This is a genomic window from Rhizobium sp. P38BS-XIX (assembly GCF_012641435.1).
In the GTDB taxonomy this organism is placed as follows: Bacteria; Pseudomonadota; Alphaproteobacteria; order Rhizobiales; family Rhizobiaceae; genus Rhizobium.
In genome coordinates, this window is record NZ_JABAIJ010000008.1 from 286,305 (window position 1) to 343,361 (window position 57,057).

General features: G+C 58.8%; 52 protein-coding genes and 1 pseudogene (2 of these 53 running past the window's edge). 26 read left to right on the forward strand and 27 right to left on the reverse strand.

All coding sequences use genetic code 11. From position 1 onward, the window contains the following. From HGP17_RS24855 to HGP17_RS24890, 8 genes and pseudogenes are all read left to right on the forward strand, one after another. A protein-coding gene (locus HGP17_RS24855) for a M20/M25/M40 family metallo-hydrolase (protein WP_168813114.1) crosses the window boundary here: on the forward strand, positions 1-131 show its 3' portion. It extends 1,540 nt beyond the left edge of the window; only the last 131 of its 1,671 coding nucleotides appear in the window; its start codon lies off the left edge, out of view; it ends in the stop codon at positions 129-131. 69 nt (positions 132-200) lie between these two features. Further along, positions 201-1,260, forward strand: a pseudogene (locus HGP17_RS24860) (ornithine cyclodeaminase). A 191-nt stretch (positions 1,261-1,451) separates the two neighbouring features. Then, a complete protein-coding gene (locus HGP17_RS24865; protein WP_168813115.1) occupies positions 1,452-1,907 on the forward strand; it encodes a hypothetical protein in 456 nt (151 codons plus the stop codon). A 670-nt stretch (positions 1,908-2,577) separates the two neighbouring features. Then, positions 2,578-2,814 (forward strand): hypothetical protein, encoded by a 237-nt coding sequence (locus HGP17_RS24870; protein WP_168813116.1) that lies wholly within the window; start codon positions 2,578-2,580, stop codon positions 2,812-2,814. Positions 2,815-2,824: 10 nt separating this feature from the next. Continuing rightward, positions 2,825-3,853 (forward strand): DUF2169 domain-containing protein, encoded by a 1,029-nt coding sequence (locus HGP17_RS24875; protein ID WP_168813117.1) that lies wholly within the window; start codon positions 2,825-2,827, stop codon positions 3,851-3,853. Further along, positions 3,850-4,959, forward strand: a complete 1,110-nt coding sequence (locus HGP17_RS24880; RefSeq protein ID WP_168813118.1) for a hypothetical protein — start codon at positions 3,850-3,852, stop codon at positions 4,957-4,959. The genes HGP17_RS24875 and HGP17_RS24880 overlap by 4 nt, the downstream gene beginning before the upstream one ends. Positions 4,960-4,969: 10 nt before the next feature. Continuing rightward, positions 4,970-6,040, forward strand: coding sequence for a DUF4150 domain-containing protein (locus HGP17_RS24885; RefSeq protein WP_168813119.1), 1,071 nt, complete (start codon positions 4,970-4,972; stop codon positions 6,038-6,040). Between the two features lie 33 nt (positions 6,041-6,073). Next, positions 6,074-7,090, forward strand: a complete 1,017-nt coding sequence (locus HGP17_RS24890) for a type VI immunity family protein (protein ID WP_168813120.1) — start codon at positions 6,074-6,076, stop codon at positions 7,088-7,090. Positions 7,091-7,267: 177 nt separating this feature from the next. Here the strand turns inward: HGP17_RS24890 and HGP17_RS24895 are convergent, their stop codons facing one another. From HGP17_RS24895 to HGP17_RS24910, 4 genes are all read right to left on the reverse strand, one after another. After that, entirely contained in the window at positions 7,268-9,256 is a 1,989-nt protein-coding gene (locus HGP17_RS24895) for a DUF4139 domain-containing protein (RefSeq protein ID WP_168813121.1), read from the reverse strand. A gap of 176 nt (positions 9,257-9,432) precedes the next feature. Beyond that, the gene (locus HGP17_RS24900; RefSeq protein WP_168813122.1) at positions 9,433-10,200 is read right to left on the reverse strand and encodes an autoinducer binding domain-containing protein; all 768 of its coding nucleotides are present in this window, start codon (positions 10,198-10,200) and stop codon (positions 9,433-9,435) included. Positions 10,201-10,415: 215 nt separating this feature from the next. Continuing rightward, positions 10,416-11,015 carry an acyl-homoserine-lactone synthase gene (locus HGP17_RS24905; RefSeq protein ID WP_168813211.1) on the reverse strand — a complete coding sequence of 200 codons (600 nt, stop codon included), beginning with the start codon at positions 11,013-11,015 and terminating at the stop codon, positions 10,416-10,418. Positions 11,016-11,086: 71 nt separating this feature from the next. Further along, on the reverse strand, positions 11,087-11,851 hold the full coding sequence (locus HGP17_RS24910) for an autoinducer binding domain-containing protein (protein WP_168813123.1): 765 nt from the start codon (positions 11,849-11,851) through the stop codon (positions 11,087-11,089). A 324-nt stretch (positions 11,852-12,175) separates the two neighbouring features. On the opposite strand from HGP17_RS24910, the gene HGP17_RS24915 reads away from it, so the two are divergent. Further along, positions 12,176-12,544, forward strand: a complete 369-nt coding sequence (locus tag HGP17_RS24915; RefSeq protein ID WP_168813124.1) for a DUF4440 domain-containing protein — start codon at positions 12,176-12,178, stop codon at positions 12,542-12,544. Between the two features lie 111 nt (positions 12,545-12,655). On the opposite strand, the gene HGP17_RS24920 is transcribed toward HGP17_RS24915, so the two are convergent. After that, on the reverse strand, positions 12,656-13,228 hold the full coding sequence (locus HGP17_RS24920; protein ID WP_168813125.1) for a YceI family protein: 573 nt from the start codon (positions 13,226-13,228) through the stop codon (positions 12,656-12,658). 25 nt (positions 13,229-13,253) lie between these two features. After that, entirely contained in the window at positions 13,254-14,132 is an 879-nt protein-coding gene (locus tag HGP17_RS24925) for a hypothetical protein (protein ID WP_168813126.1), read from the reverse strand. 162 nt (positions 14,133-14,294) lie between these two features. Here HGP17_RS24925 and HGP17_RS24930 point away from each other — a divergent pair, with 162 nt between their 5' ends. Next, positions 14,295-15,236 carry a LysR family transcriptional regulator gene (locus HGP17_RS24930; protein WP_168813127.1) on the forward strand — a complete coding sequence of 314 codons (942 nt, stop codon included), beginning with the start codon at positions 14,295-14,297 and terminating at the stop codon, positions 15,234-15,236. A 315-nt stretch (positions 15,237-15,551) separates the two neighbouring features. Further along, a complete protein-coding gene (locus tag HGP17_RS24935) occupies positions 15,552-16,775 on the forward strand; it encodes an ROK family protein (RefSeq protein WP_168813128.1) in 1,224 nt (407 codons plus the stop codon). Between the two features lie 35 nt (positions 16,776-16,810). Here HGP17_RS24935 and HGP17_RS24940 read toward each other — a convergent pair whose 3' ends face one another. The 4 genes from HGP17_RS24940 to HGP17_RS24955 are packed head-to-tail and all read right to left on the reverse strand — an operon-like array spanning position 16,811 to position 22,006. Beyond that, on the reverse strand, positions 16,811-17,749 hold the full coding sequence (locus HGP17_RS24940; RefSeq protein ID WP_246704209.1) for an ABC transporter substrate-binding protein: 939 nt from the start codon (positions 17,747-17,749) through the stop codon (positions 16,811-16,813). A gap of 58 nt (positions 17,750-17,807) precedes the next feature. After that, on the reverse strand, positions 17,808-18,803 hold the full coding sequence (locus HGP17_RS24945; RefSeq protein WP_168813130.1) for a ribose ABC transporter permease: 996 nt from the start codon (positions 18,801-18,803) through the stop codon (positions 17,808-17,810). Between the two features lie 24 nt (positions 18,804-18,827). Then, positions 18,828-20,375 (reverse strand): sugar ABC transporter ATP-binding protein, encoded by a 1,548-nt coding sequence (locus HGP17_RS24950; protein WP_168813131.1) that lies wholly within the window; start codon positions 20,373-20,375, stop codon positions 18,828-18,830. A gap of 35 nt (positions 20,376-20,410) precedes the next feature. Continuing rightward, positions 20,411-22,006: a ribulokinase gene (locus HGP17_RS24955; protein WP_168813132.1), complete on the reverse strand. Its 1,596-nt coding sequence runs from the start codon at positions 22,004-22,006 to the stop codon at positions 20,411-20,413. A 459-nt stretch (positions 22,007-22,465) separates the two neighbouring features. Here HGP17_RS24955 and HGP17_RS24960 point away from each other — a divergent pair, with 459 nt between their 5' ends. Continuing rightward, positions 22,466-22,882 carry a hypothetical protein gene (locus HGP17_RS24960; protein ID WP_168813133.1) on the forward strand — a complete coding sequence of 139 codons (417 nt, stop codon included), beginning with the start codon at positions 22,466-22,468 and terminating at the stop codon, positions 22,880-22,882. 104 nt (positions 22,883-22,986) lie between these two features. Here the strand turns inward: HGP17_RS24960 and HGP17_RS24965 are convergent, their stop codons facing one another. From HGP17_RS24965 to HGP17_RS24990, 6 genes are all read right to left on the reverse strand, one after another. Beyond that, positions 22,987-23,844, reverse strand: coding sequence for a DUF1444 family protein (locus HGP17_RS24965; protein ID WP_168813134.1), 858 nt, complete (start codon positions 23,842-23,844; stop codon positions 22,987-22,989). A 127-nt stretch (positions 23,845-23,971) separates the two neighbouring features. Then, positions 23,972-24,757, reverse strand: a complete 786-nt coding sequence (kduD, locus tag HGP17_RS24970; RefSeq protein ID WP_168813135.1) for a 2-dehydro-3-deoxy-D-gluconate 5-dehydrogenase KduD — start codon at positions 24,755-24,757, stop codon at positions 23,972-23,974. Beyond that, entirely contained in the window at positions 24,757-25,593 is an 837-nt protein-coding gene (gene kduI, locus HGP17_RS24975; RefSeq protein WP_168813136.1) for a 5-dehydro-4-deoxy-D-glucuronate isomerase, read from the reverse strand. Before kduI ends, kduD begins: the two co-directional genes overlap by 1 nt. A gap of 92 nt (positions 25,594-25,685) precedes the next feature. Continuing rightward, entirely contained in the window at positions 25,686-27,572 is a 1,887-nt protein-coding gene (locus tag HGP17_RS24980; protein ID WP_246704198.1) for a TRAP transporter large permease subunit, read from the reverse strand. Further along, positions 27,569-28,582, reverse strand: a complete 1,014-nt coding sequence (locus HGP17_RS24985) for a TRAP transporter substrate-binding protein (RefSeq protein ID WP_168813137.1) — start codon at positions 28,580-28,582, stop codon at positions 27,569-27,571. The genes HGP17_RS24980 and HGP17_RS24985 overlap by 4 nt, the downstream gene beginning before the upstream one ends. Positions 28,583-28,648: 66 nt before the next feature. Beyond that, positions 28,649-29,449 carry a 2-keto-4-pentenoate hydratase gene (locus tag HGP17_RS24990; protein ID WP_168813138.1) on the reverse strand — a complete coding sequence of 267 codons (801 nt, stop codon included), beginning with the start codon at positions 29,447-29,449 and terminating at the stop codon, positions 28,649-28,651. An 82-nt stretch (positions 29,450-29,531) separates the two neighbouring features. Between HGP17_RS24990 and HGP17_RS34070 the strand changes: the two genes are divergently transcribed. Beyond that, a complete protein-coding gene (locus HGP17_RS34070; RefSeq protein ID WP_168813139.1) occupies positions 29,532-30,206 on the forward strand; it encodes a GntR family transcriptional regulator in 675 nt (224 codons plus the stop codon). Positions 30,207-30,281: 75 nt separating this feature from the next. On the opposite strand, the gene HGP17_RS25000 is transcribed toward HGP17_RS34070, so the two are convergent. The 3 genes from HGP17_RS25000 to HGP17_RS25010 form a co-directional block, all read right to left on the reverse strand. Then, on the reverse strand, positions 30,282-30,719 hold the full coding sequence (locus tag HGP17_RS25000; protein WP_168813140.1) for an NUDIX domain-containing protein: 438 nt from the start codon (positions 30,717-30,719) through the stop codon (positions 30,282-30,284). A gap of 104 nt (positions 30,720-30,823) precedes the next feature. Continuing rightward, positions 30,824-31,585, reverse strand: a complete 762-nt coding sequence (locus tag HGP17_RS25005; RefSeq protein ID WP_168813141.1) for a sugar phosphate isomerase/epimerase — start codon at positions 31,583-31,585, stop codon at positions 30,824-30,826. 13 nt (positions 31,586-31,598) lie between these two features. Beyond that, positions 31,599-32,768, reverse strand: coding sequence for a Gfo/Idh/MocA family oxidoreductase (locus HGP17_RS25010; protein WP_168813142.1), 1,170 nt, complete (start codon positions 32,766-32,768; stop codon positions 31,599-31,601). 377 nt (positions 32,769-33,145) lie between these two features. On the opposite strand from HGP17_RS25010, the gene HGP17_RS25015 reads away from it, so the two are divergent. From HGP17_RS25015 to HGP17_RS25040, 6 genes are all read left to right on the forward strand, one after another. Continuing rightward, the gene (locus HGP17_RS25015; RefSeq protein ID WP_168813143.1) at positions 33,146-34,468 is read left to right on the forward strand and encodes an extracellular solute-binding protein; all 1,323 of its coding nucleotides are present in this window, start codon (positions 33,146-33,148) and stop codon (positions 34,466-34,468) included. 72 nt (positions 34,469-34,540) lie between these two features. After that, on the forward strand, positions 34,541-35,449 hold the full coding sequence (locus HGP17_RS25020; protein ID WP_168813144.1) for a sugar ABC transporter permease: 909 nt from the start codon (positions 34,541-34,543) through the stop codon (positions 35,447-35,449). After that, complete coding sequence (locus tag HGP17_RS33810) at positions 35,446-36,327, forward strand: carbohydrate ABC transporter permease (protein WP_205926116.1); 882 nt, start codon at positions 35,446-35,448, stop codon at positions 36,325-36,327. Before HGP17_RS25020 ends, HGP17_RS33810 begins: the two co-directional genes overlap by 4 nt. Positions 36,328-36,345: 18 nt before the next feature. Continuing rightward, positions 36,346-37,371 (forward strand): ABC transporter ATP-binding protein, encoded by a 1,026-nt coding sequence (locus HGP17_RS25030; RefSeq protein WP_168813145.1) that lies wholly within the window; start codon positions 36,346-36,348, stop codon positions 37,369-37,371. Between the two features lie 108 nt (positions 37,372-37,479). Further along, a complete protein-coding gene (locus tag HGP17_RS25035; RefSeq protein ID WP_168813146.1) occupies positions 37,480-38,862 on the forward strand; it encodes a substrate-binding domain-containing protein in 1,383 nt (460 codons plus the stop codon). Next, a complete protein-coding gene (locus tag HGP17_RS25040; RefSeq protein ID WP_168813147.1) occupies positions 38,859-39,389 on the forward strand; it encodes a hypothetical protein in 531 nt (176 codons plus the stop codon). The genes HGP17_RS25035 and HGP17_RS25040 overlap by 4 nt, the downstream gene beginning before the upstream one ends. Before the next feature lie 76 nt (positions 39,390-39,465). Here the strand turns inward: HGP17_RS25040 and HGP17_RS25045 are convergent, their stop codons facing one another. Further along, positions 39,466-40,737: an amidohydrolase family protein gene (locus HGP17_RS25045; RefSeq protein ID WP_168813148.1), complete on the reverse strand. Its 1,272-nt coding sequence runs from the start codon at positions 40,735-40,737 to the stop codon at positions 39,466-39,468. 154 nt (positions 40,738-40,891) lie between these two features. Here HGP17_RS25045 and HGP17_RS25050 point away from each other — a divergent pair, with 154 nt between their 5' ends. Both HGP17_RS25050 and HGP17_RS25055 read left to right on the forward strand, forming a co-directional pair. After that, entirely contained in the window at positions 40,892-41,770 is an 879-nt protein-coding gene (locus tag HGP17_RS25050; protein WP_168813149.1) for an alpha/beta hydrolase, read from the forward strand. Positions 41,771-42,144: 374 nt separating this feature from the next. Next, on the forward strand, positions 42,145-44,193 hold the full coding sequence (locus tag HGP17_RS25055; RefSeq protein ID WP_168813150.1) for a flotillin family protein: 2,049 nt from the start codon (positions 42,145-42,147) through the stop codon (positions 44,191-44,193). A gap of 70 nt (positions 44,194-44,263) precedes the next feature. Here the strand turns inward: HGP17_RS25055 and HGP17_RS25060 are convergent, their stop codons facing one another. Continuing rightward, entirely contained in the window at positions 44,264-45,169 is a 906-nt protein-coding gene (locus HGP17_RS25060; protein WP_168813151.1) for a LysR substrate-binding domain-containing protein, read from the reverse strand. 354 nt (positions 45,170-45,523) lie between these two features. Between HGP17_RS25060 and HGP17_RS25070 the strand changes: the two genes are divergently transcribed. Then, the gene (locus HGP17_RS25070; protein ID WP_168813214.1) at positions 45,524-46,177 is read left to right on the forward strand and encodes a DapH/DapD/GlmU-related protein; all 654 of its coding nucleotides are present in this window, start codon (positions 45,524-45,526) and stop codon (positions 46,175-46,177) included. Between the two features lie 105 nt (positions 46,178-46,282). On the opposite strand, the gene HGP17_RS25075 is transcribed toward HGP17_RS25070, so the two are convergent. Further along, complete coding sequence (locus HGP17_RS25075; RefSeq protein WP_205926117.1) at positions 46,283-46,957, reverse strand: hypothetical protein; 675 nt, start codon at positions 46,955-46,957, stop codon at positions 46,283-46,285. A gap of 168 nt (positions 46,958-47,125) precedes the next feature. Beyond that, positions 47,126-47,668 (reverse strand): nuclear transport factor 2 family protein, encoded by a 543-nt coding sequence (locus HGP17_RS25080; RefSeq protein WP_168813153.1) that lies wholly within the window; start codon positions 47,666-47,668, stop codon positions 47,126-47,128. Between the two features lie 177 nt (positions 47,669-47,845). Here HGP17_RS25080 and HGP17_RS25085 point away from each other — a divergent pair, with 177 nt between their 5' ends. Next, positions 47,846-48,757 carry a LysR family transcriptional regulator gene (locus HGP17_RS25085; RefSeq protein WP_168813154.1) on the forward strand — a complete coding sequence of 304 codons (912 nt, stop codon included), beginning with the start codon at positions 47,846-47,848 and terminating at the stop codon, positions 48,755-48,757. A gap of 177 nt (positions 48,758-48,934) precedes the next feature. Then, positions 48,935-49,765 (forward strand): oxidoreductase, encoded by an 831-nt coding sequence (locus HGP17_RS25090; protein ID WP_168813155.1) that lies wholly within the window; start codon positions 48,935-48,937, stop codon positions 49,763-49,765. 86 nt (positions 49,766-49,851) lie between these two features. On the opposite strand, the gene HGP17_RS25095 is transcribed toward HGP17_RS25090, so the two are convergent. After that, positions 49,852-50,889 (reverse strand): LacI family DNA-binding transcriptional regulator, encoded by a 1,038-nt coding sequence (locus tag HGP17_RS25095; RefSeq protein ID WP_168813156.1) that lies wholly within the window; start codon positions 50,887-50,889, stop codon positions 49,852-49,854. A gap of 256 nt (positions 50,890-51,145) precedes the next feature. Here HGP17_RS25095 and HGP17_RS25100 point away from each other — a divergent pair, with 256 nt between their 5' ends. Both HGP17_RS25100 and HGP17_RS25105 read left to right on the forward strand, forming a co-directional pair. Beyond that, positions 51,146-52,453, forward strand: a complete 1,308-nt coding sequence (locus HGP17_RS25100; RefSeq protein WP_168813157.1) for an MFS transporter — start codon at positions 51,146-51,148, stop codon at positions 52,451-52,453. Next, a complete protein-coding gene (locus tag HGP17_RS25105) occupies positions 52,453-53,643 on the forward strand; it encodes an enolase C-terminal domain-like protein (protein WP_168813158.1) in 1,191 nt (396 codons plus the stop codon). Before HGP17_RS25100 ends, HGP17_RS25105 begins: the two co-directional genes overlap by 1 nt. Before the next feature lie 155 nt (positions 53,644-53,798). Here HGP17_RS25105 and HGP17_RS25110 read toward each other — a convergent pair whose 3' ends face one another. The 3 genes in view from HGP17_RS25110 to HGP17_RS25120 are tightly spaced (at most 15 nt apart) and all read right to left on the reverse strand, a layout consistent with a single transcriptional unit that may run on beyond the window. Next, positions 53,799-55,127 carry an LLM class flavin-dependent oxidoreductase gene (locus HGP17_RS25110; RefSeq protein WP_168813159.1) on the reverse strand — a complete coding sequence of 443 codons (1,329 nt, stop codon included), beginning with the start codon at positions 55,125-55,127 and terminating at the stop codon, positions 53,799-53,801. Next, positions 55,117-56,199: an LLM class flavin-dependent oxidoreductase gene (locus HGP17_RS25115; protein ID WP_168813160.1), complete on the reverse strand. Its 1,083-nt coding sequence runs from the start codon at positions 56,197-56,199 to the stop codon at positions 55,117-55,119. Before HGP17_RS25115 ends, HGP17_RS25110 begins: the two co-directional genes overlap by 11 nt. A 15-nt stretch (positions 56,200-56,214) precedes the next feature. Next, positions 56,215-57,057: the 3' portion of an ABC transporter ATP-binding protein gene (locus HGP17_RS25120; protein WP_168813161.1), read on the reverse strand. The gene runs 90 nt beyond the window's last position; only the last 843 of its 933 coding nucleotides appear in the window; its start codon lies beyond the right edge, outside the window — the gene reads right to left on this strand; its stop codon occupies positions 56,215-56,217.

Sequence of the window (57,057 nt, forward strand, 5' to 3'; positions counted from 1 at the left end):
TCAATCTCGGCCCCTGGGGCAGAGAGTTTCACCAGAAATTCGAGCGCGTCCACGAGCCGTATGCCTTTTCCGTACTGCCGGACCTGGTGTTCGACATCGCCACAACCCTCCTCACTCGCGCCCACGACTAGGTAGCCATAGCACCTGCCGGTTACGCTCTCCCTCGTGCGCCTCAGCACGCATTTCAAAGGACCGATGGAATGTCCAGCAATCCAAATCTGAATATCGTCCCTTTCGTCAGCGTCGACCATATGATGCGTCTCGTGCTGGAGATCGGGGTCGAGACATTTCTCACCGAACTCGCTGCGGCCATTGAGGAAGACTTTGTGCGCTGGGAGCAGTTCGACAAGACACCTCGCGTCGCATCGCACTCGAACGAAGGCGTCATCGAGCTTATGCCGACCAGCGACGGCACGCTTTATGGATTCAAATATGTCAATGGCCACCCGAAGAACACCAGAGAAGGTCGTCAGACGGTGACCGCGTTCGGCGTCTTGTCGGACGTCGGAAATGGCTACCCGATGCTGCTCTCGGAGATGACGATCCTCACGGCCTTGCGCACAGCCGCAATGTCTGCCGTTGCTGCAAAGCATCTGGCCCGGCAAGGTTCAAAGACGATGGCGATGATCGGCAACGGCGCGCAAAGCGAATTTCAGGCGCTGGCGTTCAAGGCGATCCTGGGCGTTACCGATCTCAGGCTAGTACGACATTGATCCATCGGCCTCAAAGCGCTGCGCGGCAAATCTGGCCGGCGCTGGCTTCAGCATCACGATTTGCGGGTCTTCCGAAGGCGCCGTGGAAGGTGCCGATATCATCACGACGGTGACCGCGGACAAGCAATGTGCAACCATACTCTCCGACAACATGGTCGGCCCCGGAGTTCACATCAACGCGGTCGGCGGCGATTGCCCAGGAAAAACGGAACTTCACAAAGATATTCTTCTGCGCTCCGATATATTCGTCGAATATCCACCACAGACCCGGATCGAAGGCGAGATACAGCAGCTGGATGCCGATTATCCCGTCAACGAGCTATGGGAAGTGATCGCGGGACATCGCAGCGGGCGCACATCAGAACGCGCAATCACGCTGTTCGACAGCGTCGGCTTTGCCATCGAGGATTTCTCGGCGCTGAGATATGTCCGCAGCAAACTCAAGGAAACGGGCCTATACGCCGAATTGGATCTTCTGGCCGACCCGGATGAGCCGCGCGATCTCTACGGGATGCTTTTGCGCTGCCAGGCGAGGCTTGCCGCCTAGCCTAATCCGCAATCTTTATGGGGAACGGCAAGCACGACCCATTACATTTACAGGTTGAAAACGACGGAAAGGTATCGTTAGATTTGCAGTCGACGGTCGCCGCTGACGAGCCGGGTGTCACCCCAACCGGGTGAGATGGTTATTTTTGCGGCCTCCGACGAGCCTGAAGACAATAAAGAGGTCGACTGCTCATGGGACTATTTGATTTTTTGAAACGCAGGAAGATGCCTGCGACGATCGAAGACGCGATGGCCTCTCAGTCCGCGGACTTTGCCAGCGCGTTCAATAGTCCCAACGCCCCTATCGATGCATCGAAACTCGATTATTCCGAAGAATCGCTCCTGCTCGTCGATCGGGTGCTGAACGATTTCTTCGAAAGACAGGCGCCGCTGCCCGACGACCTGCATTTTCTCGCCTCAGCCTATGTCTTTGAAACCGCGCGCAGCCAATTTGGCGGGCGCTATCTTCGCGGCGATGAGGAAAATCCCTTCGTACTGCTGATCGGGGAGCCTGAATTTCGGCTTGGCGTCATGGTGATGGGGAAAATCAGGGGGCGAGCAGTCAATGGACCCGAAGACAGCATCCCGTTCTTCTATGCCGGAATCGCGCCCCTGATTGAACAAAAAGCGAGCGCGACGCTTATTTAGAAGCAGTTGGATAATGTCTCAGGCGCTGATCTTGCAGCAGACTAGCGAAGCAATTTTGCAATCTGCGGCGTCGGCGTGGTGACGCTTTCATGACGCGCAGACAAGGTCCCCGTGATGACGGCAACAATAGCCACCACAATGTAAATGAGGGTGCCTTTGGGCTTCCGGTCCGATATGCAATGCCTTGTCGACTCTAGCGAGCGCGGATGGTCAGACATTTTTGTCCTTTGACGTTGAAGGCCGACTGTTTAATGGATCCGTGACCGTTAAGGAATAGGCAGATTCGCGAGACACCGTTGCATAAATCGAATAGCAGCGGATCCGCGGGCATGAAAAATCGGGGAAAATTCACAAGAAACTGGCGGAATCTATCGATCTGATTGCTGTTTCGCCGAAATAGCTTTCATCTCGCGCCGCTACGGGTGACACGCCTTTAAAAGATCGAGCCCAAGCGAAAGAGTGGGAAAGCAATTCAAGATACCCGTGATGACTGCTCGCGACACATCCACCGGTGGCGTCGAATTCCCTTCTCCATAAGCAGCCGTTCTGCTGGCCGGGCAAAATTGAAGATTTTGCGACGAGCGTCAAAACAGGGTTGTTGACCCTTGTAGGATTTTGACTCGCCGCTAAATGTCGATAACCAGCGGTAGTACTTACGCAGGAGAAAGATATGAAGAAGGCATCCGATCCAAGTTCCTTTTTTCCTATCGACATGGACTGGGAAGCTTTGGCAGCCCTGTCGAAGCTCATTCGCTTTGACCCGGCATCGGAAAGCCTGACTGTCCAGAACGGCAAATCGAAGCTCGTTCTGGAGAAGGACGGTACGATTTGGGTTGAGGGTAAGCGCCTGGTACAGAATGTCACGGAAGACATTTATCTGAAGGGCGCAACGATCCATCTTAACTGAGGGGCGCTGCATGTGGCAGATCGTTGATCAGACCCCTTTTTCCGCCGATGGTACATTCGTCCGCGACGGCTCTGGCTTCGAACATTGGGTCGTCGCCCTGCGGGCGACGTTTCGCATTAACGACAATGGTTTTGTTTCGATCGACGAGGACCAAAAGCCGGTCTGTCGGTCAAGCGTTTATGCGGAACGTGACGGCGAGGCTGATCACGAAGAGCTTCGCGTGGATACCGATTTCTCCCCGTTCCGCCCGAAAGTCGATGTGACGATTGGCGGCCAGGTCGTCGCCCCGAACGGAAAACCATTTCAGGAGCAGCCATTTGAAGTTTCAATTGGAAGCTTTAAAAAACCGGGCGTGGCTTTTGCCCCGCGGGAGATGAAGCACGCCTCTCGGGGCTGGCAGGTGGAGGCAAACGAACAGACGGAGGCCGTCGAGCTATCGTGGCGCAACGCCATCGGCGGCAAGGACGCGTTTGGCGGCTCGGAAACCCATCCCACCAATCCGATCGGGAAAGGCTGGTTTGCAAGCAAGCAGAGCATATCGAGGGATATGCAGCTTGAGCTCCCGCAGATCGAGGACCCGGCCAATCGCTTCAAGCAAATCGACAAGATCCCGACGCCGGTGGGCTTCGGAGCCGTCGCTCGTGCCTGGAGCCCGCGCAGGGAGCGTGCCGGCACATATGACGACGAGTGGGAAGAGGATCGGGCCCCTTTGGCGCCGCTCGATTTTTCCGATCGCTTTCACCAGGCAGCACCAGACGATCAGGTCCTGGATCTGCGCGGTGGCGAGCGGGTGTCGATCATCGGTCTGCACCCAGAGGGACCTTATGAGTTTGTCTTGCCGCAAATCATCCTGGAGGCTCAGACCCATATCAATCGCCGCAAACCGATCCAGCGTCTCAGGCTGATCGCCGTACACATAGACGCCAGCGGCAAACGGCTTTCCATGGTTTGGAATACGTCCTTGCCTTGCAACGGACTGGAGCAGGTTCTCGATCGTTCAACGGTTTGGGTCAAGCAAATGGCGGGAGTGGCCAAATGAGTGAGAAAGATACCGGCGAGGCAGCAAGCGCGCCGATGATAGCCGCGATCGGCCTCTGCACTCCCTTGGGCGAGACGCTGGAAGCGACGCTCGACGCCTATAAGGACGGCAAGCAGGGCATCAGCCGGGCGAGCGGCTGGGTCGGAAGCGATGGAAACGCGCCGAGACTGGCAGGCGCGCAGCCGCCGGAAGCCGAGCGCGAATACTCCATGCGTCTCCTCTTCATGTTCGAACGCGCGATGGTGGATTGCTACGCGCAAGCACCCTGGCTGACCCGGACGGATATGCGTTTCGAACTTCACCTTTGCCTTCCCGCCTGGATGCAGAACGATCCGGGCTATAAGCGGTTCGCACGTTGGCTCTCAGAGCGGCCGATAGCGCATGTCAGCTCGATTACTCCTTCGTACGGAGAGGGAGCGGCCGCCATAACCGCACTTGATAAGGTTGCCGCCCGGATAGAAGCCGGCGAAATCCAGGCTGCCTTCGTTGCCGGACTTGATAGCTACATCGAACCCTTGCTGCTCGATCGGGTCGATGCGCTGGGCTTCATGTTGAAAGACGGAAACCCCTACGGTTTTGTGCCCGGAGAAGCATGTGGCGTCGCTCTGGTGGCGGCATCTCATCTGATTCCCACGCCCGCGGCGCGCATTCTGGGCTTTGGTACCGGCAAAGAGACCGGCTTGGCTGGAGTACCCATGGTGGATGGTATCGTAAACGCCGAACCGGCTGGCGGCACCCAAACCGGGATCAAGGGGCAAGGTCTGGCAAAGGCAATGAAAGATGTCTCCAACAGCTTTACCGACATCGGAAAGCCTGCCCGCATTATGTCGGACCTGAACGGACAGCGTTGGCGGGCGGAGCAATATGCCTTTGCGGTCGCGCGAACGGGACAGCTTTTGGGATCTGCTCCCCATGATCCGGAATGCCCTTCTCTGGCACTCGGCGACCTTGGCGCCGCGACAGGCGTCACGCTCTTGGCCTTGACCTTGGGCGAAGGACCGAAGCGCGAGACGGAGCCGGATGCGCCTTCGTCGAAATATCCCGCATTGGTGGTCGGCAGCAATCTCGACGGCAACTCGGCCGCCATCGCGATAACCTCGGTATAAGGGGAGACACATGGTCGATACGATCGGCATCAACGGCTTGGCTCTTTGCCACAAGAACTCCACCGGCATGACGCGCTCGACATTGCCGGATATTTGCCGCAGCCCGCAGCCGCCTGTGCCCTATACCAATATCGCTTTTGCCCGGGATCTTGCGAAGGGAACGAAAACCGTTTTCTCGCATGGCGGCGTCATGAACGGCATCAAGGGGTCGGAATTCCATGTGTCCTATGGGGACGAGCCGGGTGTCGGCCGAGGCGTCAAATCCAACACGGTGCAGGCCGAGGCTACCTGGCTGACATGGTCACCCAATGTCTTCATGGAAGGGCAGCCCGTCACCCGCCACACCGACAAGATGCTGATGAATCATGGCAACACGATTTCGGCTGGCGGCTTTCAGTCTCGGCCGATCCGTTCGCCGGAAAATGCCAAGGAAACGGCGATCTGCGAGATCGCTTGCTGGTGCTGGGTGACATGGCGCGGCTCCAGCAAGGGTCAGTGGATCGACAACTACGTTAAACCCTGGCGCATGCGATATTCGACCTGCTTCAAGCAACAGGTCGACAAGCAGTACGCAAACACGCAGGCAGGCAAGCCTGGCCATCCGGGCCTCTTGTCGGAAGTGGGTTACTGGGACCCGGACAATCCAAAGAACACGACGGAAAACGGAAAACCGCCGGGAAAGCCGATCGGCAAGGAATCGCCATGGTATAGCGGCGACTGGTACAATATCCGCGGCTCGCGTTGGCTTGACGCCGTCTGGGTCGACAGCTCCGGTGACACCACCGACTTCTGGGATATCAAATTCGGCGACGACAAGGAAAATTCGGCGGCAAAAAACGACGCTTACAGAAATGCGGCCAAGGCGAATGGCGGCGTTTATCATGGTGAATTTTATGTGCCTTCATGGTGCGACGGCTGCCGGGACGAAGAGGACGAGTGGCAGCGAAACAGCGTGTTTAACCAGGCTGCCGACCACTTCAGAAAGCATGGCGTCTATCCAAACGGCGTGCCTTTGCCTGGACGAATGGGCGGCCCTATAATGCCTGTTCCCGTTCCCGTGCCGATCCCTGTCATACCGTAACGTTTGCAAGCTATCCCGACGAAGGGGGAAAAATTGCCTGATCTATCTGAAGCCATGATGCTTGTTACGATTGCGAACAAGGAAAACGATCTGTCGCTCCTGGACGACAAGCTGCACATGGACGACCGAGGCTTGCCGATCCGCTTTGGGATGACGTCGGAATTCATGTTCAACAGCTACGGTAAGCTCGAGGATCGAGAAACGACGGTTCGGCTGGCGGAAGACTACTATAATGCGGCCTCGCCGCATCCGAACGTGTTCGTTCAGGAGGACGATGTCTTCACGCTCAAGTCCGTCAGCGATATTCGTCGTCGGCTGACGACCAGCCGCTCGGACGATGCGACCGTTGGTGAGCTCAGCGAGGAGATGACCGATCCTGAACGGACGCTGAGCTTTTACATCAAGCATCAGGCGCCTGATGAAAATACGTTGATTCCGAGTTATCGGAAATTTTCATGCCTCGTCGATGGGCAAAATTACCGCAGCAGCGGCAGCCTCACCTACACCAATCGCTACAGTGACCTGCTCGACAAACCGGATGCATTCATAGACAATTTCAAGAAGACGTGTGAAGCGCTGAACATATTTTACGCGGTCTCAGGCTGCTCATTACTGGTGTTCACCTACACCAACGCCAGGATGCACACCATGTATCCGCTGTATCGACGCTTTCCGGGCTTGCTCTATGCGGACTCCGGGGGGCTTACGTCCGATACCAAACGCCGTGACGACATCATCCGCGACGTGAACTGGCTGACCGCGATCAATGATGCGAATGTCACGCGGCTAGGTGGGCTCGAAGTGATACGGGCGCAATTGAGCGAAAATATCGTCCTGCACCCTTACAATGGCGGCGTTGTCTTCCAGGCAGGACCGAAGCCCCGCATGGGTGACGTGAATTATGGCGATGTGCCGGAGGCCTATAAGGAGATCAACGCCGCCCTGAAGCCTATTCGCTTCAAGGATTACACAGCTCCCTATTATCTTTCCGTTCCCGATGATGTGAACCGCAGGGAAGCGACCGAAGCCTGGATCAGCCGGTTCGATTGATCCACCGGCTTCTAATGGAGGCGAGACTATCGCCCCCATGAACGCCCGCGCGAGGTCCAGATATGGATTTGGTGGATCGAAACGCTTACGCGCGCTGCACAATCCGTCATTCGAGTTTTCATGCGTAAAGACGGCGGCGCCGGAGACCGTCGGTCATTTCTCCGGCGCGGTCCTCTGCTAGAACGTCCTGATGATGCCCTCGACCTTCGATGTATATTTGGCCAGCGTTTCGCGCATCTCGCTTTGTGACGCTTCGTTCTGATCGATCTTCTTCTCGATCTCTGAGAGTTTGCGCACATAGTCCTTTTGCTGATCGCTGCCTGCGGGCATCACTTTGAGGTTCTCGCGGGTCCTTTCCTGGCTCGCCTGCAGAGCATCATGCTCCGCCGTCGCGCGGTCCAGCTGCTGCCTCATCTCTGATTCATCCTGTTTGGCTTTCGAAAGCTCGCTGAGCTTGCCCTTGATTTTGGGGTCGAGCGCGGAGGAAGACCATTGCGCGAGATCCGCCTCGTCCAGATCGGCAAGTTGATAGGATTCGGCGCCGGCGTGGGTCATAACCGCCTTGACCTCCTTCGTTTCGCCTTTCCCGACTTTGACCTTCAGCCGGTAGTCGGTCGCGCTTTCGCTTTTTAGATCAGGCGATGCAAATTCCCATCCATCGCGTTTGGGATGTTCGATCACAACGGTTCGCTCGCCGTCGGCTGCGCCGTGGATGACATAAGTGGTGTCGTCATGCGTGATATTCTTGGTCGTCAGCACACCGTCCACGACCCTGATTTCGACGGTCTTGATGTCGCTATCCGATGTGGCGTCGACGGTGACTTTCTTATCGAGCGCAAAGCTCGACATCCGCGTGTCGCCGCTTGGCAAGCCGGCAAGATTTGAATCGCCGACGTAGCCACCCTTGTCGTCGTAGACGGTTAGGATTCCACCCGGAAGGCTCACGCCGGTCGAATTTTCAAGAGATACCGCCGAGATCGGATGGCTGTCGCCACGGTCCGGCCGGTAGAGCGAAACGAGCTCGGCCGAAACCTCCTTGTCGACGATGGGAACGGACACCGTGTCGCCGTTGCGGATATCGTAGGTGTCGTTGAGATTGAAGGTGGCCGAAATATCTCCCTCTGATGATACTGCAGATTGCGCATAGGACATTGCCGGCGCTGGAGCCGCCTCGGCAATCGGTGCACTCAGTTTACGAGGCACGGCCCTTGCATCCATCATCGCACCACCGGCCGGCTCGTCGGCTTCGTTCATTTTGGCGAAGCGCGCTCTGTCTCCAGAATCCGCCTTGGGGATACCGACATTGTCAACGCTTACAGGCAGCTCATCGCGGTTTTTCCAGTAAAGGTCGTGGAGCCGCTGGGTCAGCGTCACGGGCGAGCTGGAGGTGAGAACCAGGTGGACGTCCTTCCAGTCCTCACCCGTGGCATTCTCGAGAACAGCCCATGACTGCAGCCTGGCTTTGCCGCCATTTTCGACGACAACACGATAGGCCGTCTTCCACACGGGCGCTGCGACGACGTAGGAAAAATCGACCGCGCGCTTGCCTTCCCCGTCGACTTTGACCACGATATTGCGCGTCGTATCGGTCACGTTGCTTCCGACAACCCCGATCGCCGATGCAATCTTTGCCCGAACCGCCGGATCATCGAATTTCACGGACGACGAGCCGTCCAGTTCATATCTGGCGATCTGGCCATCGTCCTGCAGGAGGTTGAGGAAGAAGGCTTCCTCGCCGTTTGCCCTTTTGTCCGTTTCGACGCCGAGGATCGTGCCTGCTCCCGTATTCTTCCCGCCGATCGTCACCTTGGACCCCTTCAGCGTGGTCAGCAGTTTTGGAAGAGACGCAAGATCATCCGGCTTGAATGGAAGGCTCTTGAAAGTCTCCTCCAGCGGATTGGGGCCGGCGAGCGACAGGTCCTTCACGGTTCCCTTCGGATCGAACACCACGAGCGATTTCAGGATGTCGTTGACCTGATCGAGCGGCACTTCGATCCTGATCTCACCGTTGCCGTCAAGCGAGGCCGTGCGTCGGATTTCGGCAAGACCTCCGGAGGATAAGGTAATCGACTTCACCGGAGAGTTCGTAAGGCCGTCGGCCAGAGACGCCACCGGAGCAAGCATCGCAAGCGTCGCCACGGTCGATAACAGAAATCTGCTGGTCATATGTGTCCTCTCAAAAAGAAAGGGAGGGTTGAAACCTCCCCTGAACATCGCCCCTAGGTGGATTGTAAACCGAGTTCGCGATCCTGGTCCACAGGACATCGATCCTGTCGCCACATGACTCTATCGTTCGAAGAAGGCTGGAAGAGGTCGGCTGATCGATGAAACCGGCAATCTGCTTATCGCAGCAGCCCGAGCCGCATGGCGATCGCGATAGCATTCGGCGTATTTCTTGCTTCGAGCTTGGCGCGCACCGAGCGCAGATGCTTGTTCGCGCCATGGCCTGAAATGCCCATGCGAACGGCAATCTCATTCTCTCTCAAGCCATCGGCTGCCAGTTGCAGGGCGCGACGCTCGCGTGGCGTCACTCCCATCGATGGCGGGTTACGGTCCAACTCTTTGAGCTGTAACGCCCGATCGACGGCGATGCTTGCCAGCAGCGTCACACGATCACGATCGCGATCATCCATCTCAAGATGAGCGCCACTGATCGAAAAGCCGATCGTTGCGCCATCCGGTGTCTGCAACCCAAAGGTAAAACCGTCTTCCAAGCCGAAGTCCCTGGCTTCCCCCATGATGCGCGTGGCCTCGGAAGGCAGGCGCCGCAATGCCATATCCCTCCAGAAGAAAGGCAAATGCTTTTCTCTCACCATCCGTATCGTCGGATCGTGATAGACATAGCCGCTGCGGAAATAGTGGGAGACCCACTCACTTGGCCAGGCGCCAAGAATGATGTGATCCAGCTGCCGGCGCCGCTCCAATCCAAACTTCGGAAACGATCCTGCCAAAACATGCGTTGCGCCGAACCGTCCGATATAGCGCATGACCTGCTGCAGAATATCTGCCTCGGTCTGCGTATCCTCCATGATCGATATGAATTCCATCGCTTCTTTTAGAATTTGGGGCTGGTTGAACTGATCGAAACTCGACCAGATATCGCTTGGCATTTGGAATTCGCCTTATCATGGACTGGCATTTGCCTCTCCAAAATTACGCGATCCTAATATTTGCACAAGTAGGTTCGGCTCGAATCCGTGTCGACATCGGGCGTCACGTCCGGGTTTCGAATTATGCTGGCGGAATCCCGCAACCAGGCCCCAATGCGCTTTGCCAAGCGATGAAGAGAGGCTGCGGGATAGGCCGTCGATTGCGAGATGAACCACTACGCAGCGCGGCGGCGAAGCTCCGTCTTGACAGAACGAAGCTTGGCCAAAGTCCGCTGATCGAATGAGGCTGTGACCGCCACGACGTCTTCTCCGGACACCGTCTGCGGCAATCCGAGCGCGCTCACCTTGAAGTGAAGCTGCAGAAGACGCAGGATCCATAGCGGCTGCATTTCGATGATGACCGTGTCGATATTGTTGGCCATCCCCCATTCGACAAAGCCGGACAGCAGCGCATTGGACACGGCGCTCAGGCCCCGGCCGTGCTCGCGATAGCTAGGGGCGACGCAATAGCGCGTCCACTCCCAGATATTCGCGCCGATCGGCCTTTCCTGCTCGCAAAGCTGCGGCAAGACCTCGGACAGCAAATGCGGCCGTGTCGAGGGCAGCATCCGCTGGTATCCCAAAACCTCACCCTGATCGATGAAGAGCATGTGGATTGCGTCTGCGGTGTCGAACTGGTCGACCTCTCGTCCATCGGCACGCGCAAGATCGGTCCACTTGCGCTCTTCGACAAAGACACGATGTCGCAACCGAAAAGCCTGATCCATTTCCTCACGATATTCGTGGATGTTCTGGGCATTGATGACATGAAGCATGACGATGATCTCCTGTTGCGGCATCATCATCGATCCGCTGATGCACCGACACAGGTACGGAAAAGCGTACCTTATGAAATCACGCCTTTTCTCAGCGCCGTCGCGATCGCATGATTGGTATTGCGCGAACTCAGCTTGTCGCGGCAAGACCGCATATATTTATCGATCGCATGGCTCGTGATGCCCAGGCGGTCCGCAATCTGCCATTCCTTCCATCCTTCGGCCGCAAGCTGAAGCACCTCTCGCTCTCTTGCCGTGAGCTTTAGCTCCGCGCCATTCTGCAGCATCCTGCGGAACTGCAGGCCGCGATAGACGGCAAAGCGGGCGATTACGCCGAGGCTTCGCTTCCGTTCCGGCGATAATTCGAGCCGTTCGCCCGCAATGGAAAAGCCGACGTTCTCGTAGCCGAAACTGGGAATGGTCATGGTGTAGCCGCTGGACAATCCGAACTCCCCGGCTTCACCCATGATCGATATTCCTGATTTAAGCCTCGTGACTTCACCGTCGCTCCAGGTGAAGTTTTCCAGCCCTTCCCGGACCAATTTGATTGTCGGATCCTTGAAGAGATAATCCATGGAAAAATAGCGCGCCGACCAATCGTTCGGCCAGGCGTTCAGCAGCACATGTCCCAGCTGCTGGCGCTTGGTGGCACCTAACTGCGGCATGGTTCCGACGAGCACATTGGTGGCGCCAAATGGCTGCACATAACGAATGAGCACGTCGACCAGCTCCTGCTGCGTCGTCGCCTCCTCCAATTCTGTCAGGAAGTACTGTATTTCTTCGGTGGGGCGGCGGGGAAATATTGGTTTTCCCGGTAATATCCAGTGTTTTGACATGATGTCCTTCTCTAGAGTTGCTTCCCAAGGGAATAACTGCATCCCTGGGGTGTCTAGAGAGAGACTTGCGATCCAGATATATTTTCAGCTGAAGCATAACCAAAGAATTACGCGATTTTATCTCCCGGTCTTCGGGTGTGCTTTGGACAAGGGAGGCTGACGATTTCGTTGAAGGGCGCGACGGCGCAAGGGCAGCCGCTGAAAAGCCGACCTCAAGGCGAAATTCTGGATTTTACCATTAGATCTATGGGTATGATCGCCGCTCGCGGTTATGTATACGAATTAGCTAACAAACAACAGAAGCCGTTCTCTCAGGAGTAAAGAATGCTTCCTGACGATCACATGAGGCTCTACCAGGAAAAGATCAACCGTCGCGAGTTCGATGACATAGCGCCTCTGATCGCCATGGATGCCATTTTCTGGGTCACGAATGATACGTTTTGCGGGATCAAGGCCATACGCAAAGCCTTCGAGACGACATGGCAGAAATTCAACAGCACCAATTATTGGTTCGAAGACCTGATCTGGATTGCTGAGAACGAAAGCATCGCCAGCTGTGTCTACCGGTTTCGCTGGAAGGCCAGCATGGCCGGCGCAGTCTTCGAAGGTCAGGGACGCGGCTCGAGTGTCCTGCGCAAGGAAGGCCCTCGGTGGCAGATCGTCCACGAGCACCTCGGGCGGTTGCCGAGCTGAGGAGATCTTCAAGCGGCTCGCTTGAGCGAAGAATATTCGCAACCGGTTTTGCAGTTGTACGAAATCACGGACACCGGGGCGCCTTGCGGAGCGCCCCGGTGTCATCAGGCATTACTTGGCTGCGTGCGCTTCCGTGGAGATATCGACGCTCAGTTCGTCGCCGATGTAGGGAAGATAGGTCTTGATGCCGAAATCCGAGCGCTTGAACGTCGCCGTGGCATCGAAGCCGACAGCGTCATCCTTGGTCATCGGATGAACGCCCGCCTTGTTGAAGGTGACGTTGAGGGTCACCGGCTTGGAAACGCCGCGGATGGTCAGATCGCCAACGATCGTGCCGTGGGTGTCGTCGGTCTTGGTGAAGGTCTTGCCGACGTAGGTGATCGTCGCAAATTCTGCGGTGTCGAGCCAGTCGGCGCCCTTGAGGTCGGCGTCACGCTGGCTGGAAATCGTGTTCAGGCTGTCGGCCTGGATCGTGACGTTGAGCTTGGAAGCGCCGACGTTTGCGGGATCGAAGCTCAGCGTGCCCGCAACATTGCCGAAAATGCCGAGGACATGCGAGAAGCCGACGTGGTCGATCTTGAACGCAACATGGGTGTGCGTCGGGTCGATCGTGTAATCGGCAGCGAAAGCCGGGGCAGCAAACATGGAGGCGGCCAGAGACGCCAGAAGAAGCTTTCTGTTCATTCGATTTATCCTTTGGTGAGGGGGATTAGGGATGGAATGCGTCGGCGTGGCGCAGATAGGCGAGAACCACGACGACCAGGCTTGGAATGAGTGTTGCCAGTCCGCTGACGAGCTGGCTGAGGCGCATGGAGCGGCTCTGCAACGAGGGAAGCAGGAGGCCAGCCAGCTGTCCGAAAACCAGAGAAAAGCAGAGCAGCAGCAGAAGCAGGAAATCCATCTTGCCGTTGATCAGCGTAACGCTGTCATTCAGTGCCAGAATGCCGCCCAGCCCCGCCAGAACGCCGGTCCAGCCAAGCGTCATCGACGGAAATACGTATGTGACGAGCCCAAGACCTCCGAGACCGGCGGCAAATCCGGCCATCAAGCCTAGACCGGTGGAAGAACCACCAACGAGGGCGATCGGTGCGTATCCGACGGCGAGCGCAAGCAGGATCGCGATGGTCGCGACCGGACCGCGACTTGCACTGACGGGGGCGGAATCGACAGACCGCGTCCACAGCAATGCCGCGGCCCCCGCAACGATGAGGATGATCGCAACAACCGCCAGCCCGAGATCAAGCGCGGTCGTCAGCCGAACATAGCCGATCCAGAAGATGAGCAAGGCAGGCACGATCACGGCGCAGGTTGCAGCCACGCGGCGGCTTTTCAAACCGTAATCGAAAACGAGACCGAGTATGGCGAGAGCGGCGACCGAATAGAACACCTTTCCCGTGGAAGCGATCGGAGGGAAATCCGGGATCGCGCCGTATGCGAGATAATAGCTTCCCAAAAAGATCGCCGCGGGCGTCAGGCGGCCGATCGGCGCGAAGAAGCGCCCGACGACGCCGCCAACAAGGCCGATCGCTAGCCCGAAAACCACCATCATCACGATAGGATTGTCGAATATGGTGGTGGTATCAGGCATGATGATCGTCACTCGATAAAATTCATAAAATTGCGGATGCTACACGGCATGAATGCGTTGCGGCCAAGCGCCGCATGCGCATCTTTGGGGAAAGTGAACTTTTCGCGTTTATTGATCAACGAGCCTTCTGTTGAAGAACCATTTCCTATAAGTTGATGATCCATGGACACATTGACGAGCATTCGCGCTTTCGCCGCGGTCGCGGAATTCAAGAACTTTACCGCCGCCGCTGCGCGGCTGAGCCTTTCCCCGGCCATGGTGAGCAAGCATGTCATGCATCTGGAAGGACGGTTGGGAACACGCTTGCTCAACAGAACGAGCCGGCGTGTCAGCATCACCGAGAGCGGCCTGCTATATTTCAACTATGCCAAGCAAATGCTTGATGGGCTCGATGAGGTTGAGGCAGCCGTCAGCAACGTGACCGTCCTGCCGCGCGGAACTCTCAAGCTCAGCGCACCGGTTTGGGTGGCAAACACGCTCATGGCCCGGGCCTTCGCGGATTACCACCGCCGCTACCCGGACGTGTGTCTCGACATTGATTTGAGCGGCCGTATCGTCAATCTGGTCGACGAAGGTTTCGATCTTGCCCTGCGCGCAACGGCGCCGGAGCGCCTCGATGCCAGTCTGATCGCGCGGCCGATCACGCAAGTGGCCTTTCATCTGGTGGCGTCCCCCGCCTATCTGTCGCGGCGCCCGCGCCCACAGCAGCAAGCAGACCTGAAAGGCCACTCCTTCCTGCGCTACAGTGGGCTCAGCGTTAAGGACAGCCTCATCGTCAACAGCCCCGAGGGTTACGACAAACTCGACTTCCGCACGGTGATGCAGAGCGAAAACGAGATCATCCTGCATCAGGCCGCGCTGGAAGGAATGGGACTGACGTTGCTGCCGACCTGGATGACACAGGAGGATATTGCCGGCGGTCGACTGGAGGTCGTGCTTCCCGATGTCGCAATGTTCAATATCGGCCTGTACGCCGTTTACCCGAGCCGAAAATTTCTCTCTGCCAAGGTCCGCACCTTCATCGATTTCATGGCGGCGCAGGACGCGCTTCGGGCCGATGCAAAAGAAACGGCGCCGCGCGATGGGCATGGCATCATATTCTGATCAAGGCCCATCTTGAATCAATGTCTGCAAAAGGTCTTCTGCCGCGGCGCCTCCATCTTGCCGGAATGCGTTTTGAGCATCCGGGCTGCGCACGGCAGCTACCGCATCTGTTTCGCGTCCGATATGCACGGCAAAATACCATCAGAAAACGCCCTAGCCCTCGGTCGCACCCCTGTCCCAAGCGCCCAGCTTTTAAGGCCATTGGCGTGCCGCTCACGAGATAAAGATAATTTTTTACAAAAGATGTTATCCTCTCCCGACTCATGCTTTATAGGTTGCCATACGGCAGCTAAGAGACTGGGAAGATTGCGAATCATGAAAAAATCCAAGGCTCCGATCGATGTGACCACCCTGGTCAACGCCGCCGATATTCTTTCGCTTGTTGCAAGCGGCGCGGCCACATCGAGAGGCGCTCTGCTCGAGGCTTCCGGCCTCTCGCGCGTCACGGTCACCCAGCGGATCAATGCCTTGTTGAACTGCGGCCTGATCCGCGAGACAGAGGAGACGCTGAAGAGCGGCGGGCGGCCGACGCGTGTGCTGGCATTGTCCGAGAGTGCGGGTATCATCCTTGTCGCCAATATCGGCGAAAAGCACATCCATGTCGGCGTCATGGATATCCAGCCGGCAATTATCGCGCAAAAGACCATCCCGTTATCTTCGCCGGATAGCCCCGCCAACACGCTCGACCAAATCAGGTCCGCCTTCGACGACCTCCTTTCAGATGGCGCAACTGCGAACCGTCTGCTGATCGGCATCAGCCTTAGCCTGCCCACTCCCGTCGATTACAAACGCGGCTGCGTGGTCGGGCCGTCCGTCTTGCCGGGATGGGACGAGTTCGACATCAAGTCCTACATGGGCCTGCGATACGACGCGCCCGTCTTCGTCGAAAACGACGTGAACCTCATGACGATCTACGAGCATCGGCACAATTTTCGCGGCGTCGAGGACATGTTTTTCATCAAGGCGGGCACGGGTATCGGCAGCGGAATCGTCACGGGTGGGCGGATTTTCCGCGGCGCGCAAGGAGCGGCCGGTGATATCGGCCACATTCAATTCACATCCGACGACCCGCCATTATGCCGCTGCGGCAAACTCGGCTGCGTCGAGGCGCGGGCGGGCGGCTGGGCGATTGCAAGGGATCTGACCGAGCGCGGCATTGCGGCGGACAACGCCCGGGACGTGGTCGAGCTGGTCGAAAAGAACAAGCCGGAAGCAATCATGCTCGTGCGCAACGCCGGACGGACCATCGGCGAAGTCGCCTCCGATGTCGTGAGTATCCTCAATCCCAGTCTGATCGTGGTTGGCGGCACGCTGGCGCGAAGTGGCGAATTCCTGCTCTCCGGTGTCCGCGAACTCGTCTATCAGCGCTGTCTTCCGCTTGCGACACGCGAATTGCAGATCGTACTGTCAGACCCGGAAGGCGACAGCGCGCTCTTTGGCGCGGCGCATCTCGTGCTCGAGGATATCTTCAGCAAGGCGAAGGTCGAGACGCTCATCCAGCGTTTTGTCCATAATATGGAAACGGCCCGCGCGGCGTAGCCGGCGGGCCGCAGGAACTTTTCGGCGACGACGGATTAGCGCGCTGCCGTCCACCCCTTATAGTCGGCGATATTGTCAGCCGTGATCAGCTTCGGATCCAGCAGAACCTTGGTCTCAGCCGGCTTCTTGCCCTCGAAGATATCATATGCCAGTCCGAAGGACTGTGCCGCCATGGTGTACGGGTCCTGCGATGCCGTCGCCTTGATCTGCGTGTTGCCGCTCTTGATCAGCTTCTCCGTATCGGGAGCGCCATCCACCGAAGCGATGATGAACTCCTTGCGGTTCAGCTGCTTGGCAGCGAGGTCACCACCGATCGAAGCCGGATCATTGGTGCCGAAGACGCCGTCGATGTGATCCTGCGCCGTCAGGATGCTCTGCATCACCTGCAGGCCGCCGTCGCGGCTGCCGGTGGTGTTCTGGTCGGCGACGATCTTCATGTCGGGATGCTTGGCAAGCACGCTCTTGCAGCCCGCGAGACGATCGACGACTGCCGAAACTTGAACGCCGTTGAGGATGACGATGTTGCCCTTGCCGCCGAGCTTGTCGGCCAGATAGCCGCAGGCTTCTTCACCGGCCTTCACGTTGTTGGTGGCGACGCTGACATCCGCGTTGCTGGCCGTCGTGTCGAAGGCGCCGACGACGATGCCGGCATCCTTTGCCTTCTGAATGGCCGGCACGCTTGCCTTGGGATCGACGGGAACGATCATCATGATATCGACGCCGGCGCCGACAAAACTGTCGATCTGCGAGAGCTGCTTGTTCAGGTCATAATCTGCCGAAACCGCGGTGATCTTGACGTCGGGGTTCACCTTCTTGGCGGCTGCCTTGATGCCTTCGACAGCGGCAACATAGAACGGGTTGCCAAGGCTGCCGACAGATATGCCGATGCTCTTCAGCGGCTTGGCATCTTCGGCGAATGCGGAGGTTGCCAACAGCGCAAAAGCGCCGACCGACAAACGCAATACGGATTTCAGCTTCATTATCTACTCCTCTCAAATGGGCATTTGCCCGAACAAATCCGCCCGAACTTCTTCAGGTGCGGATACCTCCTTTGGCGCGGTATCGATCAAGCGCGACAGCGCCGATGATGACCAAGCCCTTGATGATGTATTGCCAGATGTCCGACACCCCGACGAGAATGAGGCCGTTGGACAGGACGGCGATGATCAGCGAGCCGACAAGCGTGCCCCAGACGGATCCGACCCCGCCGACGAAGCTCGTGCCGCCGAGAATGACCGCGGCGATGGCGTCGAGTTCATAGGCTTGGCCGAGCTGCAGTCCGTTGGCGGCGTAAAGCCGCGCGGCAGACATGGCCCCGCCGAGGCCGGCGAGCAGCCCCGATGTCCCGTAGACAAAGAGCAGAACCTTCCAGAGCTTGATGCCCGTCAGGCGGGCCGCCTCCGGGTTTCCACCGACGGCGTAGATCCATGTGCCGAGCACCGTTCGCGTCAGGATCACCCAGGAAACCAGAATGACGATGAAGGCGATGACAACAAGCCAGGGAATGCCGAAGATGCCGCTATTGCCGATGAAGGCGAAGGGAAGATCGGCGTTGAACACCGTTGTATCGCCGCCGACGAGACGCGCAACGCCTCGAAAAGCCGTCAGTGTGCCGAGCGTGACGATGAATGGCGGCAGCTTGGCTGCCGAGATCAATATGCCATTGAACAGGCCGCAGGCGAGGCCGGCGCCGAGAGCCGCCAATATCCCGAGCATTCCCATGTCGGGGATCAGACTGACGATGAGCGCGAACATAGCCGACATGGCAAGGATGGAGCCGACGGAGAGATCGATCCCGCCCGTCAGGATGACGAATGTCATGCCCGCCGCAAGCACCGTGTTGATCGAGGCCTGCTGCATGACGATGGACAGGTTGTTGACCGAGAGGAAGCGACCGGTGAGCAGATGAAAGCCCACGGCCAGAATGACCAGGATCGGCAGCATGCCCAATGCCTGCAGAGCGGCGCGGACGTTGAGATTTTTCTTGGATGGCGCCTGTGCGGCGTGGCCGGCTGCGGGATCCGTCATGTTTTTATCCTCCATAGCAGGTCCTCACGCGGGCACCGCAGGCGCGGTTCCGGTTGAAAACGCCATGATTTCCTGTTGGCTGATGGTGCCGTCCGGCGCGGGGCGAACTTCACCGCTGATGCGACCCTGGTTCATCACGAGAACACGGTCGCAGACGCCGATGATTTCCGGCAGCTCGCTCGAGATCATGAGAATGGCGACATCCCGTCGCGCAAGCGCATCGATCAGGCGGTAAATCTCCGACTTGGCGCCGATATCCACCCCGCGTGTCGGCTCATCGAGAATGATGACCTTGGGGTTGGCTTCGATCAGGCGGGCAAGAAGCACCTTCTGCTGATTGCCGCCCGACAGCGAACCGACGGCGACCTGATCGTTGGCCGCCCTGATTGCGAATTCCGAAAATGCCTTGCTCGACCTTTGCGCCGCGCTTTGAAAGTTCCGGAAGCCAAACCAGTGAGCGTCATCGGAGACAACGGAGACGTTGACGTTGTCACGGATGCTCATGTCGAGAAAGAGCCCAAGCCCCTTCCGGTCTTCCGTCAAATAGGCGATGCCGGCAGCAATTCCGTCACTCGGGCTTTCGATCTTTCGAGCACTGCCATCAACGGCGATCGTGCCGCTCGTCGCGATATCCGCGCCGAAAATCAGTCGGGCAAGCTCCGTTCGGCCGGAGCCCACGAGCCCGGAAAGGCCGACGACTTCGCCGGCGCGGACATCGAGGGAGCAATCACGCACCTTGCGGCCGTCCGAAAGGTTCTTGACCGAGAGAACCACGCGCGCATCGGATTTATCGGCTGCATGCGATTTCTTGTAGAAGGTCGAGACATCGCGACCGACCATCATCGACACCAGCGTCTCAGGTGAAAGCTCTGAGCGCTCGAGCGTCCCGACTGCCCGCGAGTCACGCAGGACCGTTACCCGGTCGGAGAGCGCGTAAATCTCTTCCATTCGATGGCTGATGTAAATGATCGCGATCCCCTGAGACTTGAGGTCGCGAATGACCTTGAACAGCCTGTCGGTTTCCCGGCTGGTCAGCGACGTCGTCGGTTCGTCCATGACAAGGATGCGCGGGCTGAAGGATAGCGCCCGTGCGATCTCGACCATCTGGCGCTCGCCGATCGACAGGCTGGCAACGACGGTATCAGGCGAGAAATCCAGCCCAAGCTGCCCAAGCACCGAAACGCATTTCGCCCTCTGCTCGCCACCGCGAACGAAGCCGAGACGGGAGCGCTCGGCACCAAGATAGATGTTCTGCGCAATGGTCAGGTTCGGCGCAAGCGACAATTCCTGATAGATGACGGCGATGCCGGCCGCCTTCGACGCATGCGGATTGCCCGGTGCGACCGGCTGACCGGCAACCATGACGCTGCCGCCCTGATCCGGCACATAGGCGCCGGACAGAATCTTCATCAGCGTCGATTTTCCCGCACCATTCTCGCCCATCAGCGCATGAACTTCGCCGGATCGCACGGTGAGCGAAACATCGTTCAGCGCCTTCATGGCACCGAAGGTCTTCGAGATATCGCGCATTTCAAGGACGGGAGTGCCGTCCGTTCCTGCCTCATTGACCATTGTGCTTCCTCCAATCCGGCATCGACCGACAGCTCTCAATCAAGGACCGTGGTCGTGGTGGGATGAGGCCCGGCGACAGCCATCTCGCTCAGGACATGCATGGACGCTCGGGCACGGACCGATTGGCTCATCTCGCGATACAGCTGGTAAAGCGTCTCGTAGGTCGCGGCATTGCTCTCATCGGGAAGGTAACGGCGATAGGACTTTGCACCGAACCGGGCCGCGCCTTCATCATAGGAAGAAACAACGCCTCCCGCGACAGCACCGTGGATGGCAGCACCGACCGCCGTCGGATTGGCGATCTCGGGAACGTCGATCGGCCTGTTCATCACATCCGACATGATTTGAACCAAAAGCGGGTTGTTCTGCGCGAGACCGCTGGTCATCACCATGCGCTCGACGGCGATGCTGCCGGCGTCAAAGAGATCGACGATCGAACGCGCGCCGAAGCAGAGCGACTCCATCAGGCCGCGGTAGATGCCGACCGATGTAGTGTCCATCGAGAGGCCCATGATAATGCCGCTCAAGCGCGAATCGGCGAGCGGAACGCGGTTGCCGTTCCACCAATCGAGTGCGACAAGGCGGTTCTGCCCGGGCACCAGCGACGCGGCCTCGGCGTTATAAAGCCGGAAGCTTTCGTCCGCAGTCTCGGCGCGCGGGAAGGTCTTGACGAACCATGCCAGCGTGTCGCCAAAACTTGCCTGCCCGGATTCGTAGCACCACAGGTCGCGCATCGATCCGTTGTAGGCAACGCCCTCGATACCGGGCGGGAGGGGATGAAAGCGTTCCCTAAGCAGAAGATAGGCGGCAGACGTTCCCAGCGCGCCGACCAGGCATCCGTCGTCGACGGCACCAACTGCCGGCAGGACGACATGGGAGTCGATCACCGAAACCGCGATAGCTGCCTTGCCCTTGATCCCCGTCTTTTGACGCCAAGCGTCCGTGAGACTGCCGGCCGACGATCCCACTGCGTGGGGTGCACTCAGACGCGCGTCAAGCCCATCGAGAATATCCTTCGGATATCCATCCCCCTCGGCGTATTGCGCCTTGTAGGATGCAAAACCGAGGCTCCGGCTCTCGACGCCGCTGAGCTGCCACACGAGCCAGTCGCCTGACTCGATGAAGCGCTCAGCGGCATCCCAAGTCTTGGGAGACTCCTTGGCAACCTGAACCGCTTTCGCAAGCAACCATTCACCAGAGACCTTGCCACCGAAATTCTTCAGGTAGCTTCCGCCCTTGGCGTTGATTTCGTCGGCGTATCTTTGCGCCGCCCCATGCTTCCAGAGCTTCACATAGGCGTGCGGATCTTCGGGAAACAGCGTCGAAAGCGGCGTACCGTCAGCCGTTGTCGGCATCGGCGAGCTGGCAGTGAAGCCGAGACCTATGCCGTCGATCTCCCGACCTCCTCCCAATCGGGACAGGATTTCTGTCGCGGCTTCGATGTAGTCGGGGGCATTTTGCAGGGCCCATCCTCGCGGGAGCGGTGCGCCTCCGGGCAAGGCTTGCGTCATGATGCCGTGCCGATAGCTATGCGTATGACTGGCGATCTGCTGCCCGCTCGCCGTATCGATCAGCACGCCGCGCGCGGATTCCGAACCGTAATCGAGGCCGATGAGGAATGTTTCGGCCATCTTATGCCGCCCTCTCATCCGCGCTCAGTCCCTTGGCGGCAGGCGCCACCCTGGAGCAGTTTGATGACGGAGCGATTGTCTGCGGCATGTCGGATCCTGTGAATTCTAAGGGGCACCGCGTCGCAGGGTCACGCCGCGTCTCCTTTCGCCACATTTATAGCCACAAATATCCCAAAATCAACAAAGATTTGTATATATTTATACATAATAGACAACCGAGACCTCAGCAGCCGCTAACGTCTTGGAAAACGTCGACCTTCTCTGGTGATGACAGGGAACCGCGTCAGTCGACCTTGCCGACGACCGATCATCTCACATACGTGGGATCATCTACGGATGGCTCATTTCAAGCCTTGCGCCTGAGCGATGGAATGGCTTTCTTACGGCACCGATCGATAATGATCTTGGTATTGAACGCGCTGGCAACAGATCTATGCGCGCCAAGGGAGAGAAAGAAAAATGCCTGTGTCTAACGACGGCCTCGGCATCGGTAGAATGAACTTCACCTTGATAGCTGCCACCATCGCCGCAGTGCTCGCGATTTGCTTGCTGCTGACTGGCCTGTCGGTTGGATTGACTGTTTTCATCGCGATGGCCGCGTTCCTTGTCGCGGCTGTCCTCGCCTTCATTCTATGGCCGCGATGGCGCTGGTCGCGCTTGCAGGAACGCTTTCCCGAACATTTGCATATGCAGGACGTGCGGAAACTTCTCGGTGCACCGCCTCAAGCTATCGAAACCTTCCCCGGTGATGTCGTCGAATGCTGGATCTATCCGCCCCGCTCGCTGCTTGCGGGCGAGCCGATCGGCGTCGGCATGGCATTCGATTTCGACGCCAAGGGTCGCGTTCTCTCGATGCGACGGCAGCGAGGACGCTAGAGCAATTCCAGGAAAGCGCTTCGCGTCTTTCGTCCGGAACGTCTAAAAAGCAAGGAGATAGAATGGTTCAGAGCCTCCGCGAAAACTGAACCATTCTAAAGGCCTTAACCGACGTTCTCGATCATGAACTGCCCGTTCGCCCATCGCATGATCTGGCTCGACAGGGGATATGCTGCCTGATCCTTAATCTCACCGGCAATCTCGGCAAGCGATTCCTTAAGCTCAACGTCGTCAGCCGGGACGAACAGAAATTCGTCCCGGCTCGGCGTAGCAACGAGGATGTCGCCTTCGATCGCAATCCGCTCTCGCCACAGCGCGAAGATCAACAGCATGGATGCGTCGTAGTTGCGATCGAGACGCGCGACAAAGCGGCCGCCATTCCCCTCTATTTCGAGAGATGGAAGGAATTGCTGGAGGTTCGCCAGAGCCTTGTCATGCAGGGCCGCTTCTTCGACGCCCAAATCCTGCAGCATATCCTTTGTTACGAACTGCATGTTGTCCTCTGTGTCGAGAACATACGTGACGACCAGATCTCCCATAAATGGTCTGATGAGAAAAAGAGGCGCAGGCTTGACGGGGTTGCCGGCAGCCAGTTGGTGGCGCGCCGTATCGGCCCAGTCCGCCGGCTTTAACACGGGGAAAATGCGTGATGCGTCGATCGCACCACGAGGTTGGTCAATTGCATGGGCTTCATCCAATTGGCCCTGGAAAAGTGCGCCCAGCTCATCCTCGCCATTGCGGTATCGGGTATACCAATTGCCGAAATACTGCTTCGCCTGAGTGCCGTTCGGCATGACCCAGGCCACGTGGGACAGCGTCGCATTCTCGCCGAGGTGAACCGTAACCGCCGTATCTGGATACCGCTGCCGGACGAAAGCGGCATAACGTTCTATGTAATCGGCCACGGAAAGCGTTTGCTCTTTCGGCTCTGCGCGCTGGAATAACTTCTTCAGAAAAGACATGAAACGCTTTCTCGTTTGAAGGCCGACAGACCAACACTATCAATGAGTGTGTTAGAATAGGAGCCTCGGGCGAAATGGAAAGGAAGCCTCCCATCTATCAGCCGAAAAGATGGGAGCGCTAATAACCTCAGGCCATCAACTCCTCACCGACACATCCGTCGAAAGAGCCCTGGTCGACATCGCAATGCTCGACGTCAGCGCGCCAACCATCCGCCATCGACGGGAAGACTACCGCTCCTCCCAGCTCCGATGGCTCACCCCATCGCCCGGCCGGGATGCGCGCGAGGATGGCACTGCTGCGGTCGGGATCGTCACGCAATGCCGTCGTATTGTTCGTGACGAAGTATCCGGGTGCGATGGCATTGACGTTGACGCCCTTGCTCGCCCACTCGCAAGCAAGCAGTCGCGTCAAACCGGCCAGGCCACTCTTCGACGCGGTGTAGGATGGTATGCGTATGCCGCCCTGAAACGACAACATCGAGGCAATATTGATGATCTTGCCTCGACCCTTCTCGATCATGTGGCGGCCGGCCGCCTGGGACAGAAAGAAGGCCGTCTTCAGATTGACATCCATCACCTGATCCCAGTCTTCCTCGCTAAAGTCGATCGCGTCGGCCCTGCGGATGATCCCGGCATTGTTGACGAGGATATCGACGCCGCCGAATTGCGCGATACTTTCGGCGACGATAGCCTTGACCGGCTCGATCGTGCCGAGATCGGCCTCAATGGCATGGAACCGCTGACCGGGCGCTGCAACAAGCGCTTTCGTCTCCTCCATCGAAGAGCGGCCGACGGCGACGATAGCCGCTCCTGCCTCGGCAAGCGCAACCGCGATTGCCTGCCCGATGCCCGTATTTGCACCGGTGATGACGGCGACGCGCCCTGTCAGATCGAAGGAAGTGGCCACCCTCATTACCTCAGATCGCTGATGGCGATATGATCCATGTCGGTGAAGCTTTTGTTGTCTCCGGCCATGGCCCAGATGAAGCTGTAGTTCCTCGTGCCCGCACCCGAATGGATCGACCAGGGCGGCGAGATCACAGCCTGCTCGTTGGCGACGACCATATGCCGGGTCTGCTGCGGCTCTCCCATGAAATGGAAGACGCGCTGCGCGGGATCGATATCGAAATAGAGATAGGCCTCCATCCTTCGATCATGCGTGTGAGCCGGCATCGTATTCCAGACATTGCCGGGCTCGAGCATGGTCAATCCCATCGTCAGCTGGCAGGATTGGCAGACTTCAGGATGGACGTATTGATAGATCGAGCGTTTGTTCGAGGTTTCCGTGTCTCCCGGCGTCAGATGCCTGACCTCTTCGCGCTTCAATAGCACCGTCGGATGCGTGGCGTGCGCCGGCGTCGAGACGAGATAGAACTTGGCCGGGTTGCCGGCATCTTCGCTTTCAAGGCGGATATCAGCCGCGCCCTTGCCTATGTAAAGGCAATCATAGCGTGACAGCTCATAGACTTTGCCATCGACGACGATACGACCGGCGCCACCGATATTGAGAGCGCCCAGTTCACGCTCCGCCAGGAACGTCTCCTGACCGATCGCCTCCGGGGCGGTCAGTGCCAGCGCGGATCCGGCCGGCATCGCACCGCCGATGACCATCCGGTCATAATGGGAATAGGTAAGCCTGATATCACCGCTTTCGAACACGCTCTCGACCAGAAAGTGGCGGCGCAGCGTTTCCGTGTCGTAGGCCCGAACGGCTTCCGGATGGGAGGCATGTCTCACATCGGTCTTCATAACAATATTTCCTCTCTCGATGACGTGTGACCATCCCGCGATGGGGACGGCGGGAGCACCTGCGACATAGGAAGCTGCCGCAGGCTCGAGCGCTATCTGATGTATCCCAGGCTGCGTGGCAGGGAATTGGTGATATCAGGCACGAAGGCGATGATCAGCAGGCAGACAAACAGGATCGCGAGATATTTGGCGATCGGCTTCACCGTCGCCTCCAGCGGGACGTTGCCGACGGCGCAGCTCGTGTAGAGACCGAGGCCGAGCGGTGGCGCGAAAAGACCAAGGCCCATGGCAACGATCAGCACGATCCCATAGTGAAGCGGCTCGATCCCGAAACTGTGGGCGACCGGCAACAGAAGCGGCCCGAAGATGATCAAGGCCGGAGCGCCTTCCAGGGCCGCACCCATGACGATCAGGATCAGGATCGAGACGATGAGGAAGGCCCAGGCGCCCGCACCATGGGTGAGGCTGATCATCATCTCTGCCAGCATATGCGGGACTTGTGCAATCGTGATCGAGAACGCGACCGTCTGCGAAGCAGCGACCACGAACAGGATCATGCCGGCCAGCGTCGCCGATCGCTTGAAAAGCGCGAGTGTGCTCGCCCATGTCAACTCGCGGAACGCCAAGGCACCGACGATCAATGCATAGGCAACCGCAAAAGCGCCGATCTCCGTTGCCGTTGCGAAACCGGAGCGATAGCCGCCGAAGATGATCACAATGACACCAAGGCTTATGGCACCGCTTCCCAGAAGATTTCCGAGACTCCGATCCGATCTCTCGACGATCGCGGGCGTGTCCTTGCGCGAAAAGATGACGATACCGGCAATCAGGGCCGTGGCCATCAGGATCGCGGGATAGATACCCGCAGCGAAAAGGCCGCCGATCGAGATATTGGCGACGTAGCCGAGAATGATGAGATTGATACAGGGCGGGATCGTTTCCGCCATAACGGCACTTGCCGCCAAAAGTGCGACTCCATCGGACGGATTGTTGCCGGACCGGCGCATCGCGGGCACCATGACCGTGCCGACAGCCGTAACGTCGGCAAGCTTCGACCCGGATATGCCCGAAAATAGAACCATGCTCAAAACGGTGACGATGCCGAGGCCGCCACGACGCTTTCCAACACCGCGGCGTAGAAGCTCGATCAGGCGAACGGACATGCCGTTCACTTCCATGGCAAGCCCGGTCAGGACGAAGAAGGGAACGGCAAGCAGCACCACATTGTCGATGCCGCTATAAGCTTGCTGCGCAAAAACCGCATAGGGTATGAAGCCGTCGCCAGTGATGTAGAGCAGCGCGCCGACGCAAAGCGAGAATGCGATCGGAATGCCCGAGCCCAAGCAGATGGCAAACCCGACAAGCAGCAAGGTAAGCGCACCCGGTGCATAATCCGGGAGGAAAGTCATCCAGGCCGCCAGGATGGCCGCGATGGACAGGAGGCCGCCAAGCGACACGAAGATCGCGTGCACGGGATAGGCAAAGAGCCTTGCCGCCGTGAAAACGGCCATGCAAAGCCCGCCGGCAATCAGCGGATAGATGAACAGGTTTTGCGGCAGACCGGTCGACGTCACCTGCGTCCAGGCCGTCTCGCAATATTGAATGGCAAAGACGACGAATGAGATCGAAACCGCAAGCTCGACCCAGAGGCCGGCAGCCTCTACGAGGATTCGCCTTTCTTTCTTCAGGTTGTCGCGAAGAATGCGAATGCCGACATGATGCCCCTTGGCGACAGCAGCCGCGCCGCCGAAGAAGGCGACCGCGATCAACAGAATTCGCGCAACCTCGTCCGCCCACAGAATAGTGTCGTTGAAGGCATAACGCCACAGAACCGAAACGATGACGACCAAAAGGTCCGCGGCCAGAAAGGCGGCCGCGAGCACTTCGACGATGGTCTGGAGAGCGCCGACAAACGGCGCCCCCCTGACGGCCGGAGCTTCCGCCTCCGGAACGAGGGTATCGGCCAGCATAGCGCTCATGCCTTCACGATCGCATCGAGCACGGGTTTGGTTGCCGGATACTTCTGCGCAAAATCGTGCCATAGCGGCATGACGAGGTTTTTGAATGCAGCTCGATCCACCTCATGCGTCTCGATGCCATTCTTCTTCAGCGTGGCAAAAGCCGCCGCTTCGATATCGTTTGCTTTACCGCGTTGGAATGCGGTCGCTTCCGCCGCCGCCTCACGAAAGGCGGGAAGGGTTTCAGCCGGAATCTTCGAAAGCGCCCGCTTACCGATGACGATAGTCTGCGGGTTGCAGATATGCTGCGTCAGGGAGATATGCTTGGCGACCTCATAGCATTTCAGCGCCAGAATGGTCGGTGCGTCATGCTCCATGCCGTCGATTACGCCCGTCTGCAAGGCGGTATAAACTTCGCCGAGCGACATCGGCGTCGGGGCTGCTCCCATCGCCTGCAGGGTCGCGACAAAATTGGCGACCGGCAGAACGCGGATCTTCTGTCCCTTGAGCACTTCGGGTGTATTGGCGGGCTTGCGGGCGGCGATGTTGCGTCCGCCGAAGCTGTATGCCCAGCTCAGAACCTCAACGCCGATCTTGTCGGCGAAGATGCCGTTGAGCACCTTGCCGGCGCTACCGTCGAGGACCGGGCCGGCTGCGCTCATGTTCTCGAAGAGATAGCCGAGATCCAGCACGCCGACCTCAGGCGCAAGCGTGCCCCAAATGGAGGAGCCCGAGATCATCATGTCGACGATGCCAAGCTTCACCTGGCCGACGACATCGGCCTCTTTGCCGAGCTGATTGTCAGGGAAATAGTGAATTTCAATCGCGTCGCCGACCTTGGCCTTCAAGGCGCTCTGAAACTTGTCGTACCAGAGCCAGTGCGCCGAATTCGGATCGGATGGTAGCGACGACGACAGTCGCAATGGGATCGGCGCGGCAAAGGACGGCGCAGCCCGCCCGATGATGGCGAACGCTCCCAAGCCCGCCAGCGATGCGCCGAAAGCCCGGCGCGACATTCTGATATTTTTCATGGTTCTCCTCCTTGCAGGACGCGATCTGCGCCCCTCCTCCACTGCTTGAAGTTGAATAAGCATCCGTCAGTCGGATGCGGCCCTCCCCGTGACCCTCACCGCGAGCGGCAGGCAACCGTCGCAGATGGCCTCCGCCACCTGACCGATTTCGATCGGATGAACACCCGTCGTGGCACCGGCCGATATGACATCGCCCTTCTTCAGGCCGCGATTGCGCGATGCCAGATGATTGACGAGAAACAGGAATGCATCGAGAGGTCCGCCATTCGCGCCGACCGCGCGTCCCAGACCAATCGTTTGCCCTTCTATGCGCATCTCGGTCTTGAGATCGTCGAGCGCGCCCTTGTCCCAGCCCTCGATGGCAGCGCCGACAGCGATGCCGCTATTGTTGCCAAAATCCGAAACGATGGCCCAAGGACCGATATCGTTGATGGTCGGTAGCGGTGAACCGGCGATTTCCATGGCCAAATGCACGCCTGCGATCAGCGGTAAAAGGTCAGGCATGGTCCACGGCGTCGTGCGCGGCTCGATATCTTCGTTGAGGACGATGCCGATTTCCGTTTCGACCGCGATGAAACCACCGGGAATGACTGCAATCTCACCGATTTCACCGGGCTTCACCTGAATAACCGATTGCGAAAAGGCCGGCCCCGACATGCGTTCGGATTTCAACTCCGCGCGCAGATCCGGATGAATGGCCGCGACCTTCCAGCCGGCAATAGCGTCCGGCCAGAGCGAGATCGACTCCTCCTGGATTGCGTATGCCTCCGCCAGTCCTGTCGGCAAATCGCCCGGAAACCCGGAAAGGGGCCTCGCTTTCCGGCGCGCCGTGTGAAAGGCTTTGGCGATGGATACGGTCGAAGACATAGACAGAGGGCTCCCGTCTTGATACTAGTATGGTAGTATTGACTAGTATCTCAGTGAATGCAAGCGGCATGGAGGACAGGTTGTGAATATTGCACGCGGACAAGGTGGTTCTGTCGCCTATCGCCTCGAACAGGAGCTGTTGAAGGCAATCATCGAATTGGAGTTGCCGCCCGGCATTCGGTTATCAGAGCAGGAAATAGCGGAACGCTACGGGGTTTCCCGCCAACCGGTGCGCGAAGCCCTGATTGCCCTGAGCCGCCAACGCTTCGTCGAGGTGCTGCCGCAGCGCGGCACGATCGTCGTCAAGATTTCCGTTCGCGAAATGATGGAAGCCCGGTTCCTGCGCGAAGCCATAGAAAGCGCTGTCGTACGCCGCGCCTGCGAAAATTTTTCGGCAACCAGCCGGGAGCGCATCGACGATGCCCTCGACGCCCAGCGCCGGGCCGCCGCGAAAGGCGATCATCTCGCGTTCAGGCGCTTCGATGAGCTTTTCCATCTGACGCTAGCCGAGGGAGCCGATTGCCCCATGGCCTGGAGTATCGTCGGCAATCTGAAGGCGCACATGGATCGGGCCTGCCAGCTGACCCTACAGGAAGCCTCGGCAATGCAAGTGCTAGTGACGCAGCACGAGCAGATCATGGCGGCGGTCGACGCACGCGATCCTGCCGCCGCCGAAGCGGCCATGCGCTATCACCTCACGGAAATCCTCCGCGCCCTGCCCGAGACTGAGCGGCAACATCCTGAATTGTTCGAGTGACAATGGACGCGTTGCAATTCAAGACGGTATCGATGTCGGCATCGGAGAACGAACCATCGTTTTAGGCTAGGGCGCTCACGAAAAAAGCAGCGAAGCCGGATAAGGCAGGGCAAGAGGCGGCATGGTTTCGCGCGCGAAGTATTGCAGGGACTTCGTCTCCGGATCCGTCCAGATGCCTTTGTCCGCATGCACCTGGCATTTGAACAGCGTCACGACATATTCGACGTGATCGCCGTTGGGGTAGGTATATCGGAATTCACTTCCGCCGAAGACGCCGAGAATGTCGGTCGAGATGACCTTAAAGCCCGTCTCTTCCATCACCTCGCGCGCGATGGCCTCCTGCGGCGTTTCGCCGGGCTCGATTGCCCCAGCAGGCAGGCTCCACCCCTCGCCCGAAGACTTCTCCTGAAGCAGCAGATTACCTGCAGCATCATGGATGACGGCCGCGACCCCGGGCAGCAGGAGCAGGCGGTTTCCGATCAAACGGCGGAGATCGACGAGATAGGATTTCATCCGTGGCACTCATTTTGAAGCGGGAGAGCAAGCTTTGAGTGCTACGGATGAAATAGGCAAGAGGCCGAAATGAGGCCTCTTGCCTGAAATGCCATAAGCGATCTTTAGGCAATCAGCGCCTTGATATAGTCGACGGAACGTTTTGCCAGTACCTTCCAGTCTGTGGGATTGTCGTGCTCGACAACGAGTACATCGGCGCGAGTCTTATGGAACAGCGGGTAAAGCGCCTTCCAGTCGATGATGCCATCCCCCGTCGGCGTCCAGCCTTCGTCGAGATCGGTGCCTGCCGGCGCCGTGTCCTTCAGCTGGATCGTGGTGATCCGATCCGCATACATCGCGAGCTCCTTGGCGGGATCGGCCCAACCACGGGTTACCCAGCCGATATCGATTTCGAAATCCACGCCGGGACCGGCCGCTTCGAGAAGGATGTCGATCGGCCGGCTGCGATCTTCCAGCCGATGATATTCGAAATCGTGATTATGCCATGCGACCCTGAGCCTCTCGCTCTTGGCCATTTCCGCGCCCGCCCTGAGGCTTTCACCGACACGCCGCCAGCCGTCGACTGTGACGCTGCGCTCGGCAAGCGGAATGTACGGCGGGATCAGCGTCTTCGTCCCAAGCGTATGAGCATAATCGAAGAACTTCTTCGGCTCGTTGATCAGCCCGGCGAGCGGCATGTGGATACCCGAGCATTCGAGGCCGGCATCGTCCATCCTTTTGCGAAACGCGGAGGTCTTTGTCTCGTAGGCGGGTAGCCAAAGCTCCAGGGCGTCATAACCGATCTCTCCAAGATACGGCAGATGATCTTCGATGGGTGGCGACAGCCGCGAGGAATAAAGCTGGAAGGATATCGAATAGCGGGACATGATCTGACCTTTGTTAAGCGGCGAAATTGGAAGGGGCGTCTGCCGACTTCAGCAAGGCGGCATCGTCTTCGCTGAGCGGCGCCGGGCGTTCGACGGTGCTCTTGATCTCGACGAATTCACCGATCTCGGCCGATTTAATAATCGCCAGCAGCACTTCGAGAACGTGACGCGAGAGATCGCCGGATGCCCGTGGGGCCTGGCCGCTTTCGGCGGCAACCAGAAGATCCGCGAGACCCAGGCCGCGATAGTTGCTGATGGTCGCGCCGGCTGGTTCCTGCCAGTTCAGGTTTCCAAAGACCGTCTTGGCGGTGTCGATCGCATGGCGTCCGCCGGCGTCGATCAGCGTCAACCCGCCCCCGAAATAATTGGGATCGGGAACCATCAGGGAAGCGTTCGTCCCATGCAGCTCGATCGGATTGGTATGCCCGTGGCCCCAGTTGTCGTAGCTCACGGAGAAATGGATCTGCGCACCGGAGCTGAACTCCAGCAGCGCCTGACTGGTCGTTGGCGTCGTGACGGGAACGCTCGTGTTCTTGGCCGGCCCTTCGGCGGTCACATGGCGCTCTTCGAAGAATTTCGAGGCCATGGCGATGACGCGCCGAACAGGCCCGAGAAGAGCGACGAGCGCCGTCATGTAATAAGGCCCCATATCGAGCACCGGACCGGCTCCGACCTGGAAATACGGGAATGGATTGGGATGCCAATGCTCCATGCCATGGTTCATGAAGTGGGCGCTGCCGCTCTTGACGATGCCAAGCTTGCCTTCGTCGACCAGCCGCCGCGCCGCTTGGTGGGCGCCTCCCAAAAACGTATCCGGCGCGGATCCGATAAGGCGACCATTTTGGCGCGCGACTTCCAGAAGATGGTCAGCATCCGCCATGGTCAAGGCCAGCGGCTTTTCGGTGTAGGCATGCTTTCCGGATTTCAGGATGGCTTCGGTGACCGTAGCGTGGCTGGCCGGGTTCGTCAGGTTGATGACGACGTCGATGTCCTGCCGGGCCAGCAGATCCGATGCGGAGAGCGCCGACAGCCCATATTGTTTGCCGCGCCGCTCTGCCGCAGCCATGTCGACATCGGCGCAGGCAACGAGGCGGATGGGCTTAAATACCGCCGAGAGGCGCGCATACGCATCGAATATGTGCCCGCATCCTATAATGCCAACGTTCCACTGCTTGCCGGTCATGTTTTCCTCGCCTCGGTTGCAAATCTCGCGGCCCGGTCGGCCGATCCGCACGGAGACAAGACCTATTCGCGCTTGTCGTTTGCGGCCATGTCGTTTCGCTTCGCGCAGTCCGGCATTTGAGAAATTCGCTCGATCTGGGCTGGCCATCTGAAATAGCTGTTTTGGGATTTCGGTCCGCCGGCAACCGCACATTTGGCAAAGCTCGGCCCGGAGTCCGCAGTTTGCGACAATGACGCTTGAGACGCTGTCCGACGCTTTGACAACAATGTGGGTTTCTGGTGCGCTTTTAGGCATCGGGATGGGCTGCGAGTGCCAAGGGGCGGTGCTCCGGTGCGTTGCCACATTGGAAAAGCCCGATGTCGGAGGAGGAACAACGAATGACAAAAACTGGAAAGAACTTTCTGCAGGGTGCGATCGGACGCCGCGACTTTCTCCAGGCGACAGGGCTGGGGCTGGCCGCACCCATGTTTCTGGGCATGCCCGATTTCGCCAATGCGCAGGAAAAAATCGAGCTCACCATGTGGGCGTGGACGCCGGACACGCAGGTGCAGGCCGACATGTTCACCAAGAAGTTTCCCAACATCAGCGTGAAGGTCGAGAATGTCGGCCAGGGCGCGCCGCACTATGTGAAGCTGCGCAATGCGCTTCAGGCGGGTGCCGGTCTGCCCGATCTTGCGCAGATGGAATTCAATTCGCTTCTGAGCTTCCGGCAGCTCGGCGCCCTTGCGGATATCGGCACAAACGTCAACGCGACGAAGGACAAATTCATCGACTGGACGTGGAGGGCCGTCAGCGACGGCGACAAGGTTTACGGCGTTCCATGGGACAGCGGTCCGATGGGCGTCCTCTATCGCGGCGATGTCTTCGACAAGTACAAGATCACGCCCCCCGACACCTGGGATGCTTTCGCCGAATCCGCCATGAAGCTCGCCAAGGATGCACCCGGCACTTATCTCACGGACTTTGGTGCCGCCGATCCGGGTTGGGTGGTGGCGCTGTTGTGGCAAGCCGGCTGGCGGCCGTTCCACACCGAAGGCACGAATATCAAGATCAAGCTCAACGACGACATTGCCAAGAAGTGGGCCGCCTACTGGCAGAAGCTGCTCGACGCGAAGGCGATCGATACGAAGCCGGTCTGGACGACGGAGTGGTTTGCCGGCCTCGATAACGGCACATATGCAACCTGGGTCACGGCCGCTTGGGCACCCATCCTGATGCAGCAGTCGATGAAGAAGAGCTTTGGAAAGTGGCGGGCATCGCCGCTGCCGCAATGGAAGGCCGACGACAAGATCACGGCAAACCTTGGCGGTTCCACCATCGCCGTCATGAATTCCTGCAAGCATCCGAAGGAAGCTGCGATGTTCGCAGCCTTCATGGGCAGTGATCCGGAAGCCGCGCGCCTGTGGAACACCAAGCAGTTCCTGTTCCCTGTCCTCAAGGAGCTCATCGACGACAAGGAACTGATGGGCCACAAATACGACTTCTATGGCGGCCAGGCCGTGAACGAAATCTTCGCCGTCTCCGAAAACCAGGTGGATCCGACGTTCGAGTTCGCGCCGTTCCAGGACTTCGTGAACCAGGTCATCATGGACGAGTTCTCGGCCGCGATCGCCGGAAACGGCACGCTTCCCGATGCCTTCGACCGGCTGCAGGACAAGGTCGTGAGTTACGCTCAGGATCAGGGCTTCACTGTCTCTTGATCCCGACGGGGAGGATGGCCGTCCCCCCGGCCTCCTCCCCGCCTCTCGACCCCGCTCAACCAGGAAGACCTCATGCCCGACGCCCGTGAAGCGAAGCGGCGTGGTCGGATCTACGTCAGCAAATCCGTCGCGCCCTATCTGTTTCTCTTTCCTTTCATGCTGCTTTTCGCGGCATTCCTTGTAGCGCCGCTCGTTTATGCGTTCTGGCTCAGCCTTTTCCGGCAGACGCTCGCAGCAGGCGTACGTTTCGTCGGGGTGGAGAATTATATCCGCGCCTTCAGCGACAAGGCCTTCTGGGAAGGCGTCATCCTGCTGTTCAAGTTTGGCGCGATGCAGATCCCCGTCATGTTGGGACTCGCACTTGTCTACGCGTTGATCCTCGATAGCGGCAGGGTCTTCGGGCGCAGCTTCTTCCGTATCAGCTTCTTCATTCCCTATGCCGTGCCGGCCGTGATCGCGGCATTGTTGTGGGGTTATCTCTACGGTCCGTCTTTCGGACCCTTCGCGCAGCTTGCGGGAATTCTGGGCCTTCCCAAACCCAATTTTCTCTCGGAAAGCACGATCCTGCCGTCGATCGCCAATATCGCGGTCTGGGAATATATGGGCTACAACATGATCATCTACTACTCGGCCCTGCAGGCAGTTCCGCAGGACCTGGAGGAAGCCTCGGCGGTCGATGGCGCAAGCGGCCTTCGCCACGCGTTGAGCATCAAGCTGCCGTTGATCCTCCAGACGGTCATCGTGACGATCATGTTCTCGATCATCGGCACGCTGCAGCTTTTCACCGAACCCTATCTTATCCGGACGTTGGCGCCCGGGCTGATCAACAGTCACTACACGCCGAACTACTACGCCTACACGCTCGCTTTCACGAACCAGCAGTACAATTATTCCGCAGCGATATCCTTCGTTCTCGGGGGCATCGTGGCCATCGCCTCCTACACGTTCATGCTGGTCGCCAACCGGAGGACCCAACGGTGACGATCGTTTCCAAGACCGCCAACTCTCCCTCGTTTCGCCGCAGCCGACGACTGCTGACCGGCGCCCTGGTCCTCTACTTCATCTACACCTTCATACCGCTGCTTTACGTGATCGTTTCGGCGACGAAGACGAATGCGGATCTCTTCGGCACCTTCGGCCTTTGGTTCGCCCATGATTTCAACCTCGTCCAGAACCTCAAAGACCTCTTCACCTTCCAGAACGGCATCTTTTCGCGATGGCTGCTCAATACCGTGATCTATGCGGGCGTATCGGGCATCGGAGCCGCGTTCTTCGCTACCTTCGCTGGTTACGCCTTCGCGAAATACGAGTTCGCCGGCAAGCGCATCCTCTTTGCCATGGTGCTAGGTGCGGTGATGATCCCGCAGACGGCGCTCGTCATCCCGATTTTTCTGCTGCTCTCCAAGGTCGGCCTGGTCAACACCCCACTCGCCATGATCCTGCCCTCGCTGGTGTTTCCTCCCGGCGTCTTCCTGATGCGGGTCTATGCGCAGGATGCGCTTTCGAACGAGCTGATCGAGGCGGGCCGCGTCGACGGTGCGGGTGAGTTCCACATCTTTTCCGCGATCGGGTTCCGACTGCTGATGCCGGGCTTCGCCACGGTGCTGATCCTCGCCTTCGTCGCGACATGGAACAACTACTTCCTGCCGCTGGTGATGCTCAGTTCGTCGGAGAACTTCCCCGTCACGGTGGGCCTGTCGCAGTGGTACCAGCTCGCAACAGTCGGCAGCGGCGCGGCGGTTCTCTTCACGGTCGTCATGACCGGCGCGCTTGTCAGCATCCTGCCGGTCATAGCGGCTTTCCTCTTCATGCAACGCTACTGGCAAGGTGGCCTTAGCTCGGGCGGCGTTAAGGCCTAGATTCCGGAGTCCATATCCATGGCAATCATCGAACTCAAATCCGTGCGAAAATCTTTCGGCGCACTCGACATCATTCCCGGCGTCGACCTCAGGGTCGAGCATGGTGAATTCGTCGTGTTCGTCGGACCGTCGGGTAGCGGAAAATCCACCCTCCTGCGGCTGGTCGCCGGCCTGGAAGAGGCAACCGGCGGAACGATCTCGATCGATGGTCGGGATGTGACGACACTCGGTCCGGCGGAGCGCGAACTGGCCATGGTCTTCCAGTCCTATGCGCTTTATCCGCACAAGACCGTCCGCGCCAACATGTCCTTTGCACTCGAAGTCGCCAAGGTCCCGCGCGAAGAGATCCGTCAGCAAGTGGACAAGGTTGCAGCACTCCTGCAATTGACGAACCTGCTGGAGCGCAAGCCGCGCGAACTGTCCGGTGGCCAGCGGCAGCGCGTGGCGATCGGCCGTGCGATCGTCCGTGAGCCCGTCGCCTTCATGTTCGACGAGCCGCTATCCAATCTCGACGCAGCGCTGCGTATCGAGATGCGCTTGGAGATCGCCAAGCTGCATCGCCGATTGGGCGCAACGATGATCTATGTCACCCACGACCAGACGGAGGCAATGACACTGGCCGACCGCATCGTCGTTCTCGACAAGGGCGTCATCCAGCAGACGGGAAGTCCGCTCGAACTCTACGAGCGTCCCGCCAACCTCTTCGTCGCCCAGTTCATCGGATCTCCCAAAATGAACGTTCTCTCGGCCGAGGTTGCTGGATCCACCCTGCCGGCCATGTCGCGGGCGGCAACCCACATCGGCATCCGCCCCGAGGATATTGCGGTTCTCGAGCCCGGAAAGGGTCATCTCGATGGCAGGATCGAAGTGGTCGAGCGCTTGGGCTCGGACACGTTCGCCTATGTCGCACTGGCGGACGGCAGCCTGCTGACGGTTCGCGCACCGCGGGATTCCTCCGCCTCGATCGGACAGGAGATCGGCATTCGTTTCGAGGAAGGTCGCATCCACGCATTCGACGGCAAGGGCGTGGCACTGCCTTCATGACGGGCTGCGGATAATCTGAAATCCCAGTCCGCTATTTGAGACATTGCCGTTGACTCCCACCGAATTTAAGCGCGTTTTCTTCTTGGCAATGTCGTAGGAGGACACGATATGGCTGGTGCACAACGCAATGGGGTCGATGCCGCAATCGACATCGTTCTGGCGCTTGCCCGCCGCGGCGGAAGCGCCTCGAACGGAGCTCTTGCCGCCGAGCTTGATATTCCGCGTGCGAGCTTTCACCGCATGACCCGCGTGCTGGAGCAACACGGCATCGTCATCTGTTCGCGAGGAAAAGTCGCCGTCGGGCCTATCGCCCGCAAGCTGATCGCGACTCTGTGCAATGCCGCCCAGGCCAGCGATCGCAAGAGAGATCACCTGTTGGGAGAAGCCGTTCGGCCGATCCTGTTCTCACCCGAGATCCCGGCCTGCAAACCGCCACCGCTGGCCAAGCCGATGGTTGCCACCAGGAAAAAGCGCTTCCGGATCGGCTTTTCCAACGGCGCTATGGACAATCCGTGGCAGGTTGCGCTCGTCCACAGCATCGAATTCGCCGCATCGCGTCTGCGCGACGTGCTTGAATGCGTCACCGTTGTTCATGCGCATGGTGATGCGGAAAAGCAGGAAGACGATATCGTCGCGCTTTCAAAGAGCGGCATTGACGGCCTTCTCGTCAGCGCTGTTTCTCCGCGCAAGCTCGCGCCGGTGTCCGCACATCTGATGCGGCAAGGCATCCCTGTTGTCTTCGTCGAGAGAGGCGGCACGCCGGATCTCAATTGCGCGAGCTTCGTCACATCCGACAACGTCACGATCGGCGGGTCGACCGCACAGTGGCTGGCCCGAACGCTCGATGGCAACGGTCTGGTGATGATGCTCTTCGGCCATGCCGATCCCGAACCAAGCCAAAGCCGGCAGGTGGCCGCCATGGAGGTGCTGGCGCAGTATCCCGGGATCGAGGTCATCGTCGCCAATTCGACGAATTTCAACCGGCAGAAGGCTTATGGCACCGCCATGGAGATCATTGCCCATCACGGCGAGCGGATCGCCGGTGTCTGGTGCGACAGCGGATTGAATTCGGCCGGTTCCATCCAGGCCTTTCTCGATGCCGGCTGCAAGCCGGGCCAGGTTCCGCCGCATACCGGCGGCGATCTGAACCTTTCCTACAAGCTGGCGGTCGGCGCCAACGTTCCATTGGCCTCGATCGACTATCCGCCGGCGATGGGTATTCGCGCCTTCGAAATCCTGCTTTCCTCGCTGCAAGGCGCCTGGGTTCCGCATTATCTCGACGTCGCCTCGCCATTCGTCACATCGCGTTCGGGACAAAGAAATCCAACGAAACCGCATCTTTGGGCTGAAGAGCGCGTGCGCTGGGATATGCCCGACGACCTCATTCTCGGATCCGGCCTGGGGGCCGCCTACAATCCGGTGGCATTCAGGGTCAACTATCCGGGAAACCATCACAATCGATCGTCTGCTACGGGCGGAACAGGCCGATGAGCAAGGAATCGGCCGGCATTGCAGCCTTCTCCCGGATCTTTTCGAAGATAGCGGAAGGCGACGTCGACAATGTCGCCAGCCTCATCGAAAGCGAAGGGATCGTACGGTCGACGGCGTTCGATGTGGTCAAGCGCATGGAGACGTCAGGCCTCATCGCAAGACAGGCGGATGGACGCCTGACACCGGGCAACAAGGCAGGCGAATTTGCCTATGCCGGTGTTCGCCTTGCGCCGCTGTTTGGCCGCGCTCAGACGCTTCTTCCCTGGCTGCGCGAAAAAACGAATGCCTCTGTGACATTACTCGCATCCGACGGCGCGTGCCTGACGACGCTGCTGAATTACGCGGCAAAGTGGGACAGGGGAAAACCGGACGCTGCACCGATTGTCGTGCCTATCCGGCAGCATGGCGTCGAAACTGCCCGCCTCCGTCTATCGCTTGCGCCGGGCACGGGTCCGGAAGAGGCACGGAAATGCGAAGAGCTTGCTGTCGCCACGGCAAAGGAATTGCAAGCGTTCCTCTGCGGTTGATCGCAAGCCATAATCTTTTCGGAAGTGACATACGAGGTGCCGGCCCACTCAGCGGAGCGGACACCTCGCGTTATTGTCAATGCGGGCGCCAGACAGCGGAGTTGCGGGGATCGCGATACATCGATCCATCCTTCATGATCATGTCGAACTTCGAAGGGCCTACCAGCACCGATTGATCAAGCAGCGGATTGCCGTCCACGAGAAGGATATCCGCCAGCGCACCGGCAGTAATGACGCCCAGCTCTCCCTTGTGCCCCATCAGATCTCCGCCGACGGCCGTCGCGCATTTCAGTGCCTCAGCCGGCGTATAGCCGAAGAACTTGACGAAGTGGCCGATATCGCGGGCATTCTGCCCCATCGGCGTGATAGTGAAGCCGTAATCTCCGCCGACCACGACGCGCATACCTCGCTTGCGCATCTCGTGATAGGTCGCAACTGTATGCTCGAGCTTGCGTGGTAGCCCCATTCGGTCGACGACCTCCTTGGTCAGGCCGACCACATCGCCCTCGAAAACCGAGTTGTGCACAAGGCCGAAGGCGGGGCCGACGATCACGCGATGCTTGACGCTTTCGAGCATATCGAGCGCCTCCTCATCGGCAAAATCGCAATGATAGATGCAGTCGACACCAGCACGGACCGCTCGCTTGACCGATTCCGCCGCCCGGCTATGGCAGGCAACGCGCTTGCCCCAGTCATGTGCGGTCTCGACACCGACGCGCAATTCTTCCTCCGACAAGGAAACGATTTCGGCGCGTGCATGGCCGACGAACTCGTCGCCGGAGACGTTGAATTTGACGTTGTCGACATTCTCGCGGCAGCAGAGTCGCACCGCCCTGCGGATCTCGTCGCGACCATCGGCAAGCATGCCGAAGCTTTCCGCATGCATATGCGCCTTGCGCTCGTCGCCGAGGCCGCCGGTAACGGTGATCTCCGGGCCGGCGGCGCGATAGCGGGGTCCGGCCAGGTAACCGTCTTCGATTTCCTGGCGCACCACGACGTCGATGCGCAACTTCGCCGAGGCCGCGGAATAACACGAGGTGAAGCCATGGTTGAGGATCATCGTCGCGTTGCGGCAGGTTTTAAGCAGATGCTCTTCCGGCGGGATCTCGCCGAGATCTTGATTGCGCGTCGGTCCCACGAAGGAAAGATGGCAATGGCCTTCGACCAGGCCCGGCATCAGGAACCGCTTGTGCCCATCGATGACCTCAGCCGCATTTTCGCTGCTGATCTGGTTGGCTCCCCGCGCCACGGTCTTGATGCGGTTGCCCTCGACGAGAACTTCGCCTTCATAAGCCTCGTCATTGATGCCGTCCCAGACGGTCACATTGCGAAAGAGATACGAACTCATTCCTGCCCTCCATATGTCCCGCCCGTCTCCTCGGCGGCGATTGCAGAAAGGATAGGAGTGAAGAATCGAACACGCCACGCCGTTTCATGCTGCGGAGTCGCGCATTTGAGACACAGTGATTGACGTGGGCGAGCCCTCGATTTCCGATGACGGCATGCTTGATCAACCAGGGATCGCCGCCGCCATGACCGAAGCCGACCTCTTTAAAATCCGCGCCCATGTTCCGGATTTCGATCTCATCTCGGACGAGTATCGCCGCGAAAGCGGCGTCGCACGATCGCGCTGGGTTTCAAGGCTGGATGTGGCTTACGGCTCACGGCCGGAAGAGCGGCTCGATCTTTTCTTTCCGGACGAGCGTGACCAGCGGCGCCCGATCCATATTTTCGTCCATGGCGGATATTGGCGTGCAAACGTCAAGGAGGATTACGCGTTCATCGCAAACACCGTCTGCGCGGCGGGCTCGATAGCGGCGATCGTCGAATATGGAAAGTTGCCCGCCGTGCGTTTGGCGACCCTTGTCAAACAGGTTCGCCGGGCGTCCCTCTGGCTGAAACTCAACGCCGCCTGCCTGGGGGCAAATCCGGAAGCGATCTCGGCAAGCGGCCACTCAGCGGGCGCACATCTGGCATTTTATCTCGCCGGCAACGGGCCACATGAAACAGCCGCACTCTCGGCACCGCCGTCATCGCTCTTTCTGACCAGCGGCATCTATGACCTCAGGCCGATAACAACCAGCTTCCTTCAGGGCGAGATTTCTCTTTCAGAAAAGGAGGTCTCGCAATGGTCGCCACTCGGCGCAACTTTGCAATCGACAACGCATATCGAACTCGCCGTCGGCGGTATGGAGACAGCCCCGTTTCTGGAGCAGGCTGAGACGTTCGCCATCTCGACATCGACAAGTCGTCCGATACACCTCATTCCGGGAGCCGATCACATGTCCATCGCTCGCGACATGGGCGACACGCGCACCGCGATGGGAGCACGGTTCTGGACCTTTCTGGAACTTGCGGCGCGTGCAACCTCGCGTTCCTGATGTGGCGTACTTGTCGGAAAACTTCCTTCGGAAACAATTATTTCAGTAGGATGGAATGCGCGAAATAATGAAACTGGTGGAAATACTTATGCGATTTTCACCCAAAGCATCTTTAAACCTATAGGCGCAACTCCTACGTCATCTACCGTTATGTCTATTAAGGCAACACCGATGTGAGATCACTCACGACTGCGTCGTCCCTCAGTGGGGACTGGAGGCGAGCGGTCATTTTTCCCAAGCCATAAGCAACCGAAACCTTCGACGCGCTCCCAGTGCGTCGACCGAACAGGCGCGCAATCTCCCCGTCTTATCAAATCAATACCAACCGGGCGGCTGTCGGGTGGACGAACCCGTGCGCCCTCAGGAGAGAAGAGATGGAAGCCCTACCTTTACCCTATCTCAGTCCGATGGAATGGCTGGCAATCGAAATTGCCCTGCCCATCATCGCTCTGGCAATATTCCTTCGATGGAGCGGCGTGGTACGCTATATTCCCAACGACAGGCTCGGCATTCTCGAAAAACTATGGAGCTTTCGCGGCTCCGTCAGAAATGGCTTCATCGCGCTCAACGGCGAGGCCGGCTTCCAGCCGGATGTCGTGCGCGGCGGCCTGCATTTCTTCATGCCGTTCCAGTATTCACTTCATCGCGCCGATCTCGTTACCATTCCGCAGGGACAGATCGGCTACGTCTTCGCGCGTGACGGCATGCCGCTGCCGCCGACCCAGACGCTGGCCTCGAATGTGGAGGCCGACGACTTCCAGGACGTGCGTGGCTTTCTCGTCAAAGGCGGGCAGAAGGGTCCGCAGCGCAAGATCCTGCGTGAAGGCACCTATGCCATCAATCTCGCGCAGTTCATCGTGTTGACGGCGCAATCGACTTATTCCGTCAATCTGAGTTCATCCGAACACGCGCTGTTTGCAGACATGTCGACGCTGATCGCCGAGCGGGAAGGCTTTGAGCCCGTCGTCATCCATGATGCCGAGGACATGATCGGCATCGTCACCATCCATGACGGTCCGGCGCTGCCCGACGGCGAGATCATTGCACCGACGGTCGCCAACGATCCGAAGAACCCGAACTTTCACAATAATTTCCAAGATCCGGAGAAGTTTCTCAACGCTGGCGGCTATCGTGGCCGACAATTGCAGGTCCTTGCCGACGGCAGCTACTTTCTCAACCGCATCTTCGCGACCGTCGAACTCGTGGAAAAGACGATCATCGCTGTCGGCACGGTGGGTGTCGTCGTCTCCTACACAGGCCAGCGAGGCACGGATATTTCCGGCCAGGCCTATCGCCATGGCGAGTTGGTCGAGACGGGCGCACGCGGCGTCTGGTCGACGCCGCTTCTACCGGGCAAATATGCCTTCAACACCTATGCCGGCAATATCGTTTTCGTACCGACCACCAACTTCGTGCTCAAATGGACGAAGGAGCAGTTCGGCGAGCATCGACTGGACGAGAACCTGTCCGAAGTGTCGCTGATCACCAAGGATGCCTTCGAGCCCGTACTGCCGCTCTCCGTCGTCGTGCATATCGACTATATGAAGGCACCGCTCGTTGTGCAGCGTTTCGGCGATATCAAGCGCCTGGTCGAACAGACGCTCGATCCGATGGTTTCGGCCTATTTCAAGAACATCGCCCAGACCAAAACCCTGATCGAACTGTTGCAGGAGCGTAGCGAGATCCAGCGCAAATCCGGCGACGAGATGCGTGAGAAATTCGCCTCGTACAGCCTCGAGCTGCAGGAAGTCCTGATCGGCACGCCGCGTGCCAACCACGGCCAGAACAGCATAGAGCAGATCCTCATTCAGCTGCGCGAGCGCCAGATCGCCGTTGAAAAGGTGGAGACCTATAAGCTGCAGGAAGCGGCGGCCATCCAGGAGCGCACCTTGCGCGAGAAGGAGGCGCTTGCCGAACAGCAGGCCAAGATCACGACCTCGGCGCTCGCAATCGAGATCAGCGAGAACGAAGGCAAGGCCCAGCTCGCCCGCACTCGCCAACAGGCGGAAACCATTCAGGTGACTGCGAAGGCGGAGGCCGAGAAAGTACGCCTTGCCGGTCTCGGCGAGGCAGACCGGATCAAGGCTATCGCAATTGCGGATGCGGAGCGCATCAAGGCGACCGGCTTTGCCGATGCCGAGAAGGTCCGCGCAGTCGGTCTGGCAGAAGCGGAAGCCACCGAGAAGAAAGTCGCGGCTTTCGGCGGCCCGGATTATCAGCTCAACTCGCAGGTTCTCATGCGCTTTGCCGAAGCGATCGAAAACGGCAGGTTGCCGCTGGTTCCGCAGATCCAGGTCGGCGGCGGCGGTGAAAAGGGCGGCAACAATGGTCTTGTGGAAATGATGCTGTCGATGCTGGTGGCCGACCGGCTGGACCAACGCGGTTCACCTGCCGTCGTTCCGGCACCGATCGAACAGGATTGATTGCGGATGGGCCGGCTATGCCGGCCCTTTTCGCTGGTTGCGTCCTGCTCGATTGCGATCGTCTCGGACCTCAATGCTGATCGATATGTTCTCGCGCGAAGGCGCTTTGCAGCCAATTCAAAAAGTCCATCGCCGCAGGCGATAGCGGCCGCACCGGATTGATGATCGCCGCAAAACCGTTCTCGAATCTGAGGAATTCGGATCGCTCCACGAGCTTGCCGCTCTTGAGTTCGCTCAGCACGAACCGCCGTTCGACCAACGCGACGCCAAGCCCGGCCACCGCCGCACCGACGCAAAGGTGCATATGCGGAAAATACAGCTCCGAAAGGCTCGAGATCTTGTGGCCGGTCGCTGCCTGCCAATTCGCCCATTGTTCGTTCATGCGATCATGGGAAATCCGGGCAGCAAATACCAGCTCTCTGGACGTCGCCTGGAAGGCATAATCCGGGGCCGATACAAGGCCGAACGACACAGACGCCAGAGGGACGGAATTTGCGCGCACCAATGGCTTCGACAAGCGGTCCCAGCTCAGCGTCAGATCCGCATCCTCCCTCGGATGACCCGTTCCGCCGTCCCGCATGCTTGGCGACATGGAAAGCTGCAAGCGACAGTTTGGATGCAGGCTATAGAATTCGGCTAGACGCGGCACGAGCCAGACCATGGCAAAGGTGGCGCTGCAGGCAACGTGAACGCTTGCCTCGCCCCGTTTGATTTTCAGCTCATGATACCGCTCCTCCAACAGATCGAAGGCCTTCGACACCGTTGAGAAGAAGGCCGTGCCATCTTCATTTAGCCGAAGGCCTGTGCCGGCCTTTTCGAAGACCGGCGCGCCGATCTGTTCCTGCAGCAGTTGCAGCTGCTTGGATACGGCGCCATGGGTTCGGCCAAGCTCCTCTGCGGCGCGCGTCACGGAACCGAGACGCGCAGTTGCTTCGAAGGCGCGGAGATAGGAAAGCGGCGGAAGATTTCTGGACATCGCTATTAGTGAGTTTTTCTAACGGATTTGGCGAATATAACGCGCTTTTGCCGGCGCGGAAACTGCAATAAACCTCAGTTAAAGCAAATCATATTCACCACAAAGCAAACTCAAGCGTGGAAAGACAACAAACTTCCAAAATGTGAGTTTTAAGAACGAAAGGAATTCGCCGTGACTATGCTCAACGTCCTCCGTCTGTGGCAGGCCCGTCATTCGGAGCGCCGCTCCTTTGCAAGGGAGCTCATGTCCCTGCCGGATGCATCCCTGAAGGATTTCGGGATAACCAGGCACTCGGCTTACGAACTCAGCCATCGGCCCTTTTGGCGCGCCTGATCGTCCGAGCCCATATCGATGATGCAAGCTATGGAAAACACCCATCCCAAAATCGCCGCGACGGTCATCCATCCCACCGCCACGGTTCGGAAATCCGATATCGGCGACCGCTGTGAACTGCATGCCGAAAGCTCGGTGACCAACTCCTCCTTCGGAGATTTCTCTACTCTAGGCCTGCGCAGCATTGTCGCAGATGCGACGATCGGTCGATTTTGCTCCATCGCGGCGCATGTGCGGATCGGCGCGCCGAACCATCCGATGGGGCGGCCCTCCATGCATCGCTTTACTTACTGCCCGGAATATTACTCGGCAGATGCGACACGGGATTTCGGCTTTTTCGAGCAACGCTATGATGATCGCGTCACGATCGGAAACGACGTGTGGATCGGTCAAGGCGTGACTGTGCTGCCGGGGGTCACCGTCGGCCATGGTTCAGTTCTCGCAGCCGGCGCCGTCGTGACAAAAGATGTCGAGCCCTACACCATTGTCGGTGGCGTGCCGGCTCGGCGGCTACGTGAGCGTTTCAATCGGGATATCGCTGCCAGACTGATGGACATCGCCTGGTGGGACTGGCCCTTCGCGACGATCCTCGAAAGACTGCAAAGCTTCCAATGCGAGGATATCGAAGCTTTTTGCGCCCGTTGGGCATCACCGAAGGCTCAAGCTCAGCCCTGACGGCGTATTAGCAAATCGATTCATAGCGGGCCGAACTTTGTCCGACAGTATCGGCCCGAAATTTTCCGCTGGCGAAATCGATCAATTTGAAGCCCGGAGCGGCTCCTATTGATTGATATTCTCCAGATGAAACTCGAAAGGCGTCGAATTCTGACCTGCTCCACCGCCTGTCATAACGACGTCCGCACTGGTAATGCCGATCAGATCGATCTCGGTATTCACTTGGCTGGCGATTGCGGAATGAATGACGTCGCCTTCATCGAGTTCGCCGACGACGCCGATATAGATGCGCGCATTGAACTGAAACGATGCCTTTTCCCCCGGTGCCAAACCGGTCTTGACGGCCAGCAGCTTGCCATCCTTGAGGATGCACGCATTGATCGCGCCTCGCGCCAATTGATTGTGCACCTCCACCTCGTTTGGAGAACCGGCACTGACGTTCAATAATGTCAGGACATCGCCGGACGTATCCAGCACCATGCCAAAAGCCTGTCCGCCGACGGCATTTGCCGGCGCGGTGTAGTTTCCCCAGCTATCCCTGGCCATCACCTGAAGGTTCAACGGAAAGGTGAATGGATGATTGTCGCCACGCCCGCAGTTCTTGATCATGCGCCACGCCACAGGCTTTTCGTCGAAAGTCACGGCCGCGTTCTGCTGGAAGATAACGATGCTGGAATTGTTCGTATCGCTGGAGCGATTGATGAAATTCAGTTTGATGTCTTGTCCCATCACCCGATCTCCTGTCGTGGCTCGATAAAGCGCGGCCTCTGCCGAAGCCATGGTGTCTCCGGCAGAGGCTAGGCAATGCGACCTGTGCTGTCTCCGTCCATTTTTGACAGGGACCAAGAGTTTCACTCAGACGAGAAAAGCACGTCGAAGCCGGCTACCTTCGCGGGCACCTCCTTGACCGGTACCCAGCGCGTCAGCTCCGCTGTTGCCGTCAGCTAATCAATTCATGGCGGGCTGGACTTTGTCCCAAAGCTCGTTGAAGGCGATGCTATCGAAGAAGGCCGTCGCACGCACAACCTTGCCGTCCTTCATCGAGAGCAGCCAGAGATAGCTGTTCCTATAGGACAGACCGTTGTTGGCGATGCCGGCGCCATCGAAGTTGGCGACAACTGTATCACCGTCGGCAAAGATGCCGAGGATCTTGCGCGGGCGAAAACGATCCTTCGATTGAGAAAAGCGCGCGCCGAAAGGTCTCAACACCTTTTTCATCAGTTCCTCACGGCCTTTCGTCGTGCCTGCCGCCACGGAATTTCCGGTGATCGTCCATTCGATGTCGTCGGAGAGCAACGGCTGCAACGCAGCACCATCGCCTGACATCCATGCCTGAAGCACGGCTTCGACCTTCGCCTTGTTTGCAGTGGCGACGGCCTGCTTATCGGCCTGCGGCGAGATTGCTTCCGCCTGAGCACTCTGCGGCATAAAGACGGCGGATGCGGCAAGCAGTGTCGCGGCAGTCATCAATGAACGGGCATGTTCCATCATCACAATCGATTTCCTTCTTGCTGGATGAGTTACGGAGACACTCCCTGTCCCGCACCATTGCGGGAGAGCTGCACCTGCATGGACGCATGGCTGCATCGGGGGCGATAGGGGAAAGCTAGTGGCGGCGCATTATTCGGTCTATACATCGAAATAGACACGACCTACTGGCCTTTTCCCATGAATAACAGACGACCAAGCCTGACCGAATTGAACGCCTTCATGACGATCGTGCGCCATGCCAGCTTTCGGGCCGCATCGGACGAACTCGGCGTGTCGGCCTCAACGCTCAGCCACATGATGAGAACGCTGGAGGAGCGGCTCGGCGTCAGGCTGTTCAATCGCACGACCCGCAGCGTCGCGCCGACCGAAGCGGGCACCAAACTGTTTCGTCAGCTAACTCCGGTGATAACCGATCTCGATTCCATCCTCGCCGATATCACCACGCTCGGCTCGCGTCCCTCCGGCCGATTGAGGATCAATACGTCGGAAGCAGCGGCCATGGCCTTGATGGCGAAGGTCATTCCTCGCTTCGTTGCCCGATATCCAGACGTGGAACTCGATCTCGTTACCGAGGGACGTTTCGTCGACATCGTCGCAGAAGGATTTGATGCCGGCGTCCGACTGGGTGAAGCTCTGCCTCAGGACATGATCGGCATTGCATTTGGCGGAGACAGCCAGTTCATCGTTGTCGCCTCCCCCTCATATTTGCAGGAATTCGGAACCCCGAACGTGCCTGAGGATCTGACCCGGCACCGCTGCATCCGCTTCAAGATGCCCAGCGGCAAGATGTATCGCTGGGAGTTCGAAAGGCATGATCAATCGCTCCGCGTCGATGTCGAAGGCCCTGTCACGATCGACAATATGAACCTGATGGTCGAAGCCGCAGCGAAAGGTCTTGGCATCGCCTATGTGCTCAGCAGCATCGCACGAAATGCCATTGCATCCGGCAGCCTCGTCACGCTTCTGGAGGACTGGACGCCGCCCTTTCCCGGTCAGTTTCTATACTATCCCAGTCGTCGCCTCGTCCCGCCGCCGCTCAGGGCCTTTATCGACATCATCAGGGAAGTCGAACAAGTGCAGATCCAGTGATCCCGCCCTATGCGACCGTTAGGAAGCGCGTCGCTTCGCGAACCTCGAAATCCCATTCGACGCGATTGCTGAATTTTTGCCAGCAGATCATGCGAATTCTGGGTGATTATCAATATAATCCCGAGCCTCTACCTTGAACCCGCAATCATGCAATCTCGGTTTTGAGAGGATCAAGGAATGAAAACCTGGTTTATCACCGGCGCATCGCGCGGTTTCGGCGCCCGCTTCGTCCGCGAAGCACTCGATCGAGGCGACAATGTCGTGGCGGCAGCGCGCAATCCCGAAGCGGTTATTAAGCTCTTCGGCGACCGCGACAATCTTCTGGCCGTCCCGTTGGACGTCACGAGCGAGGCGCAGGCCAAGCAGGCAGTCGATGCCGCCGTTCAACGCTTCGGACAGATCGATGTTCTCGTCAACAACGCCGGGTTCGGCGTCATCGGCGCCATAGAAGAGATCTCGGGCGCTGAGGTGGAAGCCGTCTACAAGACGAACGTCTTCGGCCTCCTGACGGTGACGAGAGCCGTACTCCCGCAGATGCGCAAGCAGCGCTCCGGCCATATCCTCAACATTTCCTCGATTGGAGGATATCGCAGCTGGGCCGCATGGGGTGTCTACGCATCGACGAAGTTTGCGGTTGAAGGGATCAGCGAAGCTCTGGCCATGGAGGTGGAGCCGCTTGGCATAAAGGTCACGGTCGTTGAGCCCGGTTATTTCCGGACCGATTTTCTCGACACGAATTCGTTGAACACGACCAGCAACATGATCGGCGATTACGCCCAAACCGTTGGCGAGATCCGCAAGCATGCCGCTTCGCTCAACCATCAGCAGCCGGGTGATCCCGACCGATTGGCAAAGGCGCTGCTTAAGGTCGTGGACGCCGCCAATCCACCGCTCCGAATGCCCTTCGGCTCAGACACCGTTGCAGCCATCGAGGCAAAAAACGCCTTCGTGGCGGCTGAACTCGACACCTGGCGCGAACTTGCAATGTCGACGGATTTCCCGAACTAAGTCGACTTCGTCAACGAACCCGGCGGATTGAACCTTCGCCGGGTTCAACATGCCTTCTGTGGAGGACGACAAGGATTGATGACGCCTCAGCCACTCTCCGCCTCGACCAGCGCCATCGGCCAGATTTCACGGATCGGCATATCATCCCGCCGCGCGGTCTCCGAAGACATGCGCTTGATCTCATGCAAAACGACCTCGCCAAGACGGATTCCATACTGCTTGAGATCGATACGATGGCTGGTCAATGTCGGCGAGAGATAGCGACAGACCGGGTTTTCGCGTAGCCCGATAATAGCGAGCTCCTGGCCGGGTTCCACTCCGCCGTGGCGCAGACCCTGATACAAACCCATAGCCATCGTTTCCTGGATCAGCAAGGCCGCCGTCGGCCGCGACCGCATTGCCAGAATAGAGTTGGCAAGCTCGAAGCCGCCGGATATGCGGTCATAAAGCCTCAGCACCAAGTCCTCGCGAAACGGGATCTCGGCGGCTGCAAGTCCCTGCCGATATCCATCGAGGAAAATGTAGTTGTTGTATGTCTCCTGTGCCGTCAGGGCGAGCACGATGTCTCGATGCCCCGCCTTGACCAGCCGGTCGACGCTCTCGCGTGCAACACGCGCAAAATCCAGGTCCAGCGACGCGTAGTTCCCGCTCGTCTCGCTGTTACCAAGCGCGACGAAGGGCACGCGAAGCTTGCCGAGATATGTGATCCTCGGATCGAAGCGCTGGATGTTCGACACGATGAAGGCATCAGCCAGCCCGCGATCGACCACGCGATAAAGAAACTCGTTTTCGTCTTGATCGGATGCGCAGGGCAGGATCATGAGATCGATGCCGGCCTTGGATAGGACGCTCTGCAGCCCCTCGCTGATCGCCATGAAGAAGGTTTCGCCCGATGCCGTTCTGCCGATATCCGTGCGCATCGTCATGGCAACGGCGTTGGTCACGCCGCTTCGCAGGCTCCTCCCCGATTGATTTGGGCGATAGCCGAGCCGTTGAGCCTCATCGAGTATTCGCTGGCGTGTTTCGGCGCTGACGTCGCGTGACCCGTTCATTGCCCGCGACACCGTACTGACTGCCATGCCCATATGTGCCGCGAGTTCGCGAATCCCGATTTTCTTATTCATTCATCCCGCCTGTCCACCAACTGTGTATTGACATACCGACGCCACCATGGCAATTCGCGGAAACGTTTCCGGTCGCGAGATTGAGGAGCCGTGGACCACGCATGTCCCTCATGCCTGGCAGCACGGAGATTCCGCGCAGGAGGCGTGAAGAGTTCAATTTCATTCCGATTCAGCTGAAACACAAAGCGAGATCGAACATGACTTTTTACGGAAACGTTTCCGGCAAGCGCACTGCTTGCTCTTTTGGGAGGTTAGAATGCCAATTTCAGAACCCGATCTCATACGCAAGCTGACACTCCGTCTGCTGCCGATACTGATCTTCGCCTATTTCGTTGCCATCCTGGATCGGGCCAATGTTGGCGTCGCCGCCTTGACCATGAACACCGATCTTGGGCTATCGGCAACCGCGTTCGGCTTCGCCGCCGGCGTATTCTTCGTCCCCTACGTGTTGCTCGAATTGCCCTCGAACCTCGCGCTTGAGCGATTCGGAGCACGGTGGTGGATCGCCCGTATCATGCTCACATGGGGCCTGATCTCGGCGGCGCACGCCTTTGTTTGGAGCCCGGGCAGCCTCTACGTGCTTCGCGCACTGCTGGGAGCCGCCGAAGCCGGCTTCTTTCCCGGTGTGGTCTTCTACCTGACCCTCTGGTTTCCCGCGTCATATCGTGGCCGCATCATCAGCGCCTTCATGACCGGCATTCCGATCGCCCTCGTCATCGGAACGCCCTTGTCGACGCTGCTCCTGCAGTTGGATGGCATCTGGGGACTTCATGGCTGGCAGTGGATGTACATCCTTGAAGGCATCCCGGCACTCGTCCTAGCCATCTTTATTCCGTTCATCCTGCCCAGTGGTCCGCAGGAAGCGAAATTCCTGACGGCTGACGAGCGCAAATGGCTGGTCGCCCGCATCGAGGCAGAACAGCGTGAACGCGCGGCATCACATTCCGGCAGCCATGCCTCGCAATTGATGAAAGCGCTTCTGAGCCTGCAGGTCCTGCTATTTTGCCTCATGTATTACGGTTTGACCAACCTCAACGGCGCAGTCAGCACCTTCCTGCCACAGATCCTGAAAGACTTCGGTTTCGGCCAGGTACAGACAGGCTTCCTCGCCGCCATTCCCTACATCTTCGGCGCCGTCGGCATGCTCGTGCTCGGCCGCATGGCCGACATGCCCGGACGGCGGCAGATGGCGAATTACGTGGCTCTGAGCATCTCCATTGTCGGGCTCGTTGCATCGGCGTCCACCAACGATCCGACCCTCAAGCTGATTGCCCTGTGCGTGGCGGCCTTCGGTGTCTTCGGCGCAATGCCGGTCTTCTGGGGCCTGCCGACGGCGATCCTGAGCGGCGCTGCGGCGGCTGGCGGTATCGCCTTGATCAATTCTCTCGGCAACCTTTCCAGCGTCATCAATCCTTGGGTCATCGGCATGATCAAGGATGCCACCGGCAACTACAATGGCGGCCTTTACTGGCTCGCTCTCATGGCTGCGATGTCCGTCGCGGTTCTCACCTTCATCATCGCAATCTACGGCCGCCAACGGGTGGCTACAAAGAGGGTCGGCTAATGCGCATTTCCGAAGTCAGACTGAGACAACTGCAAGGCACGCTTCCAACGGAAGGCGACCTTTGGGAAGAGCGGCTGGTTCGACCGGTTGACGTCTATCCGGAATTCCGTAACCGGAATGATCATGAAGGCGGCACACAGGGGCCGGACGGCTTCAAGATCGCCACCTATTTTGTCGAAATCCACACCGACGAGGGCGTCTGCGGCCTTGCGGGACCTATCCCGGAAACGGTCGCCTTCATCATTGCGAAACACCTGCGCAAGCTGCTGGTCGGGCAGGACGCCATTGCCGGCGAAAAGCTCTGGGATCAGATGCATCGCGCCATGGTGCACGGCCGCCAGGGCGACGCGATGCTTGCGATCAGCGCCGTCGATTGCGCCCTGTGGGACCTGCGCGGCAAGTGGCTTAATCAGCCAGTCTACCGCCTGCTCGGCGGCCCGACCCAAACCCAGATCCCAGCCTATGCCTCCATGCTCGGCTTCTCGGTTCTTGATCTGGAGAAAGTCCATGCAAGAGCGATCGAGTACAAGAAGCTCGGCTACAGGGCTCAAAAATGGTTCTTCAGACACGGCCCCATGAGTGGCGCCGAGGGCCTGAAGATGAATGTCGAACTCGTACGCACGCTACGCGAGGCCGTTGGCGAGGACTACGATCTGATGTTCGACTGCTGGCAGGCGATGGACGTGGGCTACGTTGTCGAACTCGCATCCCGGATCGAGAAATATCGGCCGAAGTGGCTTGAGGAATGCGTGATGCCCGATCGTCTCGATAGCTATGCGAAGCTTCGCGAGCGCATATCCATTCCGCTCTCGGGCGCGGAGCATGAATATACGCGGTGGGGGTTCAAGCGCTTCCTCGATGTGGGCGCTCTCGACGTCATTCAGCCCGATATCTACTGGTGCGGCGGCCTGACCGAGACCCTAAAGATTGCGGCTTATGCGACAGCGCACGACGTCGTCACGATCCCTCATGGCCATTCCAGCTTTGCAACCGCTCACTTCTCGGCGGTACAGTCGCCCATCCATACGCCCTATCAGGAGTATCTGGTGAAGTGGAACGCCGTGCACCAGCACTTCCTCGTCGACCCGCTGGACGTGATCAACGGCATGATCGAGGTTCCCGAGCGTCCCGGCTTGGCGATGGAAATCGACGACAGCAAGATCGAACAGCAAGCCGTGGTCTTCGCATAAGGCCAGAGCCGGCTGCATGAAACGGTTGCCGGTGGATCACCGGCAGCAATTTCGGGAGAGCCGCAGGCGGTTTTCCCGAAACAGACAGACCTGGTTATGCATCCGTCCCGCCTGCCGGATACATGAGACCAGCAACAGAACGGTGCGAGCGTGATTTAACTCGCTATCATCGACGCGGGCGCGCCAACACCGAGATTTGCCCGCAGCGTGTCGCCTTCATATTCATCGCGGAAAAGGCCGCGGCGGCGCAACTCCGGCACCACAAAGGTGACGAAATCCTCAAGGCCCGAGGGGAAGAGCGGCGCCATAACGTTGAAGCCGTCGGCTGCTCCCGCCAGAAAGCGCTCTTCCATCGCATCGGCAATCTGCCCAGGCGTGCCCGCAACCTGCCAGTGGCCGCGCGCACCGGCAAAATGGCGGGCGAGTTCCCTGATGGAGAGATTTTCACGCTTGCCGAGATCGATAATCAGCTGCTGCCGGCTCTGGATGAGATTGGTCTGCGGCATGTCGGGCAACGGACCGTCGAGCGGATAGGCCGAAAGATCCTGAATACTCAGATAGCTTGCGAGAAGCGCCACACCGACCGCATCGGGGATCAATTCCTGCAAGGCGCGGTATTTCGCCTTGGCTTCGGCTTCCGTGGCACCCACGATCGGCGATATGCCCGGCATGATCTTGATATCGTCAGGCTCGCGGCCGTATTTCGCCAGGCGCGACTTGACGTCGGCATAGTAGGCCTGCGCCTCGACGATGGTCTGTGAAGCGGCAAACACCACATCGGCGGTGCGGGCCGCCAGTTCCTTGCCGACATCGGATGCGCCTGCCTGCACCATGATCGGCCGGCCTTGCGGCGAGCGCTGGCTCTCCAGCAGGCCATCGACCGCAAAGTGCTTGCCCTGATGGCTGATCGGATGAAGCTTGGCACGATCCGTGAAAGTGCCCTCACCCTGCGGTAGATAGGCTCCATCCGCCACGCCATCCCAAAGCGCAAGAGCGGCGTTGGCAAACTCTTCCGCGCGCTCGTAGCGCTCCGAATGTGGGCGCAGCCCGCTGCTTGCAAAGTTCTCGGCTTCGAGATCACTCGCCGACGTCACGAGATTCCAGCCTATTCTGCCGCCACTCAGCTGATCGAGCGATGCGAAAGTCCGAGCGAGACCATAAGGCTCGTTATAGGTCGTCGAGGCGGTCGCAACGAGACCGATATGCGATGTGTTGACGGCTAGCGCCGCCAGGAGGCTCAGAGGCTCGAATGCCGTCGATCGCGCGGCTTGGCTTGCCATTTCCGGATTGCGCTCCCGGATTGCAGCGGCATCCTCGACGAAAATCATGTCGAACTTGCCCCGTTCCGCAATCCGGGCGAGTTCGATGAAATGGTCGATATCGATACCGGCGGTGGCATGAGCATCCGGGTGGCGCCAGGCGGCGATGTGATGTCCGCCCGCCATGAGAAAGGCGCCCAGTCTCATCTTGCGATCATTGCTCATGGCGAAGCTCCAATCCAGCGGCCGGATGTGCGGGGTACGGCAAATCGAGGTAGTCGCGCAGCGACTGCCCCGATCTCGGCGTGATCAATCCTCTTAGCCGCAATTCGGGTGCGACCTGGTCGAGGAAGATATCGGCGGCACCGACTGTCGGCGGCAAAATGGTAAAGCCGTCGAGATGACCAGCCTTGAACCATGCCTCCAGTGAATCGGCGACATCGGTCGGGTTACCGATCAGAACGGCGCCAGATAGCGGCTGGCTCACGCCCTCCTCGGCCGTCCGCAACTTCTCTCGCAAGGCCTCGGCTTCCTGCCGCGAGGAAGAAACATAGGGAATGACATTTGCCAGCAGCCGAATGTCCCGGCGACTGCGGCCAACCGCCTGCAGCGCGAGAAGGAAATCGCTGGCCGCTTCTGCAGCGAGATCCGGCGACTCCGCCTGAACCAGCACAACTTCGCCCGATTGCGCCGATAGCGGCTGGCTTTCGGGCGTCAGAACATGCGCCATGACGGGCTTGCCCTGTGGTGATCGATTGACGTTGAGAGGGCCGCGCACTGAAAAATATGCGCCCTTGTGATTGAGAACATGCATCTTGCCAGGCTCGAAGAAACGCCCCTTCGCCTTGTCGTATATGAAGGCGTCATCTTCCCAGCTGCCCCACAGCTCGCTAACGAGCGTGAGATATTCCTGCTCCCTCGCAAGCTCATTGGACCCTGGAAGAGCAACCCAACCCGTGCGCCCATGACTGATGTGATCCAGGGACGCGAAGCGGCGGGCAAGATTGTAAGGCTCATGCTGTGTGGTCGAGGCAGCGGCGAGAAATCCGATCCGGCGGGCTCGCGTGGCAAGGCCCGAGACAAGCGTCGTGGGCTCGAATGGCGCAGCAATCGGCGAAAGGTCGTCGGTAGGCTGAGCGCCCAATCGGTCGGAAAGCAGTATGAAATCGAAATCCGCTTCCTCCGCCGCAACGACCTGCCGCAACAGCGCATTGAAGCCAAGATTTTCGGAGCTTCGAGTTTCTTGCCAGGCGGCGGGATGATGACCGTATGGCGTGAGAGAAAAGCCGAGATGCATCGAAACCTCCTGCTCTCAGATCGAGAAAATAGCGTCGCGCGTCAAATGACCCGTGACCGCGCCGCTGCCGTCGATGACGGCAAGCTCATCATTATTAGCCGCGACCATTAGCGAGAGCGCATCGCGCAGATTGGTCGTTGCGGTCACGCTTGCCGTCGGTGACGATGGCGCGCCCTGCCGCATCGCATCAGCCACCGAAAACAGGCTCAGCCGCTTGATCGCCCGATCGATGCCGACGAAATTCGCGACAAATTCGTCCGCCGGCCGGGACAGAATCGCATCCGGCGTATCATATTGCACGATCGTGCCGGCACGCATGATGGCGATGCGATCGCCCAGACGAATGGCCTCGTCGAGATCGTGCGTGACCAGCACCACAGTCTTGCGCACACGCCTCAGGATCTGCTTGAACTCGTCCTGCAGCCGGCTCCTGGCGATCGGATCGATAGCGCCAAACGGTTCATCCATCAACAGAACCGAGGGATCGGCGGCAAGCGCGCGCGCAACGCCAATGCGCTGACGTTGGCCGCCTGACAGCTGGCGTGGATAACGCTTGAGCATTTCCGATGGATCAAGGCCGACCAGGCCGAGCAGCTCGTCGGTCCGCTTTGCCGTCCGAGGCTGATCCCAACCAAGCAGGTTCGGAACGGCGGCAATATTTTCAGCGATCGTCATGTGCGGAAACAGGCCGACATTCTGGATGACATAGCCGATGTGACGGCGAAGCTTGACCGGATCGGCTTTGGTGACATCTTCGCCATTGACCAAGATGCGGCCTTCGGAAGGCTCGATCAGCCGGTTGATCATGCGCATCGTCGTCGTCTTGCCGCAGCCGGAAGGGCCGATCAACGCGACGGT

Excerpts from the sequence above, each read along its gene's own strand:
- HGP17_RS24915 (WP_168813124.1), top strand. The coding sequence starts at position 12,176 with ATGCTTCCTGACGATCACATGAGGCTCTACCAGGAAAAGATCAACCGT.
- HGP17_RS24875 (WP_168813117.1), top strand. The coding sequence starts at position 2,825 with ATGTGGCAGATCGTTGATCAGACCCCTTTTTCCGCCGATGGTACATTC.
- HGP17_RS24945 (WP_168813130.1), bottom strand. The coding sequence starts at position 18,803 with ATGACGGATCCCGCAGCCGGCCACGCCGCACAGGCGCCATCCAAGAAA.
- HGP17_RS25110 (WP_168813159.1), bottom strand. The coding sequence starts at position 55,127 with ATGAGCAATGATCGCAAGATGAGACTGGGCGCCTTTCTCATGGCGGGC.
- HGP17_RS24920 (WP_168813125.1), bottom strand. The coding sequence starts at position 13,228 with ATGAACAGAAAGCTTCTTCTGGCGTCTCTGGCCGCCTCCATGTTTGCT.
- kduI (WP_168813136.1), bottom strand. The coding sequence starts at position 25,593 with ATGAAGACCGATGTGAGACATGCCTCCCATCCGGAAGCCGTTCGGGCC.
- HGP17_RS24900 (WP_168813122.1), bottom strand. The coding sequence starts at position 10,200 with ATGCCAAGCGATATCTGGTCGAGTTTCGATCAGTTCAACCAGCCCCAA.
- HGP17_RS25090 (WP_168813155.1), top strand. The coding sequence starts at position 48,935 with ATGAAAACCTGGTTTATCACCGGCGCATCGCGCGGTTTCGGCGCCCGC.
- HGP17_RS25080 (WP_168813153.1), bottom strand. The coding sequence starts at position 47,668 with ATGATGGAACATGCCCGTTCATTGATGACTGCCGCGACACTGCTTGCC.
- HGP17_RS25040 (WP_168813147.1), top strand. The coding sequence starts at position 38,859 with ATGAGCAAGGAATCGGCCGGCATTGCAGCCTTCTCCCGGATCTTTTCG.
- HGP17_RS25020 (WP_168813144.1), top strand. The coding sequence starts at position 34,541 with ATGCCCGACGCCCGTGAAGCGAAGCGGCGTGGTCGGATCTACGTCAGC.
- HGP17_RS25105 (WP_168813158.1), top strand. The coding sequence starts at position 52,453 with ATGCGCATTTCCGAAGTCAGACTGAGACAACTGCAAGGCACGCTTCCA.
- HGP17_RS24870 (WP_168813116.1), top strand. The coding sequence starts at position 2,578 with ATGAAGAAGGCATCCGATCCAAGTTCCTTTTTTCCTATCGACATGGAC.
- HGP17_RS25045 (WP_168813148.1), bottom strand. The coding sequence starts at position 40,737 with ATGAGTTCGTATCTCTTTCGCAATGTGACCGTCTGGGACGGCATCAAT.
- HGP17_RS24930 (WP_168813127.1), top strand. The coding sequence starts at position 14,295 with ATGGACACATTGACGAGCATTCGCGCTTTCGCCGCGGTCGCGGAATTC.
- HGP17_RS25055 (WP_168813150.1), top strand. The coding sequence starts at position 42,145 with ATGGAAGCCCTACCTTTACCCTATCTCAGTCCGATGGAATGGCTGGCA.
- kduD (WP_168813135.1), bottom strand. The coding sequence starts at position 24,757 with ATGAGGGTGGCCACTTCCTTCGATCTGACAGGGCGCGTCGCCGTCATC.
- HGP17_RS24960 (WP_168813133.1), top strand. The coding sequence starts at position 22,466 with ATGCCTGTGTCTAACGACGGCCTCGGCATCGGTAGAATGAACTTCACC.
- HGP17_RS25010 (WP_168813142.1), bottom strand. The coding sequence starts at position 32,768 with ATGACCGGCAAGCAGTGGAACGTTGGCATTATAGGATGCGGGCACATA.
- HGP17_RS24905 (WP_168813211.1), bottom strand. The coding sequence starts at position 11,015 with ATGCTTCATGTCATCAATGCCCAGAACATCCACGAATATCGTGAGGAA.
- HGP17_RS25035 (WP_168813146.1), top strand. The coding sequence starts at position 37,480 with ATGGCTGGTGCACAACGCAATGGGGTCGATGCCGCAATCGACATCGTT.
- HGP17_RS25000 (WP_168813140.1), bottom strand. The coding sequence starts at position 30,719 with ATGAAATCCTATCTCGTCGATCTCCGCCGTTTGATCGGAAACCGCCTG.
- HGP17_RS24980 (WP_246704198.1), bottom strand. The coding sequence starts at position 27,572 with ATGAGCGCTATGCTGGCCGATACCCTCGTTCCGGAGGCGGAAGCTCCG.
- HGP17_RS25095 (WP_168813156.1), bottom strand. The coding sequence starts at position 50,889 with ATGAATAAGAAAATCGGGATTCGCGAACTCGCGGCACATATGGGCATG.
- HGP17_RS25050 (WP_168813149.1), top strand. The coding sequence starts at position 40,892 with ATGCTTGATCAACCAGGGATCGCCGCCGCCATGACCGAAGCCGACCTC.
- HGP17_RS24935 (WP_168813128.1), top strand. The coding sequence starts at position 15,552 with ATGAAAAAATCCAAGGCTCCGATCGATGTGACCACCCTGGTCAACGCC.
- HGP17_RS25075 (WP_205926117.1), bottom strand. The coding sequence starts at position 46,957 with ATGGCTTCGGCAGAGGCCGCGCTTTATCGAGCCACGACAGGAGATCGG.
- HGP17_RS24910 (WP_168813123.1), bottom strand. The coding sequence starts at position 11,851 with ATGTCAAAACACTGGATATTACCGGGAAAACCAATATTTCCCCGCCGC.
- HGP17_RS25015 (WP_168813143.1), top strand. The coding sequence starts at position 33,146 with ATGACAAAAACTGGAAAGAACTTTCTGCAGGGTGCGATCGGACGCCGC.
- HGP17_RS25115 (WP_168813160.1), bottom strand. The coding sequence starts at position 56,199 with ATGCATCTCGGCTTTTCTCTCACGCCATACGGTCATCATCCCGCCGCC.
- HGP17_RS24865 (WP_168813115.1), top strand. The coding sequence starts at position 1,452 with ATGGGACTATTTGATTTTTTGAAACGCAGGAAGATGCCTGCGACGATC.
- HGP17_RS24880 (WP_168813118.1), top strand. The coding sequence starts at position 3,850 with ATGAGTGAGAAAGATACCGGCGAGGCAGCAAGCGCGCCGATGATAGCC.
- HGP17_RS24885 (WP_168813119.1), top strand. The coding sequence starts at position 4,970 with ATGGTCGATACGATCGGCATCAACGGCTTGGCTCTTTGCCACAAGAAC.
- HGP17_RS24955 (WP_168813132.1), bottom strand. The coding sequence starts at position 22,006 with ATGGCCGAAACATTCCTCATCGGCCTCGATTACGGTTCGGAATCCGCG.
- HGP17_RS25030 (WP_168813145.1), top strand. The coding sequence starts at position 36,346 with ATGGCAATCATCGAACTCAAATCCGTGCGAAAATCTTTCGGCGCACTC.
- HGP17_RS25085 (WP_168813154.1), top strand. The coding sequence starts at position 47,846 with ATGAATAACAGACGACCAAGCCTGACCGAATTGAACGCCTTCATGACG.
- HGP17_RS24925 (WP_168813126.1), bottom strand. The coding sequence starts at position 14,132 with ATGCCTGATACCACCACCATATTCGACAATCCTATCGTGATGATGGTG.
- HGP17_RS24965 (WP_168813134.1), bottom strand. The coding sequence starts at position 23,844 with ATGTCTTTTCTGAAGAAGTTATTCCAGCGCGCAGAGCCGAAAGAGCAA.
- HGP17_RS25100 (WP_168813157.1), top strand. The coding sequence starts at position 51,146 with ATGCCAATTTCAGAACCCGATCTCATACGCAAGCTGACACTCCGTCTG.
- HGP17_RS24895 (WP_168813121.1), bottom strand. The coding sequence starts at position 9,256 with ATGACCAGCAGATTTCTGTTATCGACCGTGGCGACGCTTGCGATGCTT.
- HGP17_RS25005 (WP_168813141.1), bottom strand. The coding sequence starts at position 31,585 with ATGTCCCGCTATTCGATATCCTTCCAGCTTTATTCCTCGCGGCTGTCG.
- HGP17_RS25070 (WP_168813214.1), top strand. The coding sequence starts at position 45,524 with ATGCAAGCTATGGAAAACACCCATCCCAAAATCGCCGCGACGGTCATC.
- HGP17_RS24990 (WP_168813138.1), bottom strand. The coding sequence starts at position 29,449 with ATGTCTTCGACCGTATCCATCGCCAAAGCCTTTCACACGGCGCGCCGG.
- HGP17_RS24985 (WP_168813137.1), bottom strand. The coding sequence starts at position 28,582 with ATGAAAAATATCAGAATGTCGCGCCGGGCTTTCGGCGCATCGCTGGCG.
- HGP17_RS25060 (WP_168813151.1), bottom strand. The coding sequence starts at position 45,169 with ATGTCCAGAAATCTTCCGCCGCTTTCCTATCTCCGCGCCTTCGAAGCA.
- HGP17_RS24950 (WP_168813131.1), bottom strand. The coding sequence starts at position 20,375 with ATGGTCAATGAGGCAGGAACGGACGGCACTCCCGTCCTTGAAATGCGC.